The 55,597-nt window shown below is 76.7% G+C and carries 54 protein-coding genes and 1 riboswitch (2 of these 55 cut by a window edge); of the genes, 32 read left to right on the forward strand and 22 right to left on the reverse strand.

The window, feature by feature from the left end; translation table 11 throughout:
- From ACFO3M_RS14370 to fmdA, 4 genes are all read left to right on the forward strand, one after another.
- A protein-coding gene (locus ACFO3M_RS14370) for a gluconokinase (RefSeq protein ID WP_387989878.1) crosses the window boundary here: on the forward strand, positions 1-1,412 show its 3' portion. Its footprint begins 121 nt before the window's first position; 1,412 of the gene's 1,533 nt are visible here — the last part of the coding sequence; the start codon falls outside the window, past its left edge; the stop codon is at positions 1,410-1,412.
- 85 nt (positions 1,413-1,497) lie between these two features.
- Positions 1,498-3,072, forward strand: coding sequence for an FMN-binding glutamate synthase family protein (locus ACFO3M_RS14375; protein ID WP_387989881.1), 1,575 nt, complete (start codon positions 1,498-1,500; stop codon positions 3,070-3,072).
- A 137-nt stretch (positions 3,073-3,209) separates the two neighbouring features.
- Positions 3,210-3,488, forward strand: coding sequence for an FmdB family zinc ribbon protein (locus ACFO3M_RS14380; protein ID WP_387989884.1), 279 nt, complete (start codon positions 3,210-3,212; stop codon positions 3,486-3,488).
- Positions 3,489-3,612: 124 nt separating this feature from the next.
- The gene (gene fmdA / locus ACFO3M_RS14385; RefSeq protein WP_387989886.1) at positions 3,613-4,866 is read left to right on the forward strand and encodes a formamidase; all 1,254 of its coding nucleotides are present in this window, start codon (positions 3,613-3,615) and stop codon (positions 4,864-4,866) included.
- A gap of 57 nt (positions 4,867-4,923) precedes the next feature.
- On the opposite strand, the gene ACFO3M_RS14390 is transcribed toward fmdA, so the two are convergent.
- Complete coding sequence (locus ACFO3M_RS14390; RefSeq protein WP_387989889.1) at positions 4,924-5,106, reverse strand: hypothetical protein; 183 nt, start codon at positions 5,104-5,106, stop codon at positions 4,924-4,926.
- Positions 5,107-5,240: 134 nt separating this feature from the next.
- Between ACFO3M_RS14390 and ACFO3M_RS14395 the strand changes: the two genes are divergently transcribed.
- Positions 5,241-5,543 (forward strand): hypothetical protein, encoded by a 303-nt coding sequence (locus tag ACFO3M_RS14395; RefSeq protein WP_387989892.1) that lies wholly within the window; start codon positions 5,241-5,243, stop codon positions 5,541-5,543.
- Positions 5,544-5,619: 76 nt separating this feature from the next.
- Positions 5,620-6,375 carry an AmiS/UreI family transporter gene (locus ACFO3M_RS14400; RefSeq protein WP_387989895.1) on the forward strand — a complete coding sequence of 252 codons (756 nt, stop codon included), beginning with the start codon at positions 5,620-5,622 and terminating at the stop codon, positions 6,373-6,375.
- On the opposite strand, the gene ACFO3M_RS14405 is transcribed toward ACFO3M_RS14400, so the two are convergent.
- Together ACFO3M_RS14405 and ACFO3M_RS14410 are read right to left on the reverse strand one after the other, a co-directional pair.
- Positions 6,372-6,995, reverse strand: a complete 624-nt coding sequence (locus ACFO3M_RS14405) for an FMN reductase (RefSeq protein WP_387989898.1) — start codon at positions 6,993-6,995, stop codon at positions 6,372-6,374. The two genes, ACFO3M_RS14400 and ACFO3M_RS14405, sit on opposite strands and share 4 nt — an antisense overlap.
- Positions 6,992-8,161 (reverse strand): LLM class flavin-dependent oxidoreductase, encoded by a 1,170-nt coding sequence (locus ACFO3M_RS14410; RefSeq protein WP_387989900.1) that lies wholly within the window; start codon positions 8,159-8,161, stop codon positions 6,992-6,994. Before ACFO3M_RS14410 ends, ACFO3M_RS14405 begins: the two co-directional genes overlap by 4 nt.
- A 259-nt stretch (positions 8,162-8,420) precedes the next feature.
- On the opposite strand from ACFO3M_RS14410, the gene ACFO3M_RS14415 reads away from it, so the two are divergent.
- From ACFO3M_RS14415 to ACFO3M_RS14440, 6 genes are all read left to right on the forward strand, one after another.
- Positions 8,421-9,317 (forward strand): hypothetical protein, encoded by an 897-nt coding sequence (locus ACFO3M_RS14415; RefSeq protein WP_387989902.1) that lies wholly within the window; start codon positions 8,421-8,423, stop codon positions 9,315-9,317.
- 151 nt (positions 9,318-9,468) lie between these two features.
- A riboswitch (cyclic di-AMP (ydaO/yuaA leader) is annotated at positions 9,469-9,629 on the forward strand.
- Between the two features lie 241 nt (positions 9,630-9,870).
- Entirely contained in the window at positions 9,871-10,809 is a 939-nt protein-coding gene (locus tag ACFO3M_RS14420; RefSeq protein ID WP_387989905.1) for an aggregation-promoting factor C-terminal-like domain-containing protein, read from the forward strand.
- 7 nt (positions 10,810-10,816) lie between these two features.
- Positions 10,817-11,476 (forward strand): class I SAM-dependent methyltransferase, encoded by a 660-nt coding sequence (locus ACFO3M_RS14425; RefSeq protein ID WP_387989907.1) that lies wholly within the window; start codon positions 10,817-10,819, stop codon positions 11,474-11,476.
- Positions 11,477-11,499: 23 nt separating this feature from the next.
- Entirely contained in the window at positions 11,500-12,339 is an 840-nt protein-coding gene (locus tag ACFO3M_RS14430) for an SDR family NAD(P)-dependent oxidoreductase (RefSeq protein WP_387989910.1), read from the forward strand.
- A 16-nt stretch (positions 12,340-12,355) separates the two neighbouring features.
- The gene (locus ACFO3M_RS14435) at positions 12,356-13,084 is read left to right on the forward strand and encodes a DUF72 domain-containing protein (protein WP_387989913.1); all 729 of its coding nucleotides are present in this window, start codon (positions 12,356-12,358) and stop codon (positions 13,082-13,084) included.
- 66 nt (positions 13,085-13,150) lie between these two features.
- Positions 13,151-13,573 (forward strand): hypothetical protein, encoded by a 423-nt coding sequence (locus ACFO3M_RS14440; RefSeq protein ID WP_387989916.1) that lies wholly within the window; start codon positions 13,151-13,153, stop codon positions 13,571-13,573.
- On the opposite strand, the gene ACFO3M_RS14445 is transcribed toward ACFO3M_RS14440, so the two are convergent.
- Complete coding sequence (locus ACFO3M_RS14445; protein ID WP_387989918.1) at positions 13,561-14,832, reverse strand: M18 family aminopeptidase; 1,272 nt, start codon at positions 14,830-14,832, stop codon at positions 13,561-13,563. The genes ACFO3M_RS14440 and ACFO3M_RS14445 overlap by 13 nt on opposite strands.
- An 81-nt stretch (positions 14,833-14,913) precedes the next feature.
- Here ACFO3M_RS14445 and argG point away from each other — a divergent pair, with 81 nt between their 5' ends.
- Positions 14,914-16,362 (forward strand): argininosuccinate synthase, encoded by a 1,449-nt coding sequence (argG, locus tag ACFO3M_RS14450; RefSeq protein ID WP_387989921.1) that lies wholly within the window; start codon positions 14,914-14,916, stop codon positions 16,360-16,362.
- Positions 16,363-16,411: 49 nt separating this feature from the next.
- Here the strand turns inward: argG and ACFO3M_RS14455 are convergent, their stop codons facing one another.
- On the reverse strand, positions 16,412-16,804 hold the full coding sequence (locus ACFO3M_RS14455) for a VOC family protein (RefSeq protein ID WP_387989924.1): 393 nt from the start codon (positions 16,802-16,804) through the stop codon (positions 16,412-16,414).
- Positions 16,805-16,826: 22 nt separating this feature from the next.
- On the opposite strand from ACFO3M_RS14455, the gene ACFO3M_RS14460 reads away from it, so the two are divergent.
- Positions 16,827-17,732: a pentapeptide repeat-containing protein gene (locus ACFO3M_RS14460; RefSeq protein WP_387989926.1), complete on the forward strand. Its 906-nt coding sequence runs from the start codon at positions 16,827-16,829 to the stop codon at positions 17,730-17,732.
- Here the strand turns inward: ACFO3M_RS14460 and ACFO3M_RS14465 are convergent.
- Genes ACFO3M_RS14465 through ACFO3M_RS14480 form a run of 4 tightly spaced genes read right to left on the reverse strand, consistent with a single transcriptional unit; the run spans position 17,653 to position 21,507 of the window.
- The gene (locus tag ACFO3M_RS14465; protein ID WP_387989929.1) at positions 17,653-18,111 is read right to left on the reverse strand and encodes a hypothetical protein; all 459 of its coding nucleotides are present in this window, start codon (positions 18,109-18,111) and stop codon (positions 17,653-17,655) included. The two genes, ACFO3M_RS14460 and ACFO3M_RS14465, sit on opposite strands and share 80 nt — an antisense overlap.
- Before the next feature lie 38 nt (positions 18,112-18,149).
- Complete coding sequence (locus ACFO3M_RS14470; protein ID WP_387989932.1) at positions 18,150-18,548, reverse strand: hypothetical protein; 399 nt, start codon at positions 18,546-18,548, stop codon at positions 18,150-18,152.
- Positions 18,545-19,969 (reverse strand): Re/Si-specific NAD(P)(+) transhydrogenase subunit beta, encoded by a 1,425-nt coding sequence (pntB, locus tag ACFO3M_RS14475; RefSeq protein ID WP_387989935.1) that lies wholly within the window; start codon positions 19,967-19,969, stop codon positions 18,545-18,547. The genes ACFO3M_RS14470 and pntB overlap by 4 nt, the downstream gene beginning before the upstream one ends.
- Before the next feature lie 5 nt (positions 19,970-19,974).
- Positions 19,975-21,507 (reverse strand): Re/Si-specific NAD(P)(+) transhydrogenase subunit alpha, encoded by a 1,533-nt coding sequence (locus ACFO3M_RS14480; RefSeq protein ID WP_387989938.1) that lies wholly within the window; start codon positions 21,505-21,507, stop codon positions 19,975-19,977.
- A gap of 301 nt (positions 21,508-21,808) precedes the next feature.
- On the opposite strand from ACFO3M_RS14480, the gene ACFO3M_RS14485 reads away from it, so the two are divergent.
- Positions 21,809-23,872 (forward strand): putative bifunctional diguanylate cyclase/phosphodiesterase, encoded by a 2,064-nt coding sequence (locus ACFO3M_RS14485; protein ID WP_387989941.1) that lies wholly within the window; start codon positions 21,809-21,811, stop codon positions 23,870-23,872.
- Positions 23,869-24,690, forward strand: coding sequence for an HDOD domain-containing protein (locus tag ACFO3M_RS14490; RefSeq protein WP_387989944.1), 822 nt, complete (start codon positions 23,869-23,871; stop codon positions 24,688-24,690). Before ACFO3M_RS14485 ends, ACFO3M_RS14490 begins: the two co-directional genes overlap by 4 nt.
- Before the next feature lie 28 nt (positions 24,691-24,718).
- On the opposite strand, the gene ACFO3M_RS14495 is transcribed toward ACFO3M_RS14490, so the two are convergent.
- The 4 genes from ACFO3M_RS14495 to ACFO3M_RS14510 form a co-directional block, all read right to left on the reverse strand.
- Complete coding sequence (locus ACFO3M_RS14495) at positions 24,719-25,966, reverse strand: serine hydrolase domain-containing protein (RefSeq protein ID WP_387989946.1); 1,248 nt, start codon at positions 25,964-25,966, stop codon at positions 24,719-24,721.
- 91 nt (positions 25,967-26,057) lie between these two features.
- Positions 26,058-27,209 carry an acyl-CoA dehydrogenase family protein gene (locus tag ACFO3M_RS14500; protein ID WP_387989949.1) on the reverse strand — a complete coding sequence of 384 codons (1,152 nt, stop codon included), beginning with the start codon at positions 27,207-27,209 and terminating at the stop codon, positions 26,058-26,060.
- A gap of 7 nt (positions 27,210-27,216) precedes the next feature.
- Positions 27,217-28,392: an acyl-CoA dehydrogenase family protein gene (locus ACFO3M_RS14505; RefSeq protein WP_387989952.1), complete on the reverse strand. Its 1,176-nt coding sequence runs from the start codon at positions 28,390-28,392 to the stop codon at positions 27,217-27,219.
- Positions 28,393-28,588: 196 nt separating this feature from the next.
- Positions 28,589-30,244 (reverse strand): carboxylesterase/lipase family protein, encoded by a 1,656-nt coding sequence (locus ACFO3M_RS14510; protein WP_387989954.1) that lies wholly within the window; start codon positions 30,242-30,244, stop codon positions 28,589-28,591.
- Between the two features lie 138 nt (positions 30,245-30,382).
- On the opposite strand from ACFO3M_RS14510, the gene ACFO3M_RS14515 reads away from it, so the two are divergent.
- Positions 30,383-31,555 carry an MFS transporter gene (locus tag ACFO3M_RS14515; RefSeq protein WP_387989957.1) on the forward strand — a complete coding sequence of 391 codons (1,173 nt, stop codon included), beginning with the start codon at positions 30,383-30,385 and terminating at the stop codon, positions 31,553-31,555.
- A 1-nt stretch (position 31,556) separates the two neighbouring features.
- Here ACFO3M_RS14515 and ACFO3M_RS14520 read toward each other — a convergent pair whose 3' ends face one another.
- A complete protein-coding gene (locus tag ACFO3M_RS14520; RefSeq protein ID WP_387989960.1) occupies positions 31,557-32,627 on the reverse strand; it encodes a DUF3616 domain-containing protein in 1,071 nt (356 codons plus the stop codon).
- 63 nt (positions 32,628-32,690) lie between these two features.
- On the opposite strand from ACFO3M_RS14520, the gene ACFO3M_RS14525 reads away from it, so the two are divergent.
- Genes ACFO3M_RS14525 through ACFO3M_RS14540 form a run of 4 tightly spaced genes read left to right on the forward strand, consistent with a single transcriptional unit; the run spans position 32,691 to position 36,422 of the window.
- The gene (locus tag ACFO3M_RS14525) at positions 32,691-33,074 is read left to right on the forward strand and encodes a TFIIB-type zinc ribbon-containing protein (RefSeq protein ID WP_387989963.1); all 384 of its coding nucleotides are present in this window, start codon (positions 32,691-32,693) and stop codon (positions 33,072-33,074) included.
- Between the two features lie 26 nt (positions 33,075-33,100).
- Positions 33,101-34,018, forward strand: a complete 918-nt coding sequence (locus ACFO3M_RS14530) for a ribonuclease Z (RefSeq protein ID WP_387989966.1) — start codon at positions 33,101-33,103, stop codon at positions 34,016-34,018.
- Positions 34,019-34,052: 34 nt separating this feature from the next.
- Positions 34,053-35,534 carry a mannitol dehydrogenase family protein gene (locus ACFO3M_RS14535; RefSeq protein ID WP_387989968.1) on the forward strand — a complete coding sequence of 494 codons (1,482 nt, stop codon included), beginning with the start codon at positions 34,053-34,055 and terminating at the stop codon, positions 35,532-35,534.
- 9 nt (positions 35,535-35,543) lie between these two features.
- Positions 35,544-36,422 (forward strand): hypothetical protein, encoded by an 879-nt coding sequence (locus tag ACFO3M_RS14540; protein ID WP_387989970.1) that lies wholly within the window; start codon positions 35,544-35,546, stop codon positions 36,420-36,422.
- On the opposite strand, the gene ACFO3M_RS14545 is transcribed toward ACFO3M_RS14540, so the two are convergent.
- Positions 36,419-37,585, reverse strand: a complete 1,167-nt coding sequence (locus ACFO3M_RS14545; protein ID WP_387989973.1) for a 4-hydroxybenzoate 3-monooxygenase — start codon at positions 37,583-37,585, stop codon at positions 36,419-36,421. The genes ACFO3M_RS14540 and ACFO3M_RS14545 overlap by 4 nt on opposite strands.
- 66 nt (positions 37,586-37,651) lie before the next feature.
- Positions 37,652-38,428 (reverse strand): IclR family transcriptional regulator, encoded by a 777-nt coding sequence (locus ACFO3M_RS14550; RefSeq protein ID WP_387989976.1) that lies wholly within the window; start codon positions 38,426-38,428, stop codon positions 37,652-37,654.
- 80 nt (positions 38,429-38,508) lie between these two features.
- Between ACFO3M_RS14550 and ACFO3M_RS14555 the strand changes: the two genes are divergently transcribed.
- Positions 38,509-39,342 carry an acetoacetate decarboxylase family protein gene (locus ACFO3M_RS14555; RefSeq protein WP_387989978.1) on the forward strand — a complete coding sequence of 278 codons (834 nt, stop codon included), beginning with the start codon at positions 38,509-38,511 and terminating at the stop codon, positions 39,340-39,342.
- Here ACFO3M_RS14555 and ACFO3M_RS14560 read toward each other — a convergent pair whose 3' ends face one another.
- The gene (locus ACFO3M_RS14560) at positions 39,343-41,925 is read right to left on the reverse strand and encodes an ATP-binding protein (protein WP_387989981.1); all 2,583 of its coding nucleotides are present in this window, start codon (positions 41,923-41,925) and stop codon (positions 39,343-39,345) included.
- Positions 41,926-42,128: 203 nt separating this feature from the next.
- Here ACFO3M_RS14560 and ACFO3M_RS14565 point away from each other — a divergent pair, with 203 nt between their 5' ends.
- The 6 genes from ACFO3M_RS14565 to pcaC all read left to right on the forward strand — a co-directional run bounded on the left by ACFO3M_RS14565 (position 42,129) and on the right by pcaC (position 47,869).
- Positions 42,129-43,820, forward strand: a complete 1,692-nt coding sequence (locus ACFO3M_RS14565) for an NAD(P)/FAD-dependent oxidoreductase (RefSeq protein ID WP_387989984.1) — start codon at positions 42,129-42,131, stop codon at positions 43,818-43,820.
- A gap of 71 nt (positions 43,821-43,891) precedes the next feature.
- Positions 43,892-44,638 (forward strand): protocatechuate 3,4-dioxygenase subunit beta, encoded by a 747-nt coding sequence (gene pcaH / locus ACFO3M_RS14570; protein WP_387989987.1) that lies wholly within the window; start codon positions 43,892-43,894, stop codon positions 44,636-44,638.
- The gene (gene pcaG / locus ACFO3M_RS14575) at positions 44,635-45,285 is read left to right on the forward strand and encodes a protocatechuate 3,4-dioxygenase subunit alpha (RefSeq protein ID WP_387989990.1); all 651 of its coding nucleotides are present in this window, start codon (positions 44,635-44,637) and stop codon (positions 45,283-45,285) included. Before pcaH ends, pcaG begins: the two co-directional genes overlap by 4 nt.
- 51 nt (positions 45,286-45,336) lie before the next feature.
- The gene (gene pcaB, locus ACFO3M_RS14580) at positions 45,337-46,680 is read left to right on the forward strand and encodes a 3-carboxy-cis,cis-muconate cycloisomerase (RefSeq protein WP_387989993.1); all 1,344 of its coding nucleotides are present in this window, start codon (positions 45,337-45,339) and stop codon (positions 46,678-46,680) included.
- Positions 46,677-47,456 (forward strand): 3-oxoadipate enol-lactonase, encoded by a 780-nt coding sequence (gene pcaD, locus ACFO3M_RS14585; RefSeq protein ID WP_387989996.1) that lies wholly within the window; start codon positions 46,677-46,679, stop codon positions 47,454-47,456. The genes pcaB and pcaD overlap by 4 nt, the downstream gene beginning before the upstream one ends.
- A complete protein-coding gene (gene pcaC, locus ACFO3M_RS14590; RefSeq protein ID WP_387989999.1) occupies positions 47,453-47,869 on the forward strand; it encodes a 4-carboxymuconolactone decarboxylase in 417 nt (138 codons plus the stop codon). The genes pcaD and pcaC overlap by 4 nt, the downstream gene beginning before the upstream one ends.
- Before the next feature lie 9 nt (positions 47,870-47,878).
- Here the strand turns inward: pcaC and ACFO3M_RS14595 are convergent, their stop codons facing one another.
- Complete coding sequence (locus ACFO3M_RS14595; RefSeq protein WP_387990002.1) at positions 47,879-48,085, reverse strand: hypothetical protein; 207 nt, start codon at positions 48,083-48,085, stop codon at positions 47,879-47,881.
- A gap of 165 nt (positions 48,086-48,250) precedes the next feature.
- Between ACFO3M_RS14595 and ACFO3M_RS14600 the strand changes: the two genes are divergently transcribed.
- Positions 48,251-48,631, forward strand: a complete 381-nt coding sequence (locus ACFO3M_RS14600; protein WP_387990005.1) for a VOC family protein — start codon at positions 48,251-48,253, stop codon at positions 48,629-48,631.
- 34 nt (positions 48,632-48,665) lie between these two features.
- Here the strand turns inward: ACFO3M_RS14600 and ACFO3M_RS14605 are convergent, their stop codons facing one another.
- Entirely contained in the window at positions 48,666-49,841 is a 1,176-nt protein-coding gene (locus ACFO3M_RS14605; protein ID WP_387990008.1) for an HNH endonuclease signature motif containing protein, read from the reverse strand.
- 168 nt (positions 49,842-50,009) lie between these two features.
- Here ACFO3M_RS14605 and ACFO3M_RS14610 point away from each other — a divergent pair, with 168 nt between their 5' ends.
- Complete coding sequence (locus tag ACFO3M_RS14610; protein WP_387990010.1) at positions 50,010-51,470, forward strand: benzaldehyde dehydrogenase; 1,461 nt, start codon at positions 50,010-50,012, stop codon at positions 51,468-51,470.
- Between the two features lie 56 nt (positions 51,471-51,526).
- Positions 51,527-52,393 carry an intradiol ring-cleavage dioxygenase gene (locus ACFO3M_RS14615; RefSeq protein ID WP_387990013.1) on the forward strand — a complete coding sequence of 289 codons (867 nt, stop codon included), beginning with the start codon at positions 51,527-51,529 and terminating at the stop codon, positions 52,391-52,393.
- On the opposite strand, the gene ACFO3M_RS14620 is transcribed toward ACFO3M_RS14615, so the two are convergent.
- The 3 genes from ACFO3M_RS14620 to ACFO3M_RS14630 are packed head-to-tail and all read right to left on the reverse strand — an operon-like array spanning position 52,390 to position 54,565.
- A complete protein-coding gene (locus ACFO3M_RS14620; protein ID WP_387990016.1) occupies positions 52,390-53,223 on the reverse strand; it encodes a 5-oxoprolinase subunit C family protein in 834 nt (277 codons plus the stop codon). The genes ACFO3M_RS14615 and ACFO3M_RS14620 overlap by 4 nt on opposite strands.
- The gene (locus ACFO3M_RS14625; RefSeq protein WP_387990019.1) at positions 53,217-53,816 is read right to left on the reverse strand and encodes a 5-oxoprolinase subunit B family protein; all 600 of its coding nucleotides are present in this window, start codon (positions 53,814-53,816) and stop codon (positions 53,217-53,219) included. Before ACFO3M_RS14625 ends, ACFO3M_RS14620 begins: the two co-directional genes overlap by 7 nt.
- A complete protein-coding gene (locus ACFO3M_RS14630; protein WP_387990022.1) occupies positions 53,816-54,565 on the reverse strand; it encodes a LamB/YcsF family protein in 750 nt (249 codons plus the stop codon). Before ACFO3M_RS14630 ends, ACFO3M_RS14625 begins: the two co-directional genes overlap by 1 nt.
- A gap of 120 nt (positions 54,566-54,685) precedes the next feature.
- Here ACFO3M_RS14630 and ACFO3M_RS14635 point away from each other — a divergent pair, with 120 nt between their 5' ends.
- Positions 54,686-55,597, forward strand: partial view of a chemotaxis protein CheB gene (locus tag ACFO3M_RS14635; RefSeq protein ID WP_387990025.1) — the 5' portion only. Its footprint extends 141 nt past the window's final position; the window shows 912 of its 1,053 coding nt (coding positions 1-912); it begins with the start codon at positions 54,686-54,688; the stop codon falls past the right edge of the window.

Here is a 55,597-nt window from a genome sequence, read left to right on the forward strand (position 1 = left end):
GCCGCGCCGAGCTCGACGCGCACCGGCTCGCCGGCGCCGCCGTCGAGGCGCTGGCCGCCGTCAGCCGGGCCGCCCGCGAGCGCGGCGACCGGGTGGTCGGGATCTGCCTGTCCGCGGCCATGCACGGCCTGGTCCCCATGGACGACGACGGCCGCCCGCTGGGGCCCGTGGTCACCTGGGCCGACGACCGCGCGGCGGGCTTCGCCGAGGCCCTGCGCGCCGACGGCCGCGCCGGCGGGCTGCACGCCCGCACCGGGACGCCGGTGCACCCCATGTCCCCGCTGCTCAAGCTCGCCTGGATGCGCGCCGAGGAGCCCGGCCGGCTGGACGCGGTGCCGCGCTGGGGCGGGGTCAAGGAGCTCGTCGTCTCCGCGCTGCGCGGCGGCCCGCAGGTCCTCGACCGCTCCTGCGCCTCGGCCACCGGCCTCTACGGCATCCGCACCGGCACCTGGGACGCCGAGGCGCTGGACGTGGCCGGGATCCGCCCCGGGCAGCTCGGCGAGGTCCTGCCCACGACGACGGTGCTCGAGGGCCTGCGCCCGGAGGTCGCCGCGGCCGCCGGCCTGCCCGCGGACACGCCGCTGGTCCTCGGCGCCTCCGACGGGGTGCTGGCCAACCTCGGCATCGGCGCGGTCCGCCCCGAGGTCGCCGCCGTGTCGCTGGGCACCAGCGGCGCGATGCGCGTCGTCGTCCCGGCGCCGACCGTCGACCCGGCGCACCGGCTGTTCTGCTACGCGCTCACCGACGACCACTGGGTGGTCGGCGGCGCGGTCAACAACGGCGGCTCGGTGGTGCGCTGGGCCGCCCAAGCGCTCGCCGAGGGGGAGGGGGTCACGGGGGAGGACGCCGACGCCCTCGACGCCCGGCTCCTCGAGGAGGCCGCCGCGGTGCCCCCCGGCAGCGCCGGGCTGCTGTGCCTGCCCTACCTGCTGGGGGAGCGGGCGCCGTGGTGGCGGTCCGGGCTGCGCGGGGCGTACGTCGGGCTGCGCCGCGAGCACCGGCGGGGGCACCTGGTGCGCGCCGCCGTGGAGGGGGTGTGCCAGCAGCTGGCGTTGGTCCGCGACGCGTTCTCGGCCACCGGCCTGCCCGTGACCGAGGTGCGGGCCACCGGCGGCGCGGTCGCCTCGCCGCTGTGGGTGGCCACGCTGGCCGCGGCCCTGGACCTGCCGGTGCGGGTCGCCGACTCCCCGGAGGGCACGGGTCTGGGCGCCTGCCTGCTCGGCCTGCACGCGCTCGGCATGCTGCCCGACCTCGACGCCGCCACCGCGCTGGTCGGCGTCTCCGACCCGGTCGGACCCGACCCGGCCGCCGCGGACCTCCACCGGCGGACCCGCCCGCTGGTCGAGCGGTCCACCCGCGCGCTCGAGGACGTGCTGCGCACCCTCGACACCCTCGACGACACCCCGCGCTGAGACGGCGGGCCGCGCCGGGCCGCGGACGGCCGCGTTCCGGGCCACGATGTCAGCCCAGACCGCAGGGGCGCGGAGGGAGAGTGCGATGAGGGGTGCGGCGCGGGCCGCGGTGGCCGGACTCGGGGCGCTGGCGGCGGTGGCCGCCCGGGACCTGGCGCAGCGGGAGCACACCCTGCTGCGCAACTTCCCGGTGATCGGCCACGCCCGCTACCTGCTGGAGTCGATCGGCCCGGAGCTGCGGCAGTACCTGGTCGCCGGCAACAACGAGGAGCGGCCGTTCACCCGCGACCAGCGGCGCTGGGTGTACGCCTCGGCCAAGGGCGAGAACAACTACTTCGGGTTCGGCACCGACAACGACCTCGAGTACACGGCCGGCTACCCGGTCATCAACCACCGCACCTTCGGCCGCGCCGTCCCGCCGTCGCACCCGCACTCGGCGGCCGACGTCGCGATCCCGTCGGCGAAGGTGCTGGGCGGCCCGCGCGGGCGGGCCAGGGCGTTCCGGCCGTCGTCGGTGGTCAACGTGTCGGCGATGAGCTTCGGCTCGCTGTCCGGGGCCGCGGTCGAGGCGCTCAACCGCGGCGCGGCGCTGGCCGGGTGCCTGCACAACACCGGCGAGGGCGGGCTGTCGGTGCACCACCGGCACGGCGGCGAGCTGGTGTTCCAGATCGGCACCGCCTACTTCGGCTGCCGCGACGAGGCCGGCCGGTTCGACCTCCAGCGGCTGAAGGACCTCGTCGAGTCCGCTCCCGTCCGGGCGCTGGAGGTCAAGCTCAGCCAGGGCGCCAAGCCGGGCCTGGGCGGCGTGCTGCCGGCGGCCAAGGTGACCGCCGAGATCGCCGCCGCGCGCGGGGTGCCCGAGGGCGTGGACTGCGTCAGCCCGTCCCGGCACGCGGAGTTCACCGACGCCGACAGCCTGCTCGACTGGGTGGAGCTGCTCGCGGCCGAGACCGGCCTGCCGGTGGGGATCAAGTCCGCGGTCGGCGACCTGGCCTTCTGGGACGAGCTGACCCGGCTCATGGCCGACACCGGCCGCGGCGTCGACTTCGTGACCGTCGACGGCGGCGAGGGGGGCACCGGCGCCGCGCCGCTGATCTTCACCGACTCGGTGTCGCTGCCCTTCCAGCTCGGCTTCGCCCGCGTGTACAGCACCTTCGCCCGCCGCGGGCTGGCCGAGCAGGTCACCTTCGTCGGCGCCGGCAAGCTGGGCCTGCCCGACAACGCGGTGGTGGCCTTCGCGCTGGGCTGCGACATGGTCAACGTGGCCCGCGAGGCGATGCTCGCCATCGGCTGCATCCAGGCGCAGAAGTGCCACACCGACACCTGCCCGACCGGCGTCGCCACCCAGAACGCGTGGCTGGCGCACGGCCTGGACCCGGCGCTGAAGTCGGTGCGGCTGGCCAACTACGTGGCCACCCTGCGCCGGGACCTGCTCAAGGTGGCCGAGGCGTGCGGCGTCGAGCACCCGGGGCTGATCGACACCGGCTCGGTGGAGGTGCTCACCGGCCGGACGGCGTCGCGGCCGCTGTCGGAGGTCTACGGCTACGAGCCCGGCTGGGGCCTGCCCTCGGCCGCGGACCGGGCGGAGGTCGTCCGGATCATGACGGCGGAGGCCCCGCAGGGCGGGTCCGCGGCGCCGTCGGAGGACGCCGCCCGCTGAGCCCACCCGCGGTCACCACCCGGGGGCCGCCCGTGGCGACGCGCTACCGGCGGGGTCGAAGGTCCCGCCGGTCCGTCCGGGCCCGTCACTAGCGTCGCCCGCTCCCGAGTGGTCCCGACTTCCCCGCGGAGGCCAAGATGGCGGCCTACCTGTACCGGTGCCCGGCGTGCGGCCCGTGGGAGGTGCGGCGGCCCATCGGCACCGCGCAGGCCGAGGAGCGGTGCCCCTCGTGCGGCGACACCGGCCGGCGCGTCTACACCGCCCCGCTGCTGGCGCGCACCCCGGCGCCGCTGGCCGCGGCGCGGTCGCGCGAGGAGGCCAGCGCCGACGCGCCCGCCGTGACGACGGCCGTGCCGCCCGCCCCCCGTCGCCCGGTGCGGCGCGACCCCCGGTGGAGCGCCCTGCCCCGGCCCTGACCAGCCCGCGCGGCGGCCCCGGGCCGGGTCGCCGTCGCCTCCCCGGCTCCCGCGCGGAGCCGCCACGAACGGCCCGCGGACGCGGGTCGGCCCTCCCGTCAACGGAGATCGGAGTGTGGGGGACATGCCAGACGTCGTCTTCACCGTCGACCAGGCCAAGTCCATGCGGGACCAGGCCGTCCCGGGGCACAACCGCTGGCACCCGGACGTACCCGTCGCCACGATGGTCCGGCCCGGGCAGGACATCCGGGTGGAGTGCCGGGAGTGGACCGACGGCCAGATCGGCAACAACGACTCGGCCAACGACGTCCGCGACGTCGACCTGAACCGGGCGCACATGCTCAGCGGCCCGATCGGCGTCGAGGGTGCCGAGCCCGGTGACCTGCTGGTCGTCGACATCCTCGACCTCGGCCCGGTGCAGGCGCCGCAGGAGTACGGCGAGGCCCCCGGACAGGGCTGGGGCTACACCGGCATCTTCGCCAAGGCCAACGGCGGCGGCTTCCTGACCGACTACTTCCCGGACGCCTACAAGGCGATCTGGGACTTCCACGGCCAGGTGGCGACTTCCCGGCACATCCCGGGCGTCCGCTACACCGGCCTGACCCACCCGGGGCTGTTCGGCACCGCGCCGTCGGCCGACCTGCTCGCCCGGTGGAACCGGCGGGAGAAGGCCCTGGCCGACACCGACCCCGACCGCGTGCCGGCCCTGGCGCTGCTCCCGCTGGAGGACCAGACCCTCGGCGGGACGGCGTCCGGCGACGTGCTGGACGGCATCGCCCGGGACGGCGCCCGCACGGTGCCGGCCCGAGAGAACGGCGGCAACCACGACATCAAGAACTTCTCCCGCGGTTCCCGCGTCTTCTACCCCGTGCACGTGCAGGACGCGAAGCTGTCCGGCGGCGACCTGCACTTCAGCCAGGGCGACGGCGAGATCACGTTCTGCGGCGCCATCGAGATGGGCGGGTTCATCGACTTCCACATCGACCTGATCAAGGGCGGCATGGAGACCTACGGGGTGACCACCAACCCGGTGTTCATCCCGGGCAACGTCGAGCCCCGCTACTCGGAGTTCCTGACCTTCATCGGGATCTCGGTCGAGCACGAGGAGGACCGCAACCTCTACCTGGACGCCACGCAGGCCTACCGCAACGCCTGCCTCAACGCCGTCCGGTACCTGCAGAAGTTCGGCTACTCCGGCGAGCAGGCCTACCTGCTGCTCGGGTCGGCGCCGATCGAGGGCCGCGTCAGCGGGGTCGTCGACATCCCGAACGCCTGCTGCTCGCTGTACCTGCCGACGGCGATCTTCGACTTCGACGTGAGGCCGTCGGCGTCGGGGCCGGTCCGAGCCGACCGCGGGCAGTGCGCCGTCACGTCCTGACCGCCCGGCGGGTCCCGGCGCACGCCGGGACCCGCCCGCCCGGGCCGGGCGCCGCCCTCAGGCGGCGTCCGGCTCGGGGAACGGCTGGGGGAGGGGCCGGCGGACGGAGGGCCGGGCGGTCACCACGACCGGCCCGCCGCAGTTCCAGCAGGTCGGGTCGTCGTCACCGTCCTCCGCCACGTCCTGCCCGCCGACCTCGCACGGCGCGCACGTCCACACCACCTCGACCCGGAGTTGCACGGATCGCTCCTCACACGAGCACTGCACGGCTCCCGGATGTTCGAGGCCGGGGAGACGGGTACCCGGCGCGCCGTCCGCCCAACCGGGACCGGGGGTCACCGACCGTGGCGGGACGCCGGGGAGGGAGGCGGCAGGTGACCGACGAGGTCCCGCGGATCGAGCGCCACGAGGCGGCCGACCGCGCCGGCAAGGCCGCGCTGCGGGCGGCGCACGACCTCACCGTGGGGCTGTCGTCCGACGACGACGTGCCCGAGCCGGTCGTCGTCCGCCGGGGCGGTCCGCACCGCTCCGTCGGCGGGCTGGCCGACCTCATCGACAGCGCCCTGCAGGAGAACGAGGCCCTGCAGGAGGACGAGGGCCTGCAGGAGGACGAGGCCCTCGAGGAGGACGAGGCCGTCCGGGAGAACGAACGGGAGTCCGGGGAGCCGGGCTCCTGACCGCCGGCGCGACCGCCGCCGGCACCAGCCACGGGGGACGTCCGCACCGTCGCGGGACCCGAGGAGATGACCGCACATGGGAGCCGTGGGACTGCTGTACGTGGGAGCCGTCCTGGTCGTCAACGGCCTGATGCTGCTGGGGCTGGTGGACGCCCGCGCCGCCGCCCCGCTCAACCTGTTCGTCGGGGCGCTGCAGGTGGTGACGCCGACCGTCCTGCTCGTCACGGCCGACGGGGACACGGCCACGATCCTGGCCGCGTCGGGCCTCTACCTGTTCGGCTTCACGTACCTGTACGTGGGGATCAACCTGCTCGCCGGCCTCGACGGCACGGGGCTGGGCTGGTTCTCGGCGTTCGTCGCGGCGTGCGCGCTGGTGTACGCCGGGCTGAACTTCTTCTACGTCGAGCCGCGGGACCCGGGCTTCGGCGTCATCTGGCTGTACTGGGCGGTGCTCTGGGCGCTGTTCTTCGTCGTCCTGGGGCTGAAGCGGGAGGAGTTCACCCGCTACACGGGCGCGATCGCCGTCGTCGCCGGGCTGCTCACCGCCGCCCTGCCCGCGTTCCTGCTGCTCACCGGCTCCTGGGCCGACTACACCGGCACGTGGGCGGTCATCCTGGCCATCGTCCTGGCGGCCAGCCTGGTGCTGGCGTACCCGCGGCTGCGGGGCCGCCCGCAGCCGGCCGTCCCGCCGGCCGCGCCGGTGCCGGCCGGGCCGCCGGCCTCGCCGGAGGGCGTGCCGGTCGCCCGGCAGGCCCCCGAGCGCGACACGGCGCGGCCCGCCGACCCGCGCGGCGGCGGGTCGTCCCAGGCGCCGGTCCAGGACCGGTCCTAGGCGGTGCCCCGGAGGAGGTCCTCGAAGGAGGGGACGTCGGTGAACGGGTCGGCCGGGCGGGCCGCCGCCGGCCGGCCCGTGACGACGTCGGCCAGCTCGCCGGCCGCGCGGGTGATCCGCGCGGCCAGCTCCTGGCCGGCGCCGTCCCCGCCGGCCCAGTCCTCGCTCGCCGCGAAGACCGCCGTCGGCACGGTCACCGCGCGCAGGTAGCTGAACAGCGGCCGCACGGCGTGCTCGAGCACCAGCGAGTGCCGGGCGGTGCCGGCGGTCGCCGCGAGCAGCACCGGCGTGCCGGTGAGCGCGTCCTTGTCCAGCACGTCGACGAAGGACTTGAACAGGCCGCTGTAGGAGGCGGTGAACACCGGCGTGACCGCGATGACCGCGTCCGCGCCGGTCACCGTCGCGACCGCCGCGCGCAGCGCGGCGTTGGGGAAGCCGGTGACGAGCGCGTCCGCGACGTCGCGGGCGTGCTCGCGCAGCTCGACGACCTCGACGGTGGCGTCCTCGCCGCGCTCGCGCAGCGCGGCGACGGTCGCCGCCGCGAGCCGGTCGGCCAGCAGCCGGGTCGACGACGGGACGCCGAGCCCCGCGCTGACGACGGCCAGGGTGCGGGTGGTCATCGGACGGACACCTCCTCGCGGGCGTCGTCGGCACGGCCGGTGACGTCGTCACCCGCGGCGTACACCGTGGAGTCCTGCGCGCCGCCGCGCGCCGCCACCCGGGCGGCGTGGGTCGGGGCGTCGGGCACGTGCGCCGGCTTGAGCGCGGCGAACTCGCGGCGCAGCACCGGCACGACCTCCTCGCCGAGCAGGTCCAGCTGCTCGAGCACGGTCTTCAGCGGCAGGCCGGCGTGGTCGATCAGGAACAGCTGCCGCTGGTAGTCGCCGACGTAGTCGCGGAAGCCGAGGGTGCGCTCGACGACCTGCTGCGGGCTGCCCACCGTCAGCGGCGTCTCCCGGGAGAAGTCCTCGAGCGAGGGCCCGTGCCCGTAGACCGGCGCGTTGTCGAAGTAGGGCCGGAACTCGGCGACGGCGTCCTGGCTGTTCCTCCGCATGAACACCTGCCCGCCGAGGCCGACGATCGCCTGGTCGGCGGCGCCGTGGCCGTGGTGCTCGAACCGGGACCGGTAGAACTCCACCATCCGCTGGGTGTGCTCCTTCGGCCAGAAGATGTGGTTGTGGAAGAAGCCGTCGCCGTAGTAGGCGGCCTGCTCGGCGATCTGCGGCGAGCGGATCGAGCCGTGCCACACGAACGGCGGGACGCCGTCCAGCGGCCGCGGGGTGGAGGTGAAGCCCTGCAGCGGGGTGCGGAACCGGCCCTGCCAGTCCACGACCTCCTCGTCCCACAGCCGGCGCAGCAGCGCGTAGTTCTCCACCGCCAGCGGGATGCCGTTGCGGATGTCCTGGCCGAACCACGGGTAGACCGGGCCGGTGTTGCCGCGGCCCATCATCAGGTCGACGCGGCCGTCCGCGAGGTGCTGCAGCATCGCGTAGTCCTCGGCGATCTTCACCGGGTCGTTGGTGGTGATCAGCGTGGTCGACGTCGACAGCTGCAGCCGGGAGGTCTGCGCCGCGACGTAGGCCAGCGTGGTCGTGGGGGAGGACGAGAAGAACGGCGGGTTGTGGTGCTCACCGAGCGCGAAGACGTCGAGGCCCACCTCCTCGGCCTTCTTCGCGATGGTGACGACGGCCTTGATCCGCTCCGCCTCGCTCGGCGTCCGCCCCGTCGTCGGGTCGGTCGTGACGTCGCTGACCGTGAAGACCCCGAACTGCATCTCGTGCTCCATGTGGTTGAGAGTGCAACTACTGTACCCGGCCCAACGACCTGCCCCCGCCGGGCATTCCCGGCGCCTCCGTGACCGTACTGAGACCTCTCGACCGCGCTCGGTGACCGGCCCGGCACGTCCGGGCGCGACCGGTCCGGACGCCCCGCGCGCGTCCGTGTCGACCCGTCCGGCCGCACCCGGCGGGTGGAACTCTGTGATCACCCCCGACCGGCGCGCCGGTGGGGGGCCGGATCGGACGGCGCACCGAGGGGGAACCGGGATGTCGCTGCGGGGACGGGGAGCTGCTCCCGACGGGACCGGGGACGGCACCGCGGAGCCGCCTCCGGGACGTGGGCTCGACGGCCTGCTGGGCACCGGGCCGGTGTTCACCGGGGCGGTCCGCGGCTACGACCGCGTGCAGGTGGACGACTACGTCGCCTGGGCCGAGACCGAGCTGCTGGTCCTGCGCCGGGAGAACGAGCACCTGCTCAGCCGCTACGCCGCCGCGTCGGCCGAGCTGCAGAACGCCCGCCGGCGGCTGGCCCAGCTGGTCCGCGAGCGGCAGAGCCTGCCCGGCCCCGAGGACGCGGCCGCGATCGTGCGGCGGGCCGAGGAGGAGGCCGCCGCGCTGACGGCCGCCGCCGAGGAGGAGGCCGGGCGGATCCGCGCCGAGGCGCTCGCCGAGGCGCAGGCCCGGCTGTCCGGGGTGGCCGAGATGCGCGAGGCGGTGCTCGCCGCCCGCGAGCAGACCCGCAGCGAGGCCGCCGCCGTCCTCGAGGCCGCGGGCCTCGAGGCGGCCCGGCTGGAGGAGGCGGCCGCCGCGGAGCGCGAGCGGCGGGACCGCGAGGCCGCCGCGGCACGGGCGCGGGCCGACGCCGAGGCGCTCGAGCGCCGGCACGCCGTCGAGGCCGAGCTCGAGCCCCTGCGCGACGAGCGCGACCGGGCGCGCGACTGGCTGCGCCTGCTGACCGGGCAGCTGGACGAGGCGCTCGCCGTCGTCACCGGCGTCGTGCCCGACGACGTCCCCGCCCTCGGCGACAAGCGGGGGCTGGCCCGTCTGGAGGAGTCCGCCGGTGGACTCCGGGCGGAGTCGCGTCCTGCGTCGTCCGGGACGGACGTGTCCGACGTGACACCGCTGCACGGGCCCGGCCGGCCCGAGGTGGCCGCGGCCTCCTGACCAGCGGCGACGCGGGGGCGGGTTCCGGGACGAGGGGGTCCGCCCCACCCGTCACGGCCGCACCTCCGGCCCCGGCGGTTGTCACGAACCGGTAACGACCGTACGGTGGCTGGCGTCCGGCTGGTCGTCAGGTCCCCGTCCTGGGGAGCCCGGCCGGACGCCGCCGAGTCGTGTCCGCGCCCGTGGACGCGAGCCGGGGACCCACCGCAGTACTGGGGTGAATCGCGCCCGCCGAGCTCCGGCCCGGCGCGCGTAGGGCTCCTTCCCGCCCGAACCCGTCAGCTAACTCGGTAGGCGGCTCACGGAAGAAACGGAGAGTCCCCGCATGCCCCGCCTCCGGGCCGAAGCGGCCCGCAGGTGCAGCTGCCCGCGCGCACACCGCGCTCCCGCGTCCGCCTGACGCCGGCCGCCCCTGCCCTGCCGCTCCCTGCGACGACGTCGCCGGGGACCCCGTAGTCCGCGACACCCGTAGCCCCGCGCCGCACGCGCATGCCCGAGGTCCGCCTCCGGGCCCGCTGCCGCGCGCACTCTCCCTCGGAGCCCTCACCCCCTCATGTCCCGCCACGTCCCGAACACGCCTGCCGACGCCCCCGCGACCGCCGAGCTCGCCACCGCCGACACCCCCGACACCGCCGCCGAGACCACGGCCGGCACCGCCACCCGCGAGCTGCCCGCGGTCGCGGACGCCGCCGAGGCCCCCGCCCGCCGGCGCCTGTTCCGCCGCGGCGGCCCGCCGCTGGGCCCGCGCCGCCCGGCCCTCCTGCTCGGCGCCGCCGCCGCCGGCGCGCTGATCGTCGGCGTCGTCTCCACCAGCGGCCCCGCCGCCTCCGCCGGTACCGACCCCGCCGCCACCGCGGTCAGCGTCGCCGACGAGCTGGGCATCCCCGAGCAGCAGGCCGCGACCGCCCCCGACCTGACGTCGCTGGCCGACATCGCCGCCTCGCGCGCCGAGCGCAGCGCGCAGGAGGCCGGTGCCGCCCACGCGCAGCTGGCCGCCGAGCAGGCCGAGCGCGACCGCGAGGCCGCCGAGGCCGAGGCCGCCGGCGTCGCCGCCGAGCAGGTGGCCGCCCGCGTCGCCGCGGAGCAGGAGGCCGCCCGCCAGGCCGCCGAGGCGCAGGCCGCCGCCGAGGCCGCCGCCGCGCAGCAGGCCGCCGAGGAGCAGGCCGCCGAGGAGGCCGCCGAGGAGGCCGCGCCCGCCGCGCCCTCCGGCTCCTTCAAGGACTACGCGCTGAGCAAGGTCGGCAGCGGCGAGCAGTTCTCCTGCCTGGAGAAGCTGTGGGGCAAGGAGAGCGGCTGGAACCCCAACGCCCAGAACCCCACCAGCACCGCCTACGGCATCCCGCAGTTCCTGGACTCCACCTGGGCCAGCACCGGGATCGCCAAGACCTCCGACGGCTACCGCCAGATCGACGCCGGCCTGATCTACATCGAGGAGCGCTACGGCTCGCCGTGCGACGCCTGGGCGCACAGCCAGGCCACCGGCTGGTACTGATCGACACGTGATCCATCGAGGGCCGGCCACCCGGGTGGTGCCCGCGGGGTTCGTCCGCGCGCACACCCAGGTGCGCCGGCCCTCGCTCGTCCCCGAGGTGCGGCTGCACGTCGCCGACGACGTCGTCGCCCTGTGGGAGGCGATGGAGACCGCGGCCGGCGGGGCGGGCGGGGAGCCGCCGTTCTGGGCCGCCGCCTGGCCCGGCGGGCAGGCGCTGGCCCGCCACCTGCTCGACGAGCCCGCCACCGTCGCCGGCCGCACGGTGCTCGACCTCGGGTCGGGCAGCGGCCTGGTGGCCGTCGCCGCCGTCCTCGCCGGTGCCCGGTGGGTGCTGGCCAGCGACGTCGACCCGTTCTCCCGGACGGCGGTCGGCGTCAACGCCGGCCTCAACGGCGTCGCGGGCATCAGCGTCACCGGCGACGTGCTGGACCGCGAGCCGCCCGCCGTCGACGTCGTCGTCGCCGGGGACGTCTGCTACGACCGGGAGATGACCGGGCGGGTGCTGCCCTTCCTCGACCGGGCGCGGGCCCGCGGCTGCGAGGTGCTCGTCGGCGACCCCGGCCGCCCGTACCTCCCGCACGAGCGGCTGGAGTCGGCCGCGGTGTACGAGGTCCCCGAGACGGAGGGGCCCGGGCTGCGCCGGACGACGGTGTGGCGGCTGCCCTGAGCGCCGCCGGATACGGTCGCCGCGTGCGCCCCTACGCCTTCACCGGTACCGCCGTCGTCACCGGGGCGGCCAGCGGCATCGGCGCCGCGCTCGCCCCGCGGCTGGCCGCCCGCGGCAACGACCTCGTGCTGCTCGACCGCGACGCCGAGCGGCTCGAGGGCGTCGCGGCGGCGGTGCGCGCGGCCTCCCCGGGCCGGTCGGTGGCCACCGTCGTCGCCGACCTCGCCGACGCCGGGCAACTGCGCGCGGCCGCCGACCGGGTCGTCGCGGACCACCCGGGGACGACGCTGCTGGTCAACAACGCCGGCGTCGCGCTGGGCGGGCGGTTCGACCAGGTGACCCTCGAGGAGTTCGAGTGGGTCGTGGACGTCAACTTCCGCGCCACCGTCCGGCTCACCCACGCGCTGCTGCCGACGCTCCAGGCGCACCCCGGGTCGCACCTGGTGAACGTCTCCAGCCTGTTCGGGCTCATGGCGCCGGCCGGGCAGGCGGCGTACGCGTCGAGCAAGTTCGCCGTCCGCGGGTTCACCGAGGCGCTGCGGCACGAGCTGGCCGGGGACGGCGTCGGCGTGACCAGCGTGCACCCCGGCGGCATCGCCACCCGCATCGCCGAGACCGCCCGCGTCGCCAGTGGCGCGGACCCGGCGGAGGCCGAGCGGGGCAAGCGGGAGTTCGCCAGGCTGCTGCGGTACCCGGCCGGCCGCGCCGCGCAGCGGATCGTCGACGCGGTGGAGCGGCGCCGGCCGCGGCTGCTCATCGGCGCCAGCGCCGTCGTCCCCGACGTCCTGGTGCGCCTGGCGCCCGGCTCGTACGGGAGGGTGCTCGCCGCCGCCACCCGCCTGGCCGCCCTGCGCCGGGCCTGACCGCGCAGGGGGGCCGGTGGCCGTCCACGTCGGCACGTCGGGCTGGAGCTACGACCACTGGGAGGACGTCCTGTACCCGCCGGGGACGCCGTCCCGCGACCGGCTGGCTCACTACGTCCGCCGGTTCGGCACCGTCGAGCTCAACGCCAGCTTCTACCGCTGGCCGCGCACCGCGACCTTCGCCGGGTGGCGGCAGCGCCTGCCCGAGGGCTTCCGGCTGTCGGTCAAGGCCCCGCGCGGGCTGACCCACGCCAAGCGGCTGTACGCCCCGGAGGCCTGGGTCGAGCGGATGACCGCGGCCTGGCACGAGCTGGGGCCCCGGCGGGCGGTGCTGCTGGTCCAGCTGCACCCGGCCGCCGCCCGCGACGACGCCCGGCTCGACCACTTCCTCGGCCTGCTGCCGGACTGGATGCGGGTGGCCGTGGAGTTCCGGCACCCCAGCTGGCACGACGACGGCGTGTTCGCGCTGCTCGAGCGGCACGGCGCCGCCTACTGCGTGATGAGCGGCGCCGGCCTGCCGTGCGTGCTGCGCGCGACGGCGCCGTTCGTCTACGTCCGGCTGCACGGGCCCGACGCCGCGCACCTGTACGCCGGCTCCTACCCCGACGCCGACCTGTGCTGGTGGGCCGACCGGATCGGCGAGTGGGCCGGGCAGGGGCGCGACGTCTACGCGTACTTCAACAACGACGGGTACGGCCACGCGGTCCGGAACGCGGAGACGCTGCGCGCGCTGACCGGCGGCTGAGGTCCGCAGCCGCGAGACTGGGTCCGGTTCCCGCCGACCGGGGCGGGCGGGCCGGGGGAGGTGCGCGTGAGCGAGTCCGAGGACAGGCCCCGCGACGGCGGGCTGGTGGCGCGGTCGGTCGAGGAGTTCGTGGCGCAGCTGCGCGGCTTCACCGACCGGGCCACCCGGCTGGCCGCCGGCGCCGTCCCGTCGGGGCTGTCGCTGCCGCGGCTGCCCTCGCCGCCCGGGGCGATGTCGGCGGCGCAGGTGCGGTCGATCGCGTCGTCGGTGCGGGCGCAGCGGCAGCTCGTCGAGGGTCTGGTGGGTCAGTTGCAGGCCTTCGACGAGCAGCTGGCGGTCTTCGAGCGGATCCTCGAGCCGCTCGTCGAGTGGAGCGGCACGTGGGCGCGGCTGGAGGAGTCCTTCGCCGACGTCCTCCGCCGCTCCCCGTCGGACCGGCCGGCCGACCGGCCCACCGGCCAGGAACCGCCGCCCGCTCAGTCCTCGTAGCAGGCGGTCAGCGCGGCCACCACCAGGGGCACGTCGAGCGCGGAGGCGAGCTCGCGGCAGGAGTGCATGGCCAGCATCGGCGCGCCGACGTCGACGGTCGCCACGCCCAGCCGGGTGGCGGTCAGCGGGCCGATCGTCGAGCCGCAGGGCAGGTCGGCGCGGGAGACGAAGTACTGCACCGGCACGCCCGCCTCGGCGCACCGCTCGGCGAACCAGCCGCCGCCGGCCGCGTCGGTGGCGTAGGCCTGGTCGGCGTTCACCTTCAGCACCGGGCCGCCGCCGAGCTGCGGGGTGTGGGCGGGCTCGTGCCGGTCGTACCGGGTCGGGTGGACGGCGTGCGCCATGTCCGCCGAGACCAGCCGGGACCGCGCGAGCGTCCGGGGCAGCGCCTGCGGGTCCGCGGGGTCGGTGACGGCGACCAGCCGGCGGACGACGTCCTCCAGGAAGCTGCCGCGCGCCCCCGACGTCGAGCCGCTGCCCACCTCCTCGTGGTCGTTGGCGACCAGCACCTGGGTGCGCTCGCCGGGCGCCGCGCCGACCAGCGCCGTCACGCCGGCGTGGCAGCTGGCCAGGTTGTCCAGCCGCGGCGCCGCGACCCACGTCCCGTCGGCGCCGGCGGGGGCCGCGGGCTGGGTGTCGGCCAGCACCAGGTCGTGCCCGACGACGTCGCCCGGCGATGCCCCGACGGCCGCGGCGAGCGCCTCGGTGAGCCCGGGCTCGGTGTCCAGGTCCCGCGACCAGACGGGGACCAGGTGCCGCTGTGGGTCCAGCGTCAGCCCCTCGCGCACGCTCCGGTCCAGGTGGACGGCCAGCGACGGCAGCCGCAGCGGGGCGCCGTCGAGCCGGACCAGCGCGGTGCGGCCGCCGCGCAGCACCACCCGCCCGGCGACGGTCAGCTCCCGGTCCAGCCAGGTGTGCCACAGCCCGCCGCCGTACGGCTCGACGCCGACCAGCCGGTAGCCGGCCTGCCGGACGTCGGACCGCGGCCGGACCCGGAAGGTGGGGGAGTCGGTGTGCGCGCCGACCAGCCGCATGCCGGCGTCGGCGAGCGGGGCGCTGCCCAGCCGGAACGCGACGAGGCTGCCCTGCCGCACCACGAAGTGCGCCCCGCCGGGGGCGAGCCGCCACGCGTCGGCCTCGGCCAGCTCGCTGAACCCGGCGGCGGTCAGCCGGCGGGTGAGCTCGGCCACGGCGTGGAACGGGGAGGGGGCGGCGTCGACGAGACCGCGCAGGTCGTCGCCGAGGGAGAGGTCCGGCACTCCTGCGATCCTGCCCCACGGGCGCGGGCGCCCCGACCCCCGCCCGTGAATGGTCATGCGCGGACGTGCATAATCTCTCTCGTGTCCAAGGTGCTCACGTCCCTGCCCGTCGGCGAACGCGTCGGGATCGCCTTCTCTGGTGGTCTCGACACCTCCGTGGCGGTCGCCTGGATGCGCGACCGGGGCGCGGTCCCCTGCACCTACACCGCGGACATCGGCCAGTACGACGAGCCCGACATCGCCTCGGTGCCCGGCCGGGCCACCGCCTACGGCGCGGAGGTCGCCCGGCTGGTCGACTGCCGCGAGGCGCTGGTCGAGGAGGGCCTGGCGGCCCTGACCTGCGGCGCGTTCCACATCCGCTCCGGCGGGCGCAGCTACTTCAACACCACCCCGCTCGGCCGCGCGGTCACCGGCACGCTGCTGGTGCGCGCCATGCTCGAGGACGACGTCCAGATCTGGGGCGACGGCTCGACGTTCAAGGGCAACGACATCGAGCGGTTCTACCGGTACGGCCTGCTGGCCAACCCCTCGCTGCGGATCTACAAGCCGTGGCTGGACGCCCGGTTCGTCGAGGAGCTGGGCGGCCGCAAGGAGATGTCGGAGTGGCTGACCGCGCACGGCCTGCCCTACCGGGACAGCGCGGAGAAGGCCTACTCCACCGACGCCAACATCTGGGGTGCCACCCACGAGGCCAAGCGGCTGGAGCACCTCGACGCGAGCATCGAGATCGTCGAGCCGATCATGGGCGTCCGGTTCTGGGACCCCGCCGTCGAGATCGAGACCGAGGACGTGACGATCGGCTTCGCCAACGGGCGGCCGGTCTCGGTCAACGGCAAGGAGTACGCCTCCGCCGTCGACCTCGTGCTCGAGGTGAACGCGATCGGCGGCCGGCACGGGCTGGGCATGTCCGACCAGATCGAGAACCGGGTCATCGAGGCCAAGAGCCGCGGCATCTACGAGGCGCCGGGCATGGCGCTGCTGCACGCCGCGTACGAGCGGCTGGTCAACGCCATCCACAACGAGGACACCCTCGCCACCTACCACACCGAGGGCCGGCGGCTGGGCCGGCTCATGTACGAGGGCCGGTGGCTGGACCCCCAGGCGCTCATGCTGCGGGAGTCGCTGCAGCGGTGGGTCGGCATGGCCGTCACCGGCGAGGTCACGCTGCGGCTGCGGCGCGGGGAGGACTGGTCGGTCGTCGACACCACCGGCCCGGCCTTCAGCTACCACCCGGACAAGCTGTCGATGGAGCGCACCGAGGACCCCGCCTTCGGGCCCACGGACCGGATCGGCCAGCTGACCATGCGCAACCTCGACATCGCCGACTCCCGCGCCAAGCTCGAGCAGTACGCACGGCTCGGCATGGTCGGCGGCGGGGCCGAGCCCGCCGTCATCGGCGCCGCGCAGGCGGCCGCCACCGGGTTGATCGACCGGATGACCGAGGGCGGCGCGCAGGCGATCGCCGGCCGCACCACCCCGGTCGACGACGAGGCGCTCGACCGCGCCGCGATGGAGTCCGGCACCGACTAGGGACCGGGCCGCCTTTCGCGCGCGAAAGGCGGAGCACGGCCGCCGCGTCTCAGCCGGGCGGGCGGACGTCCACCCGGAGCGGGTGGTCGGCGGGGACCTCGACGAGCACGATCGCCACGCCGTCGGGGTCCTCGACCATCGCCTCCAGCAGGCCCCACGGCATGCGCCCGGGCTCCGCGACGACGGGGACGCCGGCCCCGGCCAGCCGCGCCACCTCGGCGGCCAGGTCGCGCACCTGCACCCACAGCGCCAGCCCGCGCGGGCGCTGGTCGGCCCGGCCGGACACCTCCAGCAGGCCGTTGCCGAGGAAGAACACCAGCCCGCGGTGCTCGGGCGGGCCGAACTCGCGGTACACGGCCAGCCCGAGGACGTCGCGGTAGAACGCCTGCGAGCGCGCGGGGTCGGTGGGCCGCAGGAGCACGCGGCTGCTCAGCACGTCCATGCCCGCGGCATACCCTCGACCGGTGACCCCTCCCGCCCCGCCGGCGGCCGCCCCCGCCGACCGGCGGCGGGACCTGGCCGCCGACTGCTCGTCCTGCGCCGGGCTGTGCTGCGTGCTCCCGGCGTTCGCCGCGTCCGCGGACTTCGCGATCGACAAGCCGGCGGGCCGGGCCTGCGTCCACCTCACCGCGGACGCCCGCTGCGGCATCCACGCCGACCTGCGGCAGCGCGGCTTCCCGGGCTGCACGGTCTTCGACTGCTTCGGCGCCGGCCAGCGGCTGGTGCGGGCCGCCGCCGTCGAGCGCCCGGCCGCCGACCCCGGCGTGGCGGCGGCGTTCCCCGTCCTGCGGCAGCTGCACGAGCTGCTCTGGTACCTCACCGAGGCGGCCGCGCTGCCGCTGCCGGCCGGCCTGCACGACGAGGTCACGACCGCTCTCGGGCGCACCGAGCGGCTGGCCGCGGGCTCACCGGCCGAGCTGGCGGCGGTCGACGCCGGAGTCGTCCGCGCGGAGGCGGGGGAGCTGCTGGGCCGGGTCAGCGCCGCCGTCCGCCCCGGTGGGGACGACCGGCGCGGCGCCGACCTGGTCGGCGCCGACCTGCGGAGGACCGACCTGCGCCGGGTGAGCCTGCGCGGTGCCTACCTGCTCGGCGCGGACCTGCGCGGGGCCGACCTCACCGGCACCGACCTGCTCGGCGCGGACCTGCGCGCGGCCGACCTGCGCGGCGCCGACCTCACCGGCGCGCTGTTCCTCACGCGCCCGCAGGTGGCCGCCGCCCGCGGCGACGGCGGCACCCGGCTGCCCGCCGTCCTCGGGCGCCCGGCGCACTGGACGGCGGCCGCACCGGGCGTCAGCCGGCCGCGTCCGCGTCGTCGGGGCGGTCGTCGGGGCGGTCGTCGGGGCGGACGCGGCGGCGCAGCAGGCCGGTGACCCCGGCGACCCGCGACTGGGCCTGACGCAGCGTCGCGATCATCGGCATCAGGTCCTCGTCGATGGTGCGGATGATGTCCGGCACCGCCTCGACGGCGGGGTCGTCGAGCACCCGCCCGACCCGCTCCAGCCCCGGCTTGAGCGCCCGCACCGGTTCCTCCAGCTCGCCGACCAGCCCCTCCAGCCGCTCCGCGGTGCGCTGCGCCGACGCGATGGCCGACGTCGCCGTCGAGGTCGCGGCGATGAGCTCCCGGACGGCGGAGTTGAGGTCGGTCAGCGTGCGCGGCAGCTGGGCCAGCGCCTCGGTCTGCGTCTGCAGGAGCGTGAGCAGCTCCGTGAGGCCGGGGATCTTCGGCATGCCGAGGCGGAAGGGGTCCACGTCGTCCACCGTCGCGCCCGTGCCGACCGCCCCGCAACTCAGCCCGGCAGCACCTCGCGCCAGCGCCGCCCGGCCGCGCGGCCGTCGCGGACGTCGGCCAGCCCGCGCAGCGCGTCGAGGTCGGCGAGCGCGTGCGGCGGCAGCGTCCCGGTGAGCACCCCGACGGTGCCCACCGACGACGCCAGCACCGACGGCCGCGGCGGCGGCATGCCGTTCGGCCGGACGAAGGTGACCTTCCACCGCTGCCCGGCCGCCGACAGCCTCAGCCCGCCGCCGAACCACCACCACGGCCACGAGACGTCGGTGACCGCGCCCAGCGGCACGTCGAACACCGGGGTGTCGCTGACGAACGCCAGCCCCCGCCCGTCGGTGGCCAGGAAGCCCGGCACGTTGCGCAGCCCGCCGATCAGCCACGCCGGGCTGACGAGCACGCTCACAGCGCCCGCAGGATGTCCTCGACGCGCTCGCGCGCGTCGCCGAACAGCATCCGGGTGTTCTCGCGGAAGAACAGCGGGTTCTGCACGCCGGCGTATCCGGTGCTCATCGACCGCTTGAACACGACGACGTGCTCGGCCTCCCACACGTGCAGCACCGGCATGCCGGCGATCGGGCTGCCCGGGTCCTCCGCCGCGGCCGGGTTCACCGTGTCGTTGGCGCCGATGACCAGGACCACCGACGTCTTCGGGAAGTCGTCGTTGATCTCGTCCATCTCCAGGACGACGTCGTAGGGCACCTTCGCCTCGGCCAGCAGGACGTTCATGTGCCCGGGCAGCCGGCCGGCGACCGGGTGGATGCCGAAGCGGACCGGCACGCCCTTGTCCGACAGGGTGCGGGTGAGGTCGGCGACGGCGTTCTGCGCGTGCGCGACCGCCATGCCGTAGCCGGGGGTGATGACGACGCTGTCGGCGTCGCGCAGCAGCTGCGCGACCTCCTCGGCGGTGGTCTCGGTGTGCTCGCCCTCGACCGTGCCGGCCCCGGTGGTGCTGCCCTCGTTGCCGAAGCCGCCGGCGATGACCGACAGGAACGAGCGGTTCATCGCCTGGCACATGATGTAGGAGAGGTAGGCACCCGAGGAGCCGACCAGCGCGCCGGTGATGATCAGCAGGTCGTTGTCGAGCAGGAAGCCCGACGCCGCGGCCGCCCAGCCGGAGTAGCTGTTGAGCATCGAGACGACGACCGGCATGTCGCCGCCGCCGATCGAGGCGACCAAGTGCCAGCCCAGCGCCAGCGCCAGCACGGTGACCGCGGCGAGCACGCCCAGGCTGGGCGAGACGACGAAGACGACGGTCAGGACGGCGAACGCCGCGAGCGCGCCCAGGTTCAGCGCGTTCTTGCCCGGCAGCACCAGCGGGTTGCTCTTGATCCGCGCCGACAGCTTGAGGAACGCGACGATCGAGCCGGTGAAGGTGACCGCGCCGATGAAGACGCCGATCGCGACCTCGGCGGAGTGGATGCCGACCGGCAGGCCGAGCTCCTCGGCCTCGCCGGCCCCGCCCCCTGACGACCCGGCACCCTCGACCGACAGGTAGCCGTTCCAGCCGACGAGCACCGCGGCGAGGCCGACGAAGCTGTGCAGCAGCGCGATGAGCTCGGGCATGCCGGTCATCTCGACGATGCGCGCCCGCCACAGGCCGATGGCCGCGCCGAGGGCCATGGCGACGGCGATCAGCCCGACGGCGAGCGCGTCGCCGTCGCGCCAGGCCAGCCCGACGGTGGCGACCAGGGCGACGGCCATGCCGGCGATGCCGTAGGCGTTGCCCGCCTTGGCGGTCTCGTGCCGGGACAGGCCGGCGAGGCTCAGGACGAACAGCAGGCCGGCGACGATGTAGGCCGCGGACGCGGCGGTGGTGGCGGTCATGGCGGTCAGGCCCTCCGGAACATGCCGAGCATGCGGCGGGTCACGGCGAAGCCGCCGAACACGTTGATGCTGGCCAGCAGGACGGCGAGGAACGCGAGCACGGTGACCACCGTGCTGACGTGGCCCAGCTGCAGCAGGGCGCCGACCACGATGATCCCGGAGATCGCGTTGGTGACGCTCATCAGCGGGGTGTGCAGCGCGTGGTGCACGTGCCCGATGACGTAGAAGCCGACGACGACGGCGAGCGCGAACACCGTCAGGTTGCCGATGAGCTGGTCGGGGGAGAACGCGGCCAGCAGGAACAGCAGCGCGGCGGCCAGGCCCACCAGCGCGGCCCGCCGCCGGGGGCTGGGCGCCTTCCTCTCCGGTGGCGGCAGCGGCGCCGGTGGCGGCGCGGCGGCGGCCGGGGCGGCGGAGACCTGCACCGGCGGCGGGGGCCACAGCAGCTCGCCGTCGCGGGTCACGGTCATCGCCCGCTGCACGACGTCGTCCGTGTCCAGGACCAGCCGCCCGTCCTTGCCGGGGGTGAGCAGCGTGAGCAGGTTGACCAGGTTGGTGGCGAACAGCTGCGAGGCCTGCGCGGGCAGCCGGGCCGGCAGGTCGGTGTAGCCGATGATCGTCACGCCGTTCGGGGTCACCACCACCTCGTCGGGCACCGAGCCGGCGACGTTGCCGCCCTGCGCGGCGGCCATGTCCACGACCACCGAGCCCGGCTTCATGCTCGCCACCATGTCCTCGGTGAGCAGCCGGGGCGCCGGGCGGCCGGGGATGAGCGCGGTGGTGATGACGACGTCGACGTCGCGGGCCTGCTCGGCGTACATGACGGCGGCCCGCGCGTTGAAGCTCTCCGACGTCACCGACGCGTAGCCGGTGCCGCTGCCGGCGGCCTGCTCCTCCTCGTCGGCCGGCACGCCGACGTACTCGCCGCCCAGCGAGCGCACCTGCTCGGCGACCTCGGGCCGCACGTCGGTGGCCCGCACGATCGCGCCCAGGCTGCTCGCCGCGCCGATGGCGGCGAGCCCCGCGACGCCGGCGCCGGCCACGAAGACCTTGGCCGGCGGCACCTTGCCCGCCGCGGTGACCTGCCCGGTGAAGAACCGGCCGAAGGCGTGCGCGGCCTCGACGACGGCCCGGTAGCCGGCGATGTTGGCCATCGAGGACAGCACGTCCAGCGACTGGGCGCGGGAGATGCGGGGGACGGCGTCCATCGCCAGGGCGGTGACGCCGCGGGCGGTCAGCGCGTCGAGCAGGTCGGGCGCCAGGGCCGGGGCCAGCAGGCTGACCAGCACCGCGTCCGGGCGCAGCCGGGCGACCTCGTCGAGGGTCGGGGCGTTGACGTGCAGGACGACGTCGGCGCCCCACGCCTCGGCGGCCGAGCCGATCCGCGCGCCGGCGGCGACGTAGGCCTCGTCGGGGCAGCTGGCCGCCTCCCCGGCGCCGGACTGGACGAGGACCTCGTGACCGAGGGCGCACAGCCGGCCGACGCTCGCGGGGGTCGCGGCGACCCGCGTCTCGTTCCGCCGGGTCTCTGCGGGCACACCGATGAGCACGCGCACTCCAACGACAGCTCGGGCCGGCGTCGTTGCCGGCGGGCCTGGGTGGTGCTGCGGGGGAGGCGGGCTCTCGCCACCCCGGGGCTGCATGGTGACAGGCGCACCCGGCATCCCTCGCCCCCCGGGACCCGATCGTGACGCGGATCGCAGGCGGCCCGGACCCACCCCTCGGGGTGAGGGGACGGCGTCCCCGGCTGCAGTCCGGCCCCGCCGGTGCCGACGCAGCGGGGGTGTCCCCGTGCGGGGACACCGACCGTGCAGGCCGACGCAGTCGAGGAGGACGCCCGTGCCCGCCAGCCCGCCCGTCACGGGTCCGGCCGGTGCCGTGACCCCGGAGGTGGTGGCCGCGGTCTTCTCCGCGGCGGCGGGGGGCGAGGGGACCGCCCTGCTCGTGGCCGAGACCATCGGGGACGCGCCGCGGGTCACCTGGGCCAACGAGGGCGCCGTCCGGCTGCTCGGTCCCGCCCCGGAGGACCTCGCCGGGCGGCCGGTCACCGACCTGGTCCCCACGCTCGCCGCCGGCGAGCTCCCGCTGCTGCTGCGCCGCGAGCACACCTCCCGGCTGGCCCTGCCCGTCCGCACCGCGGACGGCGGCCTGACCGACGCGGTCGTGCGGGCGACCCCCGCGCCGGCCGGGGACGCGTGGACGCTGGCGATCACGCCCGGGGCCGGGAACGCCGACCGGGTGTCGCGCGCCGGCGCCGACGCCGCCGAGCGCCGCTTCGCCACCCTGAGCGAGCGCTCGCCGGTCCCGACGCTGCTGTCCGAGCAGGGCATGCGGCTGGCGCACGTCAACGACGCGTTCTGCCGGCTGGCCGGGCGGCCCGCCGAGGTCCTGCTGGGCACCGGGTGGACCGGCTGCGTGCACGAGGACGACCTGGGCGCCGTCGTGGAGGTCGTGGCCGCCGTCCTCGAGGGCGGGGACGGCGAGGTGCTGGCGCGCCTGGTGCGCCCCGACGGCACCGAGCGGACCACCGTGCTGCGCTTCGGGCACGTGTTCACCCCGGGCGCGGGCGCGGGCTTCCTCGGCACCGTCGAGGACGTCACCGACCGGATGGCGTTCGAGGCGCGGCTGGCGCACCAGGCCCAGCACGACCCGCTGACCGGCCTGCCCAACCGCACCCTGCTCGACCAGCACCTCGCCGGCCGGTTCACCGCCGGCGGCCGCGGCCTGGCCTGCCTGTTCCTGGACCTCGACGACTTCAAGGTGGTCAACGACTCCCTCGGCCACGAGGCCGGCGACGAGCTGCTGGTGGAGGTCGCCGGGCGGCTGCGCGCCACGGTCCGCCCCGGCGACCTGGTCGCCCGCTTCGGCGGGGACGAGTTCGTCGTCGTCTGCGAGGACGTCGACGAGGCGGACGCCGCCGCGCTGGCCGAGCGCATCGTCGCCGCGCTCGCGGTGCCGGTGCACCTGGCCGGCGTGCGGTTCCGGCCGCACTGCAGCGTCGGCGTCACCGTGCAGGCCCCCGAGCACGCCGACGCCGCGGACCTGGTCCGCGACTGCGACATCGCCATGTACCAGGCCAAGGCCGGCGGCAAGGGCCGGGTGCGGGTGCTGGACCGCGCCGGCCGCGCCGAGGCCCGCGACAAGCTGCGGCTGGTCGCCGACCTGCGGGACGCCATCGAGCAGCGGCGGATCGGCCTGCACTACCAGCCCATCGTCTCCGCCGCCGACGGCTCGCTGGAGGCCGTCGAGGCGCTGGCCCGCTGGGTGCACCCCGAGCGCGGCCCGATCAGCCCCGCGACGTTCGTGCCGCTGGCCGAGGAGAGCGGGCTGGTGGGCGCGCTCGGGCTGCTGGTCCTCGACGAGGCGTGCCGCCAGGTGGCCGAGTGGGACCGCACGCTCGGCGCGGCCGCGCCGCCCCAGGTCAACGTCAACGTCTCGGCGCTGCAGCTCGACGCCGGCCTGCCCGGCGAGGTGGTCGCCGCCCTGGACCGGCACGGCGTCGCCCCGGCCCGGCTGTCGATCGAGATCACCGAGTCCGCGCTCATGACCGACCCCGCCGCCGCCCGTGCGCTGCTGCAGCGGCTGCGCGACCTCGGGGTGGCGCTGGCGATCGACGACTTCGGCACCGGCTACTCGTCGCTGGCCTACCTGCGCCACCTGCCGGTCGACTGCCTCAAGGTGGACCGGTCCTTCGTGGCCGAGCTCGCCGACGGGCACGTCGAGATCGCCAGCGCCGTCATCGCGCTGGCCCGCAGCCTGGGGCTGTCCACCGTCGCCGAGGGCGTGGCCACCTCCGCCCAGGCCGTGGCGCTGCGCCAGCTCGGGGCCACCTACCTGCAGGGCTTCTCCCTGGCCGAGCCGATGGACGGCGCGGCCGTCGCCACCTGGGTGGGTGCCCGGTGACCGCGGTGCCCCTGTCCCGCCCCGCGGTGGACCTGGACCGGCTGCTCGCCGGCATCGACACCATGGCCGCGCAGCACCCGGTCGCCGCGCAGGTGGTCGCCGTCGCCAACACCGAGGACGCCAGCGCCCGCACCCTCGCCGACGTGCTCGCCGCCGACGTCGCCCTGGCCGGCCGGGTGATGAAGCTGGCCAACTCGGCCTACTTCGGCATGAGCGGGCGGGCGACGACGCTGCAGTTCGCCGTCACCGTCATCGGGTTCACCGCGGTCCGCACCATGGCGACGGTCGCGCTGACGTGCCTGGACGACGAGTCGCAGCTGCCCGACCGGTTCTGGGAGACCAGCACCGGCATCGCGCTGGCCGCCTCCGCACTGGCCCCGCGCTTCGGCAGCCGGCCGCAGGACGCCCTGTGCCTCGGGCTGCTCGCCCAGGTCGGCGTGGCGCTGCTGCACGCCGCCGACCAGGAGGGCTACCGCGAGCTGGCCGCCGGGCAGCGTCCCTTCGCCGCACGGCGGACCGCGGAGGTGTGCCGGTACGGCATCTCCGCGCTGCGGCTGTCCGCGGTGGCGCTGGAGCAGTGGGGTTTCCCGCCGGCGATGGTCGCGCCGCTGGCCGCCGTCGACGACCCCACCTCCGCCGAGGGCACGCTGCTGCGGGTCGCGTTCGAGCTCGGCGCCCGCCACGCCGACCCGGAGCACGTGCCGGTGCCGGTCGAGCGGCTCAGCGGCGGGCTGCTGCGCGAGGACGGCGTCGCAGCCGTGCTCGACCAGGTGCGCGCCGACGCCGAGGACCTGCGCCGCGCCATCGTCGGCGACTGACCGACGGCCCCCTGCAGGGGCCGCCCGCTCAGCCCACCCGGTCGGCGACGTCGCGGAGCACCGCCGGCCAGTCGTCGACGCCCTCCTCGCGGCCGAGCCGCACCACGACGACGTCGGTGGCCGGGTCGACATAGACGTACTGGCCCTTGTTGCCGCGGGCGTAGAACCGCCCCTCGCGCTCGGTGTCGACCCACCACCAGTACTGGTAGTGCTCGGCGGGGTCGGCGGAGGTGTCCCGGGCGGTGGCCTCGGCGACCCACGCGGCGGGCACGACCTGCCGGTCGCCGGCGCGGCCCTCCCGGGCGAACAGCAGCCCGAACCGGGCCCAGTCCCGCGCGACGGCGTTGAACCCGCTCTCCATCTTGGGGAACCCGCTGGCCGTGCTGTCGGCGCTCCAGCTCGCGTCCGCCTCGGCGCCCATCGGGCCCCACAGCGCCTCGGCGGCGAAGTCCTCGACCGGCTCGCCGACGGCGCGCTCGAGCACCAGGCCCACGAGCAGCGGGTTGTAGTTGCAGTACAGCCACTCCCGCCCCGGCTCCTGCGCGACCTCGGCCGACAGGGCGAGCCGCCGCAGGTCGACGTCGTAGTAGGTGAGCGCGTCGTCGCTCCAGGGCAGGCCCTCCTCCTCGTAGGACAGGCCCGACGACATGGTCACCAGGTGCCGCAGCGTGATGGCGCCGAAGCGGGGGTCGCGGTCTAGCAGCTCGGGGACGTGGTCGGTGACCGGGTCGTCCAGGCCGCCGATCGCGCCGCGGTCGATCGCCAGCCCGACCAGCGTGGACAGCACCGACTTGGCCACCGAGAACGACGTCATCGGCGTCTCCCGCGTGCCGCCGGCGCCGTACCGCTCGAGCAGCACCTCGTTCCCGCGCAGCACGACGAAGCCCGTGGTCTGGGTGCGGTCCAGCAGCGCGGCGAGGTCCTCGGTGCCGCCGCCGGGGACGGTGACCTCGTCGAGGACGCCGGCGGGAAGGGAGCCGGCGGTCAGCGGCAGCGGGGTGCCGCCCGCCGGGACCGGCAGCTCGGGGAACCGGAGCCGGTCGTCGACGTCGGCGTCCATCCACACGATCGCGCGGGCGATGCCGGAGGAGTCCAGGGACGCCCGCGCCCACACCTGCAGCCCGCCCGCCGCGACGGCCAGCCAGGCGAGGACGGCGACCAGGACGGCGGCGAGCCGCCCGCCACGGCGGCCACGGGCGCGGCGCCGGACCAGCCGCGCCGCGGCCCAGGCGAGGACCGTCGCGAGCACGGCGGGGACCAGGAGCCAGGCGAGCACCCGCCGGACCCTAGGTGGTCGGCCGGCGGGAACGGCAGCGGCCGGCGCCCCCGCGGAGGGGACGCCGGCCGCCGGCTGCTGCTGCGGGGTGTCAGCCCGTGTACGGGGCGCCCAGCGGGTCGACCGTCGGGTAGGAGTCCACGGCCGACGCCAGCCGGTCGGCGGCCCAGTCGCCGTCGCCGAGCAGGTGGTCGATCGCGGTCAGCCGGCTGGTGTAGTGGCCGACCGAGTACTCCGCGGTGACGCCGATGCCACCGTGCAGCTGGATGGCCTCCTTGCCGACGTGCCGGCCGGCGCGGCTGGTCTGCAGCCGGGCGCGGTCGGCGGCGGTGACGACGTCGCCGCCGGTGTCGGCCACCATGCTCGCCCACAGCGCGGTGCTGCGGGCCAGCTCCAGGGACACGTACATGTCCGCCGCGCGGAAGGTCAGCGCCTGGAACCGGTTGAGCGTGACGCCGAACTGCTTGCGGGTCTTCAGGTACTCCGCGGTCGTCTTGAGCGCGGTGTCCATCGCCCCGACGGCCTCGGCGCTGTAGGCGATCCGGGCCAGGGCCTGCGCCCGCTCGACGTCGGCGGTGCGGTCCGCGGTGCCCTCGCCGAGCAGCTCGGCCGGGGTGCCGTCGAGGGTGACGTTGGCCGCGCGGGTGCCGTCGTGGGTGTGGTAGCCGGTGCGGGTCAGGCCCTCGGCGTCGCCCCGGACGAGGAACAGCGAGGTGCCGCCCTCGGTCACGGCGCTGACGACGAGGACGTCGGCGCGGGCGCCGCCCGGCACCGGCTCCTTGACGCCGGTCAGCCGCCAGGTGCCGCCGTCCTGCGTGGCGGTCACGGCCGACGCCGCCGGGCTCCACCGGGTGCCGGGCTCGGCGTGCGCGAACGCGAGCACGCTGCCGCCCTCGGACAGCGGCCCGAGGACCGCCGCCCGCTGCTGCGCGGTGCCCACGGCGGCGACGAGGCCACCGGCCAGGACCACGGCCTCGACGAACGGCTCGGGCGCGAGCACCCGGCCGATCTCCTCGGCCACCAGGGCCACCTCGATCGGGCCGGCGCCCATGCCGCCGTCCTCCTCGGCGAAGGGCAGCCCGAGGACGCCCATCTCGGCCAGCTGCGCCCAGGTCTTCTCGTCGAAGCCGGGGTCGGTGGCGACCACCTGGCGGCGCCGCTCGCTGTCGCCGTAGGCGCGGCCCAGCAGGCCCGCGACGGCCTCGCGGAGGTCGTTCTGCTCGCTGTCGTACTGGAAGTCCACTGCTAGCTCACAGCCCCAGGATCGTGCCGGCGATGATGGTCCGCTGGACCTCGTTGGAGCCCCCGTAGATGGAGACCTTGCGGTAGTTCAGGTACTCCGGCGTGGCCACCCGGGCCCACTCGGGAACCTGCGAGCCGCCGTCGGCGAAGGACGCGACCGACAGCGGGCCGGCGATGTCGACCAGCAGCTCGGTGGCGGCCTGCTGCAGCTCCGAGCCGCGCAGCTTGAGCACCGAGGAGGCCGGGTGCGGCTTGCCGTCGGCGGAGTTGGCGACCACGCGCAGCGCGGTCAGCTCCAGGGCCAGCAGCTCGTTCTCGAGCTCGGCGATGCGCGCGGTGAGGCGCGGGTCCTGCGACAGCGGCCGGCCGGCGACGACGACCTCGCGGGCGTGCTCCTTGGCCTGCGCGATGAGCTTCTTGGTGGCGCCGACCCGGGCGATGCCCACGCGCTCGTTGCCGAGGAGGAACTTGGCGTAGTCCCAGCCGCGGTTCTCCTCGCCGATCAGGTTCTCGGCGGGCACGCGGACGTCCTCGAAGAAGACCTCGTTGACCTCGTGACCGCCGTCGATCAGCTGGATCGGGCGGAGGGTCACGCCCGGGGTGTCCATCGGGAAGACCAGCATCGAGATGCCGCGCTGCTTCTTCTCCGCGGTCGGGTCGGTGCGGACCAGGCAGAAGATCCAGTCGGCGTGCTGGCCGAGGGTGGTCCACGTCTTCTGGCCGTTGACCACCCAGTCGTCGCCGTCGCGGACGGCGGTGGTGCGCAGCGAGGCGAGGTCGGAGCCGGCGTCGGGCTCCGAGAAGCCCTGGCACCACCAGATGTCGAGGTTCGCGGTCTTGGCCAGGAAGCGCTCCTTCTGCTCCTGGTTGCCGAACGTCGCGATGACCGGGCCGATCATGCTGGCGTTGAAGGCGAGCGGCTCGGGGACGTTGGCGAGCTGCATCTCCTCGCGCCAGATGTGGCGCTGCAGCGGCGTCCAGTCCCGGCCGCCCCACTCGACCGGCCAGTGCGGCACGGCCAGGCCGGCGGCGTTGAGGACGCGCTGGGCCTCGACGTACTGGTCGCGGGTCAGGTGGCGGTGGGCCGCGACGGTGTCGCGGATCTCCTGCGGCACCTGGGTGGTGAAGAAGGTGCGCATCTCATCCCGGAAGGCCTCCATCTCCGGGGAAAGCTGCAACCGCATGGGACCTCTCTCCTGACGGCGGTGTGACGCCGTCTCGACGTGTTCCTCGACGATCCCACATTCGTTACCGATCAGTAGATCCGGCTCTCGGAGCGTGGGACGGGTGGGGCGGGACGTGCCCCGGGCCCCGGGTGGCGGTCACCGGACGTGCCGCTCCCGGGGCCCGGGGTGGTGCCCGGGCGCCCTGCTCAGGTGCTCAGCGGGTCGCCCAGAACGCGCAGTTCGCGTCCGCGGCGACGTCGACCGGTCCGACGCCGCCCTGCGACGCGACGTCCAGGCCCTGGACGTCGGCCGGGGTGCGGTAGGCGTTCCACGCCGGGACGCCGCGGCCGTTCGGGTCGCCGGTGGCCGCGAAGTTGGTCCAGTAGCGGACCATCGTCGTCGACAGCGCCTGCTGCTCGGCGGTCAGCGGGCCGCCGAACAGGCCCGGGAACAGGTACGGCAGCTCGCCCGCGTGCTGGGCGCCCTCGTCGTACCGCGCCGGGTCGTACGGGAAGTCCAGCAGGGCCGGGGCGTCCTGGTCGCGGAACGAGTAGGCGAAGACCCCCGACGGCTGCTGCCCGCGGAGCAGGTCGTGGGCCGCCACGTGGGTGCAGGTCGACAGCGCGCTGCCGACGTCGCTGGCCACGGCCGCCAGCACCCGCAGCGTCGAGCCGTACTCCGCCAGCGGGTAGCGCTGGGCCACCGCCTCGGCCCGGCCCGGGAACCGCTGCTGCAGCGTGGCCGTGTACACGGCCGGGTCGGCCGACAGCAGCGCCTGGCGCTGGGTCTCGGTCAGCGACAGCGGGGTGAACAGCGTGTTCTCGTCCTGCAGGTTGCCGTGCACGACCGGCACGCGGTTCCACCGGCCGGCCGCGATCGCGGTCCCCGGCTGCTCGGGCAGCGACGACCCGCCGACGACGAACGAGCCGCCGGGCCAGGCGCGCAGCAGCGCCTCGGCGGGCGCGGCGCGCAGGCAGGCGGCGACGTCGGCGGCGGTGGCGCAGCCGACGGTGGTCGCGACGGTCTGGCCGGTGGCCTCCTCGGCGGCCAGCGTGTCGTAGGTGGCGGTGCAGCTGTAGCTCTGCGCGATCGCCTTGTCGAACAGGCCGGCGGCCGTGGGGGAGGCCAGCTGGGCGCAGACGGAGGAGGCGCCGGCGGACTCGCCGAGGACCGTCACGTTGTCCGGGTCGCCGCCGAAGGCGTCGATGTTGCGCTGCACCCAGCGCAGCGCCTCCTGCTGGTCGAGCAGCCCGGCGCTGCCGGACCCGACCGCGCCGTTGCCGGCGGACAGGTCGCGCTGGGCCATGAAGCCCAGGGGGCCGAGGCGGTAGTTGATCGTCACGACGACGGCGTCGCCCTCGACGGCCAGCGTCGAGGCGTCGTAGTTGGCGCCGTTGCCGTAGACCCAGGAGCCGCCGTGGATCCACACCATGACCGGCAGGTCCGAGCGGGCCGCGTCCAGGCCCGCCGGGGTGGTGACGTTGAGGAACAGGCAGTCCTCGTTGAAGGTCTGGAACGCGTTGGTCGTGCCGTTGGCCAGCTGCGCGCACGGCTCGTGCGGGGTGGTGGCGTCGGCGACGCCGCGGAAGGGCTGCACCGGCACGGGCGGGCGGAACCGGCGCTCGCCGACCGGCGCCTCGGCGTACCGGATGCCCTCGAAGGTGCGGTACCCGTCGAGCCGGGTGCCGCGGAGCTTGCCCTCGTCGGTCTGGACGAGCGTCGGGGCGGCGTTGCCGGCCCCGCCGCCGTTGCCGTTGCCGGGCACCGCGGCGGCCGGGCCGGCGGTGACGACGGCGCCAGTGACGAGCACGGCGCCGGTGACCAGGGCGAGGACGGACCGGCCGAGGGATCGCGGGACGGGGATGCGCACGGGACCTCCTGGGTCGCCCGTGAGCTCACCGCTGTGTGAGCTGGACCACGGGCCGCTGGGACACTAGCGGCCCGTGTTTCACGATCCGCACCGGGTCCGGAACCGGCGTGTCCGCGGTCGGCGGCGCAGGATGGGGGCGTGCCGGCCGCCTCGCCCGGCGGCCGGCTGCTGCTGGCCGCCGTTCTGCTGACGGCGCTCAACCTGCGGGGCGCGATCGCCGCCGTCGGGCCCGTCCTCGACGACGTCCGCGCCGCCCTCGGCCTCTCCGCGGCCGCCGCGGGTCTGCTGACCACGCTGCCGGTGCTGTGCTTCGCGCTGCTGGCGCCGGCCTCGGCCGCCGTCGGGCGCCGGGTCGGCGCGGGCGCGGCCGTCCTCGGCTCGCTGGTGCTGCTCGCGGTCGCGCAGGGGCTGCGGGTCCTCGACGGCGCCCCCGTGCTGCTGGCCGGCACCTTCCTCACCGGCGCGGCCATGACGGTGGGCAACGTGCTGCTCCCGGCCGTGGTCAAGGCGGGGTTCGGCCGGCGCGCGGGCACGGTGACCGGCCTCTACACCGCGGCCCTGGTGGCCGGCGCCGCCGCGGGCGCGGCGTTCACCGCGCCGCTGGCGGCGGTGCTGGGCTGGCGGGGCGCGCTCGCCGCGGAGGGGGTGCTCGCCGTCGTCGCGGCGGTCGTCTGGGCGGCGGCCGCGCGGCACGCCGACGCCGCCGCTCCCGTCCCGGCCGCCCGCTCCGCCCGCGCGCGGCCGCTGTGGCGGTCGCCGGTCGCGTGGGCGGTGACCGCGGTGCAGGCGCTGCACTCCACGCTGTACTTCTCGCTCACCGCGTGGCTGCCGACGCTGCTGGCCGCCCGCGCCGGCACCGACGCCGCCACCGGCTCGGTGGCCGCCTCCGTCTACCAGGTGCTCGGCATCGCGGGCAGCCTGCTGGTGCCGGCCGTGCTCGCCCGCCGCCCCGGGCAGGCGGGGCTCGCGCTCGGCGTGGCCGCGCTGTGGGTGGTGCCGGTCGCCGGGCTGCTCGCCGCACCCGGGGTGTGGCCCGCGTGGGCGGTGGTCGGCGGGCTGGCGCAGGGTGCGGGCATCGCACTGGCGGTCACCCTCGTGGTGCTGCGCGCGGCCGACGCCGACGCCGCGGCCCGGCTGTCGGGCATGAGCCAGCTGGTCGGCTACGGCGTCGGCGCGCTCGGCCCGGTCGTCGTCGGCGCGCTGTCGGAGGCGACCGGCGGGTGGACCGCGCCGCTGCTGCTCCTGCTCGCCGTCGGCCTCGGCCTGGCGGCGGCCGGGGTCGTCGCCGCCCGGCCGGTCCGGGTCGGCTGACTCAGGGCAGCCGGACGACGTCGGCCAGCACGCCGCCGTCGGCGGTGAGCCGCGCCGGCGCGGGGCTGTCGTAGACGACCAGCAGCCGGCCGTCCCCGGCCGGGCCGAGCAGGCCGATGCCCTCGGCGTGGTCGTCGCCGTCGCCGAAGGGCAGCGCCAGCTCGCGGGTGAGCCGGTCGCCGCGGACGACGGTCGGCTCCTCCGCCGCGCAGGCCTGGTGCCAGCGGTAGACGTACACCGGGCCGTCGAGGTCCATGGTCGGGCCGGCGAGCACCAGCAGGTCCTCGCCCTGCGGGCACAGGTCGCGCACGCCCAGGCCCGCCAGCCGCAGCACGTGCTTGCGGTAGCGGCGGCCGTCGGGGAACTTCCGCAGGCGCAGCCGGGCGGGGTCGCGCCGGTCGACCTCCGGCCGCAGCTCGAGCACCACCGCCCAGCCGCGCAGCACCGGGCCCCGCAGGCCGAGGTAGACGCGCTCGCCGGAGACCGCGATGCCCTCGACGTCGAGGCCGTTGTCCTTGCCGGGGATCGGCAGGAACGGCGCGAGGTGCTCGTCGTCGGCGAGCAGGTCGCGCAGGTCCTTCCCGCGGGTGCCGAAGACGGCGGCGCTGCGGGTGCCGTCGTCCTTGACCAGGGTGGGCAGCCCGTCGACGTCGACCACCGGGATGCGCACCAGCACCTGCCGGCGCGGCTGGCCGGTGACCCGCGCCAGGCGGCGCAGCGCCTGCTCGCCGTCGTGCTCGTCGCGGATGCGGCGGCGCCGCAGGCTGTGCGAGCCGACCGCCCACAGCGCGTCGCCGGTGCGCGCGAGGCCCTCGACGTCCGCCTCCTCCTCGACCCCGGGGCCGGTGCCGCCGGGCAGCGGCACGAGGTCGGCGAGGGAGAAGGTGGCCTGGTCGCCGTAGGAGGTGGGGTCGGCGGGGTCGTCGGCCACCAGCCGCTCGATCGTGGCGGTCTCGTCACCGGCCACCCAGAGGACCGGCCCGTCGCTGCGGACGGCGGAGAGGTTGGTGTGGGTGGCGCTCCGCCGGGAGGCCGTGCCGAACCGGAGGGTCACCGTGCGCTCTGTCCTCACGGGCGCGCACCCTGGCACGCGGTCCCGGTCTCCGGGGGTCCCGCGTGCGTCGTACCGTGCGGCATGGATCTCGTCTGTCCCAAGTGCCACGGCACGATGCGCACCTACGAGCGCAACGGCGTCCACGTCGACCAGTGCACCGAGTGCCGGGGCATCTTCCTCGACCGCGGGGAGCTCGAGCGGCTCATCGACGCCGAGAACTCCTGGCACGCCGCGCCGGCCGCCGCGCAGTCCGGCGGCCACGGTGCCCAGCAGCCGCCACAGCAGCACGGCACACCGCAGCAGCACGGGGGCCAGTATCCGGCCGCCGGCGGCGCGGGGCTCGGCGCCGTGGTGAACGAGGTGCTCGGCGCGGTGCGCGGCTCCTCGCACTCGTCGTCGCACGGCTCCTACGGCTCGCACGGCAAGAAGCGCAAGGAGTCCTTCCTGTCCGACCTCTTCGGCTAGCGGCCGGCGCCGGTAGCGTCGCGGGGGTGGCGGCGCGGGAGCTGGTCGTGCTCGGCACCGCGAGCCAGGCGCCCACCCGCACCCGCAACCACAACGGCTACCTGCTGCGCTGGGACGGCCGAGGCTTCCTGTTCGACCCCGGTGAGGGCACCCAGCGGCAGATGCTGCTCGCCGGGGTGCCGAGCAGCGCCGTCCACCGGATCCTGCTCAGCCACTTCCACGGCGACCACTGCCTGGGCCTGCCCGGCGTCGTCCAGCGGATGTCGCTGGACGGCGTCGCGCACCCGGTGGTCGCGCACTACCCGGCGTCGGGGCAGGTCTTCTTCGACCGGCTGCGGCACGCCACCCCGTTCGCCGACCTCGCCGAGGTCCGCGAGGAGCCGGTGTCCGGGGACGGTCGGCTGGCCGACGACCCCGCCGGCGTCCTCGAGGCGTGCCGGCTCAGCCACCCGGTCGAGTCCTTCGGCTACCGGCTGACCGAGCCCGACGGCGTCCGCATGCTGCCGGACCGCCTGGCCGGGGCGGGCGTGGCCGGTCCCGACGTCGGCCGGCTGCAGCGCGAGGGCGTCCTGCGGGTGGGGGAGCGGACGGTGCGGCTCGCCGAGGTCAGCGCGCCGCGGCCCGGGCAGCGGTTCGCCTTCGTCATGGACACCCGCATGTGCGACGCCGTCCCCGCGCTCGCCGACCGCGCGGACCTGCTGGTCATCGAGGCGACGTTCCTCGCCGCCGACGAGGCCCTGGCCGAGCGGTACGGGCACCTCACCGCCCGCCGGGCCGCCCGGGTCGCCGCGCAGGCCGGGGTGCGCACGCTGGTGCTCACCCACTTCTCCCAGCGCTACGCCGACCCGCGCGCCTTCACGGACGAGGCACGGGAGGAGTTCGACGGCGACCTCGTCGTCGCCACCGACCTCCAGCGCGTGCCGGTGCCCGCCCGGGCGGGGTAGGAGGAGGTCCCGTCCCGGACCCCGAGGAGCGCCGATGACCCGGCTGAGCGCCGCGACGCTGGCCGAGCTGCCCGCGTCGGTGTGGACGCCGCGCTACGACCGCGCCGCGGTGCGGGCGGGGGTGGTCCACCTCGGCGTCGGCAGCTTCCACCGCGCGCACCAGGCGCTGTACCTCGACCGGCTGCTCGAGGCCGGCGCGGGGCAGGACTGGGGGATCTGCGGCGTCGGCGTGCTGCCGGCGGACCGGCGGATGGCCGAGGTCATGGCCGCGCAGGACCGCCTGTACACGCTGGTCGAGAAGCACCCCGACGGCCACCTCACCGCCCGGGTGGTCGGCTCGCTCGTGGGCTACCGGCTCGCGCCGGACGACCCCGGGGCGGTGGTCGAGGCGATGGCGGCGCCGGGCACCCGGATCGTCACGCTGACCGTGACCGAGGGCGGCTACAACGCGTCCGCGGCCACCGGCGAGTTCGACGCGACGGCGCCCGCCGTGGTCGCCGACCTCCGGCCGGGCGCCGCGCCGGCGACGGTCTTCGGCCTGGTCACCGAGGCGCTGGTGCGCCGCCGCGCCCGCGGGCTCCCGCCGTTCGCCGTCGCCTCCTGCGACAACGTGCCCGCCAACGGCGCCCTGGCCCGCCGCAGCTTCGCCGCCTTCGCCGGGCTGCGCGACGACGCCCTCGGCGAGTGGGTGACCCGGGAGGTGCCGTTCCCGTCGTCGATGGTCGACCGGATCACCCCGGTCACCACCGACGACGACCGCGCCCGGCTCGCCGCCACCTTCGGCGTCGAGGACCGCTGGCCGGTCGTGTGCGAGCCGTGGACGCAGTGGGTGCTCGAGGACGCCTTCCCGGCCGGGCGGCCGCCGCTGGAGGACGTCGGGGTGCAGGTGGTCGGTGACGTCGTGCCGTACGAGCTGATGAAGCTGCGGCTGCTCAACGCCGGCCACCAGGTGCTCGGCCACCTCGGCCCGCTGCTCGGCCACGAGCACGTGCACGAGGCGACGCGCGACCCGCTGCTGCGCGAGCTGCTGGTCGGCTACCTGGAGGAGGAGGGGACGCCGACGCTGCCGCCGGTCCCGGGCACCGACCTGCGCCGCTACCGGGCCGAGCTGGTCACCCGCTTCGGCAACCCGCACGTGCGCGACACCCTCGCCCGGATCGTCGAGCACGCCTCCGACCGGCTGCCGCAGTTCCTGTTCCCGGTGCTGCGGGCCAACCTGGACCGCGGCGGCGAGGTGCGGCGCTCGGCGGCGGTGGTCGCGGCGTGGGTGCACGGGCTCGAGCGGCGCGGGGACGCCGCCGGCCTCGTCGACGCCCGCCGCGACCGCCTGGTCGCCGCGGCGCGCCGGTCCCGGGAGGACCCGCTCGCGCCGCTGGCCGACCGCGAGCTGTTCGGCGACCTCGGCGACCGCCCCCGCTTCGCGGCCGCCTACCGGGCCGCGCTGGACTCGCTGCGCACCCGCGGGGCGGCGGCCACCGTGGAGGCGCTGCTCCGCGGACCGCTCCGAGAGGGGTAGCAAGGAGGGGTGTTCGACAGCGTGACCTCCGACGGCTCCTCCTTCGACGGCTCCTCCTTCGACGGCTCCTCCTTCGACGTCGACTGGGTCGGGCTGCTCGGCCGCGAGGTGCTCCGGGAGCGCCGCGCGGCGCTGATCGCCGAGGCCTGCGCCTGGGCGGTGGGCCTGTCCGACCGGCCGCACCACCTGCGGCTGCGCGGCCGGCTGGTGGCCACCGGCACCACCATCGGCGACCGCGCCGCCACCGGGCAGCCGCTGTCCGGCGAGGAGGACGGCCGGATCGAGCTCGGCGACGCCCGCCCGGGCAGCTTCCAGGACGCGCTCAACGCCGTCGACGCCGACGGCACCGTGTTCGCCGACCGGTTCGACCGCGAGGTCCTCGAGCCCTTCGTGCGCGAGACCTGCGTGCTCGCCGCCGACCGCGCCCGCCGCACCCGGCCGGCGCGGTGGGCCGAGCTGCTCGACGAGCTCGGCGAGGACGGCGCCGACCTCGGCGAGGTCGTGCACGCGATGGAGTGGGAGGGGCCGCTGCGCACCGAGGCCGAGCACCTCGTGCTGGCCGCGCTGGGCCGCACGCCGCTGCTGGAGGTGGAGTCGGAGGGGCTGCCGCTGTCGCTGGTCCGCGCCGCCGAGGCCGCCACCCGCGCCGCGGCGGCGCCGGCGCACGCGGAGCCCGAGCCGGACGAGGGGCTGTCCGGTGCGCTGTTCCTCGCGCTGGCCGCCGTCCGGGACGCCGGCCTGCCCTCCCCGGTGCCCCCGGACGGCGCCGCCCGGCTGGTGGCCGTCCTGGCCGAGCAGGGACTGGAGCCCGAGGAGGTGACCGGCGTGCTGCCGCACCTGCCGCTGGCGCCGGGCACCGCCGGCCGGGTGCGCGAGCTGCTCGGCTAGTACGGCAGGCCGGTGTAGTTCTCGGCCAGCTCGCGGGCGGCGGCCTCCGACGAGCACACCCGGCGCAGCTGCGACAGCTGCAGCTCGGCGTCGAAGGGGTCGCCGGTGGTGTGCAGCATCGAGGTCATCCACCAGGAGAAGTGGGTGGCCCGCCAGACCCGCCGCAGCGCGGTGTCGGAGTAGGCGTCGGCGAGGTCGGTCTCCTTCTCCTGCAGCAGCCGGACCAGCGCGCGGGAGAGCAGGACGACGTCGGCGACGGCGAGGTTGAGGCCCTTGGCGCCGGTGGGCGGCACGATGTGCGCGGCGTCGCCGGCGAGGAACAGCCGGCCGCGGCGCATCGGCGCGCTGACGAAGCTGCGCATCGGCAGGATCGACTTCTCCAGCACCGGGCCGGTGTTGATCTCCCAGCCCTCGTGCGCGAAGCGGGTGGCCAGGCCCTCCCAGATGCGGTCGTCGGACCAGTCCTCGATCCGCTCCGACGGGTCGACCTGCAGGTACAGCCGCGACACCGACGGCGAGCGCATCGAGTACAGCGCGAACCCCTCGGGGTGCCAGGCGTAGATCAGCTCGTCGGTGGCCGGGGCGGCGTCGGCCAGGATGCCCAGCCACGCGTACGGGTAGGTGCGCTCCCACAGCCGCTGCCGGGTGCCCTCGGCGACGACGGCCCGCGACGGGCCGTGGAAGCCGTCGGTGCCGGCGACGACGTCGCACTCGAGCACCTGCGCCGTCCCGTCGGCGTCGGTGAACCGGATGCGCGGGCTGTCGGTGTCGACGTCCTCGACCGCGACGTCGGAGACCTCGAAGTGCAGCGGCGGGCCGCCGGCGAGCTGGGCGGCGACCAGGTCCTTGACCACCTCGGTCTGGCCGTAGACCCACACCCGCCGGCCGCACAGCTCGGGGAAGTCCAGCGTGTGCCGCGTGCCCGGGTACTGCAGGTGGATGCCGCGGTGCTCGAGGCCCTCGCGGTGCAGCCGGTCGCCCATCCCGGCCTCGGTGAGGACGTCGACGGTGTTCTGCTCGAGGATGCCGGCGCGGATGCGGGCCTCGACGTACTCGCGCGAGCGGTTCTCCAGCACCACGGAGTCGATGCCCTGCAGCGCGAGCAGCCGCGACAGCAGCAGGCCGGCCGGGCCGGCGCCGATGATCCCCACCTGGGTGCGCATGCGGCGAGTGTGACCCGGGCCGTCCGCGGGGGGACACCTGGGTCTGCCGCCCAGCGGAAGTGCCGGTCAGCCCAGGTGCGCGGCCCGGGCCAGCGCACGGCCGATGCCCCGCGCGGCCACCTCCAGCACCGGCACCAGCCGGGAGAGGTCGCGCCGGTGGCTGGGGACGACGATCCCCAGGGCCGCGGCCACGGCGGTGCTGCCGCCGCGCTCCACCGGCACCGGCACGGCCACCGACAGCGTGCCCAGCGACATCTCCTCGGCGGTGCGCGCGAAGCCGCGCCGGCGCACCTCGGCGAGCTCCCGGCGCAGCCGGGCCGGCTCGACGACGGTGTGCCGGGTGGCCCGGGCCGGCGCGGCCAGGGCCTCGGCGACGACGTCGTCGGGGGCGGCGGCGAGCAGCACCTTGCCCACGCCGGTGGCGTGCAGCGGCAGCCGGCTGCCCACCTGGCTGACCACCGGCACCGACTCGCGGCCGGAGATGCGCTCGACGTACAGCGCCGACAGGCCGTCGCGGACGGCGAGGTGGACGGTGTCCCGCGTGGCCGTGTGCACGTCCAGCAGGTACGGCGCGGCCACCTGGCGCAGCTCGAGCGACACGGGGGCGAGCAGGCCGAGGTCCCACAGCTTGCGGCCGATCTCGTAGCGGCCGTCGGCGCGGCGGGCCAGCGCGCCCCAGCCGGTGAGCTCGGCGAGCAGCCGGTGCGCGGTGGTCAGCGGCGTGCCCGACCGCTCGGCGATCTCGGTGAGGGTCAGCCGCGGCGCGCTCGCGTCGAAGGCGTCGAGCACGGCCAGCGCGCGGGAGGTCACCGACCGCCCCCGCTCGCCCGCACCGCCCGCCACCCCACCAGTCTCCCACCCAGCGGAAGCCGGAGGACCTCGGACCCTGCCGGTGCGCGTCCCGGCCCGGTGGGCTGGGGTGCGTGACCGATCCCGTCCGGCTGCCGCTGGCCTACCACGACGCGGCGGTGGCCAGCTCCTACCACCTCGCCTCGGCCGGCGCGGTCGCCGCGCTGCTGCCCCGCGACGGCGGCCGGCCGCTGCTCCGGCCGCTCGCCCTGCCCGGCGGCCGCACGCTCGTCGCGGTGCACGCCTTCCGCTACCGCACGGTCACCTGGACCGACGCCGACGGCGGCACGCGCGTGCTGGCGCCCTACGGCGAGGTGGGCGTGACCGCGGGCGTCGTCGCGGGCCGGCCGGTGCGCGGCGCCCGCCCGGCGGTCGGCGGCTTCGTGCTGCAGCTGCCGGTGACCTCCCGCGAGGCCCGGGACCTCGGCCGCGCCGAGTGGGGGCTGCCCAAGTGGCTGGGCGACATGGACTTCGTCGACGAGCCCGGCCGGCAGCGGGTCCGGCTGTCGGAGGCCGGCGCCGGCGTGCTGGTGCACACCGTGCGCGCCCGCGGCCCGGCGCTGCGCGGCAGCCCGGCGCGGACGCTGTGGTCGGTCCGCGGCGGGCGGCTGCTGGAGACGCGGATCCCGGTGCTCGCCCGCTGGCAGGCGCGGCCCGGGGGTGCCGAGCTCGCGCTGGGCGAGCACCCGGTGGCCGACGCGCTGCGCGCGCTCGGCCTGTCCCTCGCGCCGCTGGCCGCCTTCCGCGCCGTCGGGTACCGCAGCACGCTGCCGGCGGGCCGGCCGCTCGGGACGGCGGACGCCCCCGCCCCCGTGCACCCCGGCCGGGACGAGGAGTTCGGCCGGTTCACCGTGGCCCACCCGGGGACCGCGCCGCTGCCGCAGTACCCGCCGGTCGCGGTCGGCTGATCAGGAGGGCCCGCCCAGCTCCTCGTCCAGCGCGGCCCAGGGGCCCAGCGCCGCGCCGGCGGCCCGCCCGCGCGCCTCGCCGTCGTCCCCGAGCGCGGCGCGCAGCGCCTCCCGCAGCCGGTCGGCCAGCGCCTGGTGCGGCGACCAGCGGGCCACCCCGAGGGTGGTGCGGGCGGCGTCGGCGGCGCCCACGAGCCGGGCCGCCGCGGCGTGCCGGCCCTCGGCGAGGGCGAGCGCGGCGAGCACCTCCAGGCAGGTCGCCGCGCCCTCCAGGTCGCGGGTGCGCCGGTGCAGCGCCACGGCCTCGTCCAGCCGGGCCCGCGCGCGGGGCAGGTCGCCGGCCAGCAGCGCGGCCAGCGCCAGGGCGTCGCCGAGCAGCGCGGCGAGCTGGTCGTCGGCGGCCGCCGCGGCCAGCTCCCGCGCCTCTCCCGCGACCCGCTCGGCGGCGGTCACGTCCCCGCCGGCCAGCGCGACCCCCACGCGCAGCATCCCGCTGAACGCGACCGACCAGCCGTCGCCGCTGCGCCGCAGCTGGTCCAGCGCCTCGTCCAGCAGCGGGACGACGCGCGGGTCGGCCGGGGACAGGCTCATCGCCCGCGCGCCGAGGGCGTGGCCGAGCAGCCACGCGTCGTCGCGGCGGCGGGCGTCGTCGACCACGCCGTCGAGCAGGCCGGCCGCGCTCGCCGCGTCGTCGAGGGCGAACCGCAGCGCGGCCCGCGCCCCCGCCGAGCGGGCGGCCAGGTCCGGCGGCAGCGCGGCCGCCGACGGCAGCGCCGCCGTCTGCTCGGCCAGCCCCGCCATCGCCGGCAGCAGCCCGCGCGCCCACCACCAGCGGACCGTCGGCGCGGTGAGCCGGACGACGAGGGCGAGGCGGTCGGTGGCCACCGCCCAGCGCAGCGCGGCGCGCAGGTCGGCGGTCTCGGCGTCCAGCCGGTCCCGCCACAGCCGCGCGGCCGGGCCGCCCAGCCCCGCGCCGGCCTCGGCGCCCAGCCGGGCCAGGTGCTGCGCCCAGCGGACCCGGGTCGCCTCCTCCTCGCCGCGCTCGCGCAGCCGCTCGGCGGCGAACGCGCGGACCAGCTCGAGCATGCGGAACCGCGGCTCGCCGTCGCCGGTGTCGGTGGGGGTGACCAGGCTGTGCCCGACCAGGTCCGACAGCGTCTCCAGGACGTCGAGGTCGCCGGCTCCGTCCTCGCCCCGGCCGGCGCCCACCACCTCGGCGGTGTCGAGGGTGCAGCCGTCCGCGCACACCGACAGCCGCGCCAGCAGCGCCCGGCCGCGCTCGTCGAGCAGGTCGTGGCTCCAGGCGATGGTGGACCGCAGGGTGCGCTGGCGGTCGGGGACGTCGACGTCGGGGTCGCCGAGGTCGAGCGCGCGGTCCAGGCGGGCCAGCAGCAGCCGCGGCGGCAGCGTGCGCACCCGGGCCGCGGCCAGCTCGACCGCCAGCGGCAGCCCGTCGAGCCGGCGCACCAGCTCGGCGACCGGGCCGGCGGTGGCGGCGGTGAGCGCGAAGGAGGGGTCGGCCTGGCGGGCGCGGGCCACGAACAGCTCGACCGCGGGGGCGGAGCCGGGGTCGTCGTCGGCGGCCGGCGTCCGCAGCGGCTCGATCGGCACGTCGTGCTCGCCGCGCAGCCGCAGCACGGCGCGGCTGGTGACCAGCAGCTGGGTGAGCGGGCAGCGGGCCAGCAGCGCCGCGAGGTCCGGGGCGGCGCCGGCCACCTGCTCGAGGTTGTCGACGACGAGCAGCGCCCGGCGGCCGGCCAGCCGGTCGGCCACCTGGTCGAGCAGGGGGCGGCTGCCCTCGGCGGACACCCCGACCGCCTCGGCCACGGCCGCGGGCACGTCGGCGCGGTCGCGGACGCCGGAGAGGTCGACGAACCACACGCCGTCCCGGCCGGGCTCCACCGCCGCGGCCGCGGCCAGCGCCAGCCGGGTCTTCCCGATGCCGCCGGGCCCGGTGAGCACCACCAGCCGCACCGCCGGGTCGCCCAGCAGCCCGGTGACGGTGGCCAGCTCGGCGGTGCGGTCCACCATCGGCGTGGGCGGCGTCGGCAGCCACCCGGCGGCCAGCCCGGGCGGCGCCGGGACCGACCGGGTGAAGCGCTCGCTCAGCAGCACGGCGAGGTCGTCGGCGACCAGCTCGCCGAGCTCGGCCGGGTCGCGGTAGGGCGTGGTCGAGACGCCGCCCTCGGCCTGCACCCGCTCCAGCAGCCGGGCCAGCCGGGGGTCGCGGCCGGGCGCCGGCGTGCGGACGTAGAGCAGCCGCGGCATCCCCCCGGACAGCTCGAGCTCGTCCTCCAGGCCCGACACCGCCATGTCCGGGCCCACCCAGCCGTAGCGGTCGCCGTAGACGCCGACGAAGACGTCGCTCTGCGCGAGGTAGGCGCGGTAGAGGTCGCGCGGCGGGTGCGGGCGCGCGCCGAGCTCGAACATCACCGGGGTGAGCCGCAGTCGGGCGACGGCGTCGCGGACCGCCCGCCGCTCGGCCGCCAGCTCCTCGAGGGTGGAGGAGACGAAGACGCGCAGCCGCTGGTCGGGCGTCGCGATGGTCCGCGGCATCCCGGGCGTCCCCGCCGGAGCGGCCACGTGCACCTCCTGCCGAGGTCGCCGACGTCGCCGACGTCGCGGAGTCTAGGGACGGCGGAGGCGCCCCGGAACCCGGTGACAGCGGGCCCGGGGGAGTGGTTGGCTGGCCGCGCCCACGGTCCGCACGGGGGATGCGCGCACCCGGAGAGCCCCGTGCACGGTGCCCCTGTCCCGGTCCCCGCCCGCCCGTCCGGAGCGGCGTCGTGACCGGCACCGCCCTGGCCGTCGTCGCCCGGGACGCCGGCCTGCGGACCTCGACCACCCGGGAGCTCGAGCGCCGCTACGGCAGCGACTACCGCGTCGTCTCCGCGACCGGCCGCGGCGAGCTGGACGCCGCGCTGTCCGCCGCGGGCGACCCGACGGTGGCCGTGCTCCTCGGCGGCCTCGGGGAGGACGACCCCGACGGGCTGGAGGTGCTGCGCGCCTGCCACGCGGAGCACCCCGGTGCCATCGCCGTGGCCCTGGTCCGGTGGGGCGCGTTCGAGACCGCCCGGCCGATCTTCGAGGCGATCACCGTCGGCCAGCTCGACCGCTGGGTGTACGCCCCGCAGGGCTGCCCCGACGAGGAGTTCCACCGCTCGGTGACCGAGATCCTCGACGAGTGGTCCTCGCGGCGCGGCGGCGGCTTCGAGGCGGTGCGGATCATCGGGCACCGGTGGGACCCGCACGCCCAGCACCTGCGCGACCAGATGACCCGCAACCGCATCCCGCTCGGCATCTACGAGGCCGGCTCGCCCGAGGGCCGCGCGATGCTCGCCGACCTGGAGCTGGAGCAGCCGCGGCTGCCGGTCGTCGTCGTCCGGTTCCGGCCCGAGCAGACCGTGCTCGAGGCGCCGACCGACCTGGAGGTGGCCGAGGCGTTCGGCCTGTTCGACCCGCTGGACCCCGACGCCGTCCACGACGTCGCGATCGTCGGCGCCGGGCCCGCGGGCCTGGGTGCGAGCGTGTACGCCGCCTCCGAGGGGCTGGACACGCTGCACCTGGAGTGCGAGGCGGTCGGCGGGCAGGCGGGCACCAGCTCGCTGATCCGCAACTACCTCGGGTTCCCCACCGGGGTGAGCGGCAGCCGGCTGGCGTTCTCCGCCTACCTGCAGGCCTGGGCGTTCGGCACGACGTTCTCCTTCATGCGCACCGCCGCGTCGCTGCGCACCGAGGACGGGCTGCACCGGATCACGCTGCACGACGGGACGGCGGTGCGGGCGCGCAGCGTGGTGATCGCCACCGGCGCGGCCTGGCGGCGGGTCGGCGTGCCGGAGCTCGAGGCGTTCACCGGCCGCGGCGTCTTCTACGGGGCGGCGGTCAGCGAGGCGCCGGCCATGGCCGGGCGGCACGTGTTCGTCGTCGGCGGCGGCAACTCGGCCGGGCAGGCGGCGGTGTACCTCTCGCGCTACGCCGAGCGGGTGACCGTGCTGGTCCGCCGGTCCTCGCTCGCCGAGACGATGTCGGACTACCTCATCCGCGAGCTCGAGGCGCTGCCGCGGGTCGACGTCCGGTACCGCGTGCAGGTGGCCGGCGGGCGCGGCAGCGACGTCCTGGAGACCGTCGTCCTGCGCGACCTGGACACCGGCGCGGAGACCGAGGAGCCGGGGATGCTGTTCGTGATGATCGGCAGCGAGCCGCGCACGGACTGGCTGGCCGGGACGCTGGCCCGCGACCGCTGGGGCTTCCTGCTCACCGGGGCGGCGCTGCTGGCCGGCGGCGACGTCACGCCGGCCTGGCCGCTGGACCGGCCGCCGGCGCTGCTGGAGACCAGCACGCCGGGCGTCTTCGCCGCCGGCGACGTGCGGCAGGGCTCGGTCAAGCGGGTGGCCTCGGCGGTCGGGGAGGGCGCGCTCGCGGTGACGCTCGTGCACGCCCACCTGGCCTCCCTCGCGGCGTCGTCCGCGGCCCGCTGACCGACCGGCGTCTTCCGCTGGACGGGACCCGACGCTCGCCCGCCGCCGCCGCCCGGACGTACGTTCCCGCCATGACCGGGACCACGTCGGAGGGCAGGCTCGTCCTGCCGCGGTACCTGCGCGAACCCGACGGGACCCGGACGCCCGTCGGCTTCCCGGACTACCGGAGCACCGCGCTGCGCGCGCCGCTGCGCACGCCCGTGGACCTGCCGCACCGGCTCACCGAGGTCACCGGCCCGGTGCTCGGCGAGGACCGGGTGCTGCCGGCGGACGCCGACCTGACGCTGCGCAACGGCGGCGAGGCGATCGGCCAGCGGATCCTCGTGTACGGGCGGGTCCTGGACAGCGACGGCCGCCCGGTGCCCCACGCGCTCGTCGAGGTGTGGCAGGCCAACGCGGCGGGCCGCTACCGGCACGTCGTCGACAACTGGCCCGCGCCCCTGGACCCGCACTTCGACGGGCTGGGCCGGGTGGTCACCGACAGCCTGGGCCGCTACGAGTTCCTGACGATCAAGCCCGGCGCCTACCCGTGGGGCAACCACCACAACGCCTGGCGGCCGGCGCACATCCACTTCAGCCTGTTCGGCCGGGCGTTCACCCAGCGCCTGGTCACCCAGATGTACTTCCCGGACGACCCGCTGTTCGGCCAGGACCCGATCTTCAACGCGATCCCCGCGGCGGCCCGGCACCGGGCGGTCAGCCGCCACTCCCTGGAGCGCACGCAGGACAACTGGGCGCTGGCCTTCGAGTGGGACATCGTGCTGCGCGGCACGGACCAGACGCCGTTCGAGACCGACGACGACGGGGACGTGGCGTGATCGTGGACCCGCTGGACGTCCCGCCGGACCCGGCCGTCCCCTTCCAGCCCCGCTCCGGGCAGCGCGGCACCGGCTTCCTGACCGAGCCGTTCCGGCTCGGCACCACCCCCAGCGCGACCGTCGGGCCCTACCTCGCGATCGGCCTGACCTGGCCGGACGGCGCGTGGGCCGCCGCCGAGGGCACGCCCGGCGGCCTCTGGATCCGCGGCCGGGTGGTCGACGGCGCCGGCGACGCCGTCCCCGACGCGCTGGTCGAGACCTGGCAGGCCGACCCCGACGGCCGCTTCCCCTCGCCGGAGGACCCGCGCGGGCCCTCGGCGTACCCCGGCTTCCGCGGCTACGCGCGCTCCTCCACGATCACCGGCGAGTTCGCGGTGTTCACCCTCAAGCCCGGCCGCGTGCCCGACGGCGAGGGCGGCCTGCAGGCGCCGCACGTCGACGTCTCGGTGTTCGCCCGCGGCCTGCTCGACCGCGTCGTCACCCGCGTCTACTTCGCCGACGAGGCCGAGGCCAACGCGGCGGACCCGGTGCTGGCCGCGCTGCCGGAGGACCGCCGGGCCACGCTGCTCGCCCGGCCCGCCGAGGACGGCTACCGCTTCGACGTGCACCTGCAGGGGGACCGCGAGACGGTCTTCTTCGCCCTCTGAGGTGCGCTGCCGTCCGAGCGAGACCCCGCGGCCGCCGGTAGGAAGGACGCCGTGACAGGTCTGTTCGCCGGCACCTTCGCCCGCGGCGGTGCGGCGGCGGCCGTGTCCGACGACGCCTGGTTCCGCGCGCTGCTGGAGGTCGAGGCCGCTCTCGCCCGCGCCGCCGCCGCGGCGGGCCTGGTGCCCGCGACGGCCGCCGACGCCGTGACCGCCGCCTGCGCCGACCCCTCGCGGCTGGACCTCGCGGCCGTCGTCGCGCACGCCGCCGACGCGGGCAACCCGGTGCCGCCGCTGGTGCGGGCGCTGCAGGCCGCGGTGGGGGAGCGCGACGCCGTCGCCGTGCACGTCGGCGCCACCAGCCAGGACGTGCTCGACACCGCGCTGCTGCTGCTCGCCCGGCGGGCGGTGGCGGCGCTGGACGCCGACCTGGCCGCGGCGGCGGAGTCCTGCGCGGCGCTGGCGCGGGCGCACCGCGACGACGTGGTCGTCGGCCGGACGCTGATGCAGCAGGCGGTGCCGACGACGTTCGGGCTCAAGGCCGCCACGTGGCTCGCCGGGCTGGACGGCGCGCGGCTGCGGCTGGCCGAGGTGGTCGCCTCGCTGCCGGTGCAGTACGGCGGCGCGGTCGGGACGCTGGCCGCGTCGCGGGGCGCCGGGACGGCGGTGCGGGCGGCGCTGGCGGAGGAGCTGGGGCTCGTCGCGCCCGCCGTGCCGTGGTTCACCACGCGGCTGCCGGTGGCCGACCTCGCCGGGGCGCTGGGCGCGGCCGCGGGCGTGGTGGCGACGGTCGCCGTCGACGTGGTGCTGCTGGCCCAGTCGGAGGTGGCCGAGGTCGCGGAGATCGGCGAGGGTCCTGCCGGTCAGGCGCGGGGCGGGTCGTCGGCGATGCCGCACAAGCGCAACCCGGTGGCGGCGATCTCGGCGCGGGCGTGCGCGCGGCGGGCCCCGGGCCTGGTGGCGACGCTGCTGGGCGCGATGGAGCAGGAGCACGAGCGGGCTGCCGGCGCGTGGCACAGCGAGTGGCCGACGCTGACCGACCTGCTCGTCACCGTCGGGTCGGCCGCGTCCTGGCTGGCGGAGAGCCTGCGCGGGCTGCGGCCCGACGTCGGCCGGATGGCCGAGGCGGTGTCCGCGGCCGGCGAGGGGTCGCTGGCCGGCGCGCTGGCCGAGGCGCTGACGCCATCGCTGGGGCGGGGGGCGGCGCACGACGTGGCCGCGGAGGCCGCGCGGCACGCGCGCGAGACGGGCCGGACGCTGGCCGAGGTGGTGGCCACGCGGACCGACGTCGACGTCGCCGCGGTGCTGGCCGCGGCCGCGCCGGACGTGGGGGAGGCCGGCGCGCAGGTGGACGCCGCGCTGGCCGAGCACGAGCAGCTGGTGGAAGGGGCACCGTGACCGCGGTCGAGGTCAGCTACACCGAGGACGGGCCGGCCGACGCGCCGGTCGTCGTCCTGTCCAACTCGCTGGGCGCCACCCGGGGGATGTGGGACCCGCAGGTGCCGGCCCTGGCCGAGCGCTACCGCGTGGTCACCTACGACACCCGGGGGCACGGGGAGTCGCCCGCGCCGGCCGGGCCGTACACCGTCGACGACCTGGTCGACGACGTCCTCGCGCTGCTGGACCGGCTCCGGGTGCGGCGCGCGCACGTGGCGGGGCTGTCCCTGGGCGGGATGACGGCGATGCGGCTGGCCGCGCGCGAGCCCGAGCGGGTGGGCCGGCTGGCGCTGCTGTGCACCTCGGCGAGGCCGGAGCCGCAGGGCTTCCTCGACCGGGCGGTGCAGGCCCGCTCCGGCGGGACCGCGCCGCTCGCGCCGGCGATCGTGAGCCGCTGGCTGACCCCGGCCTACGCCGCGCAGCACCCGGACCTGGTGGCGCGGCTGGAGGCGATGATCGCCGGCGCCGACGACGAGGGGTACGCCGGCTGCTGCGAGGCGGTCGGGCACTTCGACGCCCGCGAGGACCTCGCGCGGATCACCGCGCCCACGCTGGTGGTGTCCGGCGCGGAGGACCCGGCGCTGCCGCCGCCGCACCAGCAGCTGATCGCCGACGGGATCGCCGGCGCCTCGCTGCTGTCGGTCAGCCCGGGCGCGCACCTGCCCAACCTGGAGCAGCCGCTGGAGGTCACCGGCGCGCTGCTCGGCCACCTCGACGCCGCCGGGGGTCACGCGTGAGCGACGCGCCGCTCGACCCGGACGACCTCACCACCGACGAGGCCCGCCGCGAGGCGGGGATGCGCACCCGGCGCGAGGTGCTCGGCGACGCCTGGGTGGACCGGGCGGTGGCGAACACGACGCCGTTCACCGCCGGGTTCCAGGACTTCATCACCCGGGTGGCGTGGGGCGACGTCTGGCAGCGGCCGGGCCTCGAGCGGCGCGAGCGCAGCATCGCCACGCTGTCGATCTGCATCGCGCTGCGGCACTGGGACGAGTTCGCGCTGCACGTGCGCGCCGCGGTGCACAACGGCCTGACCGAGGACGAGATCGCCGAGGTCGTCCAGCACGCCGCCGTCTACGCCGGCGTCCCGGCCGCCAACCACGCCTTCAAGGTCGCCGGCCCGATCCTGGAGGAGATGCGCGCCGGCTGACCCGGGCCCTCAGTCCCCTCCGGCGGGCTCCGGGGGGCTGGGCGTCAGGGCGATCGCGGCGACGGTGACGAGCCCGACGAGGACCGTCGCGGTGACCTCGTCGTCCAGCCAGTGGTGGAGGAGCGCCGCGCCCAGGCCGACGAGGACCGCGAGCAGCAGCCGGCTCCGGATCCCGTCCAGGTACGCCCCTCCCGCCTGCACTCCTCCGGCCCTCATGAGCAGGACGGTAGGTGGGGGACGGGACGGTGCCGGGCCGTCCGGGGGCGTGCCGCGGAGGCGTTCGAGGGGCGCGGTGCGTCGTCACGGGGAGGAGCGCTCCGGTCGCCGCCCGCCTCCCGGTGGTGCCGTGCCCCGTCACTGCGCGGGTGCAGGCTGCCGGGCATGGCCGACTCCTCGCCCCGGCACCGGCACCGGCACCACGCCATCGACTACGTCGAACTCGCCGTGACCGACCTCGACCGGACCCGGCGCTTCTACGCCGACGCCTTCGGCTGGCGGTTCACCGACTACGGCCCCGGCTACGCCGGCATCCAGGACCCCGACGACCCGGCGGAGGAGGTCGGCGGCCTGCGCCTGGACGACGAGGTGCGCGCCGGCGGCCCGCTCGTGCTGCTGTACTCCGCCGACCTGGACGCCTCCGTGGACGTCGTCACGAGCGCCGGCGGCCGCGTCGTCGACGGCCCGTACGCGTTCCCCGGCGGGCGCCGGTTCTCCTTCACCGACCCGAGCGGCAACCAGCTCGGCGTCTGGTCCGAGACCTGACGGCGGGAGGGCGCGCCAGGGCCCCCGGGCGCGCTCAGGCGGCGGGCGCCAGCAGTGGTGCCGGGGTGGTGATCTCGGTGCCGTCGGGCCGCCAGGTGCGCCAGGTCCCGGTGGGTTGTCGTTCCACGCGGAAGCCGTGGTGGACCTTGGTGTGGTGGCGCTCGCAGAGCAGCGCCGAGTTCTCCAGTGACGTCTCGCCACCGTCGATCCAGTGGACCAGGTGGTGGACATCGCACCACCAGGTCGGGGCGCCGCAGCCGGTGAACACGCACCCCCCGTCGCGCAGTTCCGCTGCGCGGCGGATGTGGCGGCTCATCAGCCGCTGCTCGCGGCCGAGGTCCAGTGGTGCGCCGTCGGGGCCGAACACCACGCGGGAGACGGCGCCGTCGCAGGCCAGCCAGCGGGCGCGGGCGGCGGAGATGGTGGCGCCGAAGCCCATCCGCCCGGCGTTCGGCCCGCCGGCCGGATCGACCAGGTCCTCCACGTCGATGACGACGGCGATCTGCGGCCTGTGGCCGCGCAGCGTCGGCAGCGAGCCGGCGGCCAGGGCGTTGTCGGCGACCTGCACCAGTGCGTCCCCGAGCCGCTGGGCGCGGCTGCGCTCGTCCCCGGCGGGGCGGTCGGCCTGCACGTGCGCCTCGAGTGCGGTCTGCAGCCTCTCCCCGCCGACCGCGTCCAGGTGGCCGCGGAAGGACAGCGACCCGTCGGCGTGCCGGGCCAGCGTCAACGACCGCCCCTCGGTGGGGTCGGGCTCCGGCCCGTCGGGATCGAGGGCGTCGCAGTAGTGCTGCACCACCTGGACGAGGTCGGCGTGCGGCTGCTCGATCGCCACGCCGGTGAGCACCGCGTCGACCACTGCCAGGTCCACGCCCTGCTCGACAGCGGAGGCCAGCCGCTCCGGGGTCACCGCCTCGGCCGCCTTCGCCATCTGCTCGGCGGACACGAGACCGGTGTCGTGGGCCTCGGCCAGCGCCGGGAGGTGCTCGAGCGCCCGCCCGGTGCGCACCAGCCGGGCAGCGGCGGCATCGGAGAGCCGGCAGTGCCCGCGCAGCCAGGAGGCCATCGACCTCAGCCCGTCGCGCTCCGGCGCCTGGGACAGCTCCGCGGCGCGCACCGCGCGGGCCAGGCGGGCGTCGATCCGGTTGCGCTCGGCGACCAGCGCGGCGACCTCGTCAAGCACGTCCCCGCCGCCCAGCCCACCCGAACACATGATCGAAGGCTAGTGGGTCCGACGACCGCCTGCACCCTGAATCCCCAGGTCAGCGGTCCGTCCACAGACCTCGCCGACCCCTTGCGCGGCGGTCACGGGACACCTCCGCCAGGATCGCAGGCGCAACGGGAAGCAGCGGGACCATCAGCAGGACGAGAGAGGGACGACGTGGCACTCCTGGACGACGGCGCGTGGCAGGGCAAGGTCTGGACCGGCGCCTGGACCGACGGGTCCGGCGGCACGTACGACGCGGTGGAGCCGGCCACCGGTGACGTCATCGCGCCGGTGGGGAAGGCGACTCCCGAGGACGTCCACGCGGCAGCCGAGCGGGCGGCGGCAGCCCAGCGCGCCTGGGCCGCCGCCCCGTTCGAGGAGCGCGCGCGGGTCCTGCGCCGGGCCGGCCAGGTGCTCGAGGACGCCGCCGACGAGATCAAGGGCTGGCTGGCCCGCGAGTCCGGCGCGATCCAGCCGTTCGGCGACTTCCAGGTCCACACCAGCGCCCAGGAGTGCTACGAGGCCTCCGCCCTGCCGAGCCACCCCTACGGGGAACTGCTGCGCACCGGCGCCCCGCGGCTGAGCTTCGCCCGCCGCGTCCCGGCCGGCGTCGTCGGCGTCATCGCGCCGTTCAACGTGCCGACCATCCTCGCGATCCGCGCGATCGCCCCGGCGCTGGCGCTCGGCAACGCCGTCGTCCTCAAGCCCGACCCGCGCACGGCCGTCTCCGGCGGCGCCGTCTTCGCCCGCGTCTTCGAGGAGGCCGGGCTGCCGGCCGGCGTCTTCCAGGTCCTGCCCGGCGGCGCCGACGTCGGCGAGGCGCTGGTCACCGCGCCGCAGGTGCGGGTCATCGCCTTCACCGGTTCGACGAGGGCCGGCCGGGCCGTCGGCGCGCTCGCCGGGCAGCACCTCAAGCGCGCGCACCTGGAGCTCGGCGGCAACTCCGCGCTGATCGTGCTGCCCGACGTCGACGTCACCGCGGCGGCCAGCGTCGGCGCCTGGGGCACGTTCAGCCACCAGGGCCAGATCTGCATGGCCACCAGCCGCCACCTGGTGCACGAGTCGATCGCCGAGGAGTACACCGCCGTCCTCACCGAGAAGGTCGAGAAGCTGCCGGTCGGCGACCCGTTCCGCGAGCAGGTGGCGCTCGGCCCGCTCATCGACGCCGGGCAGCGCGACCGCGTGCACGGCCTGGTCACCGCCAGCGTCGAGCGGGGCGCCACCGTGCGCACCGGCGGCACCTACGAGGGGCTGTTCTACCGGCCGACCGTCCTCGGCGGCGTCGCGATCGACCACCCGGCCTACCAGGAGGAGATCTTCGGGCCGGTCGCCCCGGTGACGCCGTTCTCCAGCCTCGACGAGGTCGCCGGGCTCGCCGCCGGCACCGAGTACGGCCTGAGCCTCGGCATCCTCACCCGCGACGTCTACGCCGGCCTCGAGCTCGCCGAGCGCATCCCGTCCGGGCTCGTGCACATCAACGACCAGACGGTCAACGACGAGGCGGTCGCCCCGTTCGGCGGCGTCGGCGCGTCCGGCACCGGCTCCCGGCACGGCGGGCCGCAGGCCAACATCGAGGCGTTCACCGAGACCCAGTGGGTCACCCTGCGCGGCGACCTGCCCGCCTACCCGTTCTGAGCGCCCGGGGGCCGTGCACTTCCGCGCAGGTGCACGGCCCCGGGAGAGTGGCCGGCATGCACGAGCTGTTCAGCGAGGAGCGCTCGGCCGACGTCGTCGCCGCCAGCTTCGCGGGCACCCCGGACCCCCGGCTGCGGCAGGTGGTGACGTCGCTGGTCCGTCACCTGCACGCCTTCGTCAAGGACGTCGAGCTGACCGAGGAGGAGTGGGCCGCGGCGATCGACTTCCTCACCCGCACCGGCCACACCAGCGACGCCGTGCGGCAGGAGTTCGTCCTGCTCTCCGACGTCCTCGGCGTCTCGATGCTCGTGGAGACGATCAACCACCGCAGCGGCGGCACCGGCACCGAGTCCACCGTGCTCGGCCCCTTCCACCAGGTCGAGTCGCCGGAGCGGCAGCTCGGCGACGACATCGCCCTCGACGGCAAGGGCGCCCCGTGCCTGGTCTCGGGGCGGGTCACCGGCCCGGACGGCGAGCCGCTGGCCGGCGCCACCGTCGACGTCTGGCAGGCCAACGCGGACGGCTTCTACGACGTCCAGCAGCCGGACGTCCAGCCGCCGGGCAACCTGCGCGGGCTCTTCACCGCCGACGACGACGGCCGCTTCTGGTTCCGCTCGGTCGTCCCGCGCTGGTACCCCATCCCCGACGACGGCCCGGTCGGGCAGCTGCTCGCCGCCACCGGCCGGCACCCCAACCGGCCCGCGCACCTGCACGTCATCGCCGCGGCGCCGGGGTACCGGCCGGTGACCACGCACGTGTTCGTCGCCGACAGCCCCTACCTCGACTCCGACGCGGTGTTCGGGGTCAAGGAGAGCCTCGTCCGGGACGTGCCCGAGGTCGACGACGCCGAGCGCGCCGCCGCCCTCGGCCTGCCCAACCCCTTCCGCACCCTGACCGTCGACGTCACGCTGCTGCGCGCCTAGCGCCGGAGCCGCAGCGACTGCCCCGGGCGCAGCTGCGCGCAGCGGTCGACGTCGCCGTCGGCGACGTAGCCGGCCACCGGGTAGCCGCCGGTCACCGGCGCGTCGGCGAGGAACAGCACCGGCTGCCCCGACGGCGGCACCTGCACCGCGCCGCGGACCAGCCCCTCGCTGGCCAGCTCGCCCCCGACCGCGCGGTCCAGCCGCGGGCCGGCCAGCCGCAGCCCCACCCGGTTGCTCTGCGCGGTGACCGTCCACGCGGCCGAGCCGAGCGCGTCCAGCGCCGCCCCCGTCAGCCAGTCGGCGCGCGGGCCGGGCAGCAGCCGCACGGTCACCTCCCCGGCGGGCGGGTCGGCGACCGGCGCGAGGTCGACGCCGGGCAGCGGGCCGGCGGCGTCCCCGGCCGGCAGGACGTCCCCGGCGCGCAGCGGCGCCGGCCCGAGGCCGGAGAGCACGTCGGTGGACCGCGAGCCCAGCACCGGCGGGACGGCGATCCCGCCGCGGACGGCGAGGTAGGTCCGCAGCCCGGCGGCCGGCGTCCCGAGCGCCAGGGCCGCCCCGGCGCGGAGCAGGCCGGGTGCGGCGTGCACCGGCGACCCCGGGCACCGCGCGCCCGTGGTGACGACGAGCAGGTCCGCCCCGGCGCGCACCACCAGCCCGCCGAGGGTCACCTCCAGCACCGCGGCCGCGGGGTCGTTGCCCACCAGCCGGTTCGCCAGCGCGGCCGCGGCGCGGTCGGCGGCCCCCGACCGGCCCACGCCGATCCCGCCGAGCCCGGGCCGGCCGCGGTCCTGCACCGTGGTCAGCGGGCCGGGGGACAGCACGGTCAGCACGGCACGAACCGCACCCGCACGCCCGGGCGCAGCAGCGCGGCCGGGTCGCGGGCCAGGTCGAACACCGCGACGTCGGTGCGCCCGACCAGCCGCCACCCGCCCGGCGACGCGCTCGGGTAGACCCCGGTGAACCCGCCGGCCAGGCCCACCGACCCGGCCGGCACCCGGGTGCGCGGGGTGGCCAGCCGCGGCACGTCCCAGGGCGGCCCGTCGGGGACGCAGTAGCCGAACCCCGGCGAGAAGCCGCAGAACGCCACGGTCCACTCCCGCCCGCTGTGCGCCGCGACGACGCCGTCGGGGTCGGTGCCCAGCAGCTCCGCGACGTCGGCGAGGTCGGCGCCGTCGTAGCGGACCGGCAGCTCGACCCGCTCGCCGGTGCCCGCCCGGCCGGGCCGCCACGGCAGCCGCTCGAGCGCGGCCCGCACGTCGGCGAGGTCGCCGTCGGCCACCACCAGCACCGTCCGCGCGGCCGGGACGACGTCGACGACGCCGGGCAGCGCCCGGTCGCGCAGCGCGGCGGAGAAGCCGAGGACGGCGTCGAGGTCGTCGAGCTCCACCAGCAGCGCGGACGACCCGCTCGGCAGGACGCGCATCAGGCGAACGGCGCCAGCGCGACGCCGGCGCCGGTGAGCGCCGCCCGCACCTCCCGGGCGATCGCCACCGCGCCCGGGGTGTCGCCGTGCACGCAGATCGAGTCCGGCGCCAGCACCAGCGGACCGCCGTCGACGTCGGTCACCGGCTCCCCGGCGGCCATCGCCACGCACCGCCGGGCGATCTCGCCGGCGTCGGTGAGCACCGCACCCGGCTGCCGGCGGGGGACCAGCGTGCCGGCCGGGGTGTAGGCGCGGTCGGCGAACGCCTCGGCCACCGTGGGCAGCCCCGCCTCGCCGGCCAGCCGCAGGAACGCCGAGCCCGGCAGCCCCAGCACGGGCAGCGACCTGTCGTACGCGGCGACGGCGGACACCACGGCCGCGGCCTGCTCCTCGTGCGCGACGACCGCGTTGTACAGCGCCCCGTGCGGCTTGACGTAGCGCACCCGCGTCCCCGCCACCCGCGCCAGGCCGTCGAGCGCGCCGAGCTGGTAGAGCACGTCGGCGGCGAGCTCGTCGGGCGCGGCGTCGAGGAACCGGCGGCCGAAGCCGGCGAGGTCCCGGTAGGACACCTGCGCCCCGATCGCGACGCCGGCGTCCGCGGCCTGCGCGCACACCCGCCGCAGCGTCAGCGGGTCGCCGGCGTGGAAGCCGCACGCGACGTTCGCGCTGGTCACCACCTGCAGCATCGCGGCGTCGTCGCCGAGGGTCCACGCACCGAAGGACTCCCCGAGGTCGGCGTTGAGGTCCATGACGACATCCTCGCGGGCGACCCGCGCACGCCACGCGGTCAGCCGGCCGGGAGGCAACTACGGTTCCGTTGACGCCCCCGTGAGCCAGGAGGGCGTCCGGCACGGAGGAGGCGGTACCGGATGCACCGCGACCTGGTGGTGATCGGCGCCTCGGCCGGCGGCGTCGAGGCACTGCGCGACCTGCTCGCCGGCCTCCCGCGGGACCTGCCCGCGGCGGTCCTGGTGGTGCTGCACATGCCCTCCAGCGGGCGCAGCGCGCTGCCGGCCATCCTCGCGCGGGTGTCGGCGCTGCGGGTGTCCGCGGCCGAGGACGGGATGCGGCTGGAGCCCGGCACGGTCGTCGTCGCCGTGCCGGACCGGCACCTGATGGTGGCCGACGGCCACGTGCAGCTCTCCCGGGGACCGCGCGAGAACGGCTGCCGGCCGGCGGTCGACGTCCTGTTCCGCTCGGCCGCCCGCGCGCACGGCCCCCGGGTGGTCTCGGTCGTCCTGTCCGGCGCGCTCGACGACGGCACCGCGGGCACGATCGCCGTCCGCGCCCGGGGCGGGGCGACCGTCGCGCAGGACCCGGGGGAGGCCCTCTACCCGAGCATGCCGCTGCACGCGGTGGAGGTCGGCGGGGCCGACCACGTCGCCGCACTCGCCGAGCTGCCCCGGCTGCTGGACCGGCTGGTGCGCGAGGAGGTCGACGCCGTCGCCCCGGCACCCACCCCCCTCATGACGACGGAGACGGAGATGGCCCGACTCGACGGCGAGGCGATGGACGAGGACGCGCGGCCGGGGACGCCGTCGGGCTTCGGCTGCCCCAGCTGCCACGGCGCGCTGTTCTCGATCAGCGAGGGCGGCATGGAGCGGTACCGGTGCCGCGTCGGCCACGCCTGGTCGCCCGAGGCGCTGGCCGCCGAGCAGGCGCAGGCGCTGGAGGGCGCGCTGTGGATGGCGCTGCGCGGCCTGGAGGAGCGGGCGGCGCTGAGCCTGCGCATGGGCCTGCGCGCGGAGGACGGCGGACACCGGCACAGCGCGCTCGCCTTC

This window comes from Geodermatophilus arenarius (assembly GCF_042654585.1).
GTDB classification, from domain to species: Bacteria; Actinomycetota; Actinomycetes; order Mycobacteriales; family Geodermatophilaceae; genus Geodermatophilus; species Geodermatophilus arenarius.

Excerpts from the sequence above, each read along its gene's own strand:
- pntB (WP_387989935.1), bottom strand. The coding sequence starts at position 19,969 with ATGACCGCCACCACCGCCGCGTCCGCGGCCTACATCGTCGCCGGCCTG.
- ACFO3M_RS14505 (WP_387989952.1), bottom strand. The coding sequence starts at position 28,392 with ATGCGGTTGCAGCTTTCCCCGGAGATGGAGGCCTTCCGGGATGAGATG.
- ACFO3M_RS14630 (WP_387990022.1), bottom strand. The coding sequence starts at position 54,565 with ATGGACCTCAACGCCGACCTCGGGGAGTCCTTCGGTGCGTGGACCCTC.
- ACFO3M_RS14405 (WP_387989898.1), bottom strand. The coding sequence starts at position 6,995 with ATGACCACCCGCACCCTGGCCGTCGTCAGCGCGGGGCTCGGCGTCCCG.
- ACFO3M_RS14595 (WP_387990002.1), bottom strand. The coding sequence starts at position 48,085 with ATGAGGGCCGGAGGAGTGCAGGCGGGAGGGGCGTACCTGGACGGGATC.
- ACFO3M_RS14410 (WP_387989900.1), bottom strand. The coding sequence starts at position 8,161 with ATGGAGCACGAGATGCAGTTCGGGGTCTTCACGGTCAGCGACGTCACG.
- ACFO3M_RS14535 (WP_387989968.1), top strand. The coding sequence starts at position 34,053 with ATGACCCGGCTGAGCGCCGCGACGCTGGCCGAGCTGCCCGCGTCGGTG.
- ACFO3M_RS14415 (WP_387989902.1), top strand. The coding sequence starts at position 8,421 with ATGTCGCTGCGGGGACGGGGAGCTGCTCCCGACGGGACCGGGGACGGC.
- ACFO3M_RS14380 (WP_387989884.1), top strand. The coding sequence starts at position 3,210 with ATGGCGGCCTACCTGTACCGGTGCCCGGCGTGCGGCCCGTGGGAGGTG.
- ACFO3M_RS14525 (WP_387989963.1), top strand. The coding sequence starts at position 32,691 with ATGGATCTCGTCTGTCCCAAGTGCCACGGCACGATGCGCACCTACGAG.
- ACFO3M_RS14600 (WP_387990005.1), top strand. The coding sequence starts at position 48,251 with ATGGCCGACTCCTCGCCCCGGCACCGGCACCGGCACCACGCCATCGAC.
- fmdA (WP_387989886.1), top strand. The coding sequence starts at position 3,613 with ATGCCAGACGTCGTCTTCACCGTCGACCAGGCCAAGTCCATGCGGGAC.
- pcaH (WP_387989987.1), top strand. The coding sequence starts at position 43,892 with ATGACCGGGACCACGTCGGAGGGCAGGCTCGTCCTGCCGCGGTACCTG.
- ACFO3M_RS14420 (WP_387989905.1), top strand. The coding sequence starts at position 9,871 with ATGTCCCGCCACGTCCCGAACACGCCTGCCGACGCCCCCGCGACCGCC.
- ACFO3M_RS14625 (WP_387990019.1), bottom strand. The coding sequence starts at position 53,816 with ATGCGCGTCCTGCCGAGCGGGTCGTCCGCGCTGCTGGTGGAGCTCGAC.
- ACFO3M_RS14615 (WP_387990013.1), top strand. The coding sequence starts at position 51,527 with ATGCACGAGCTGTTCAGCGAGGAGCGCTCGGCCGACGTCGTCGCCGCC.
- ACFO3M_RS14545 (WP_387989973.1), bottom strand. The coding sequence starts at position 37,585 with ATGCGCACCCAGGTGGGGATCATCGGCGCCGGCCCGGCCGGCCTGCTG.
- ACFO3M_RS14455 (WP_387989924.1), bottom strand. The coding sequence starts at position 16,804 with ATGGACGTGCTGAGCAGCCGCGTGCTCCTGCGGCCCACCGACCCCGCG.
- ACFO3M_RS14375 (WP_387989881.1), top strand. The coding sequence starts at position 1,498 with ATGAGGGGTGCGGCGCGGGCCGCGGTGGCCGGACTCGGGGCGCTGGCG.
- ACFO3M_RS14400 (WP_387989895.1), top strand. The coding sequence starts at position 5,620 with ATGGGAGCCGTGGGACTGCTGTACGTGGGAGCCGTCCTGGTCGTCAAC.
- ACFO3M_RS14605 (WP_387990008.1), bottom strand. The coding sequence starts at position 49,841 with ATGTGTTCGGGTGGGCTGGGCGGCGGGGACGTGCTTGACGAGGTCGCC.